Source organism: Acinetobacter sp. T63 (assembly GCF_053852345.1).
The window spans coordinates 865,073-922,743 of sequence record NZ_CM132659.1 but is presented as its reverse complement, the minus strand read 5'-3'; the positions used below and the strand labels follow the sequence as shown (position 1 = coordinate 922,743).

General features: G+C 45.8%; 51 protein-coding genes and 6 tRNA genes (2 of these 57 running past the window's edge). 29 read left to right on the top strand and 28 right to left on the bottom strand.

What is annotated here, in order from left to right; translation table 11 throughout:
- Positions 1-713, bottom strand: the 5' portion of a protein-coding gene (locus tag ACVLR6_RS04420) for a trypsin-like peptidase domain-containing protein (protein WP_455995903.1). The gene continues 466 nt to the left of window position 1, outside the view; 713 of the gene's 1,179 nt are visible here — the first part of the coding sequence; it begins with the start codon at positions 711-713; its stop codon lies beyond the left edge, outside the window.
- 170 nt (positions 714-883) lie between these two features.
- Between ACVLR6_RS04420 and ACVLR6_RS04415 the strand changes: the two genes are divergently transcribed.
- The 6 genes from ACVLR6_RS04415 to ACVLR6_RS04390 all read left to right on the top strand — a co-directional run bounded on the left by ACVLR6_RS04415 (position 884) and on the right by ACVLR6_RS04390 (position 3,562).
- Positions 884-1,642, top strand: a complete 759-nt coding sequence (locus tag ACVLR6_RS04415; RefSeq protein WP_455995901.1) for a Nif3-like dinuclear metal center hexameric protein — start codon at positions 884-886, stop codon at positions 1,640-1,642.
- Between the two features lie 151 nt (positions 1,643-1,793).
- Positions 1,794-2,420 (top strand): superoxide dismutase, encoded by a 627-nt coding sequence (locus ACVLR6_RS04410; RefSeq protein ID WP_005176500.1) that lies wholly within the window; start codon positions 1,794-1,796, stop codon positions 2,418-2,420.
- 146 nt (positions 2,421-2,566) lie between these two features.
- Positions 2,567-2,642, top strand: a tRNA-Asn gene (locus ACVLR6_RS04405).
- A gap of 5 nt (positions 2,643-2,647) precedes the next feature.
- A tRNA-Asn gene (locus ACVLR6_RS04400) sits at positions 2,648-2,723 on the top strand.
- A 263-nt stretch (positions 2,724-2,986) separates the two neighbouring features.
- Positions 2,987-3,062 (top strand) — tRNA-Asn (locus ACVLR6_RS04395).
- Positions 3,063-3,118: 56 nt separating this feature from the next.
- Positions 3,119-3,562 (top strand): DUF2726 domain-containing protein, encoded by a 444-nt coding sequence (locus ACVLR6_RS04390; protein ID WP_005176498.1) that lies wholly within the window; start codon positions 3,119-3,121, stop codon positions 3,560-3,562.
- Here the strand turns inward: ACVLR6_RS04390 and ACVLR6_RS04385 are convergent, their stop codons facing one another.
- Both ACVLR6_RS04385 and ACVLR6_RS04380 read right to left on the bottom strand, forming a co-directional pair.
- Positions 3,563-3,841 carry a hypothetical protein gene (locus tag ACVLR6_RS04385; protein WP_127800411.1) on the bottom strand — a complete coding sequence of 93 codons (279 nt, stop codon included), beginning with the start codon at positions 3,839-3,841 and terminating at the stop codon, positions 3,563-3,565. It lies immediately after the preceding gene.
- 167 nt (positions 3,842-4,008) lie between these two features.
- Complete coding sequence (locus ACVLR6_RS04380; protein WP_286422943.1) at positions 4,009-5,751, bottom strand: FAD-dependent monooxygenase; 1,743 nt, start codon at positions 5,749-5,751, stop codon at positions 4,009-4,011.
- A gap of 213 nt (positions 5,752-5,964) precedes the next feature.
- On the opposite strand from ACVLR6_RS04380, the gene ACVLR6_RS04375 reads away from it, so the two are divergent.
- A complete protein-coding gene (locus ACVLR6_RS04375; RefSeq protein WP_016659982.1) occupies positions 5,965-6,858 on the top strand; it encodes a LysR family transcriptional regulator in 894 nt (297 codons plus the stop codon).
- Positions 6,859-6,904: 46 nt separating this feature from the next.
- Here the strand turns inward: ACVLR6_RS04375 and ACVLR6_RS04370 are convergent, their stop codons facing one another.
- The 4 genes from ACVLR6_RS04370 to glnA all read right to left on the bottom strand — a co-directional run bounded on the left by ACVLR6_RS04370 (position 6,905) and on the right by glnA (position 11,258).
- On the bottom strand, positions 6,905-8,137 hold the full coding sequence (locus ACVLR6_RS04370) for an alpha/beta hydrolase family protein (protein WP_286422942.1): 1,233 nt from the start codon (positions 8,135-8,137) through the stop codon (positions 6,905-6,907).
- Positions 8,138-8,263: 126 nt separating this feature from the next.
- Entirely contained in the window at positions 8,264-9,142 is an 879-nt protein-coding gene (gene ubiA, locus ACVLR6_RS04365; protein WP_005176488.1) for a 4-hydroxybenzoate octaprenyltransferase, read from the bottom strand.
- 8 nt (positions 9,143-9,150) lie between these two features.
- On the bottom strand, positions 9,151-9,660 hold the full coding sequence (locus tag ACVLR6_RS04360) for a chorismate--pyruvate lyase family protein (RefSeq protein ID WP_016659978.1): 510 nt from the start codon (positions 9,658-9,660) through the stop codon (positions 9,151-9,153).
- 182 nt (positions 9,661-9,842) lie between these two features.
- On the bottom strand, positions 9,843-11,258 hold the full coding sequence (glnA, locus tag ACVLR6_RS04355) for a type I glutamate--ammonia ligase (RefSeq protein WP_171301053.1): 1,416 nt from the start codon (positions 11,256-11,258) through the stop codon (positions 9,843-9,845).
- Positions 11,259-12,067: 809 nt separating this feature from the next.
- On the opposite strand from glnA, the gene ACVLR6_RS04350 reads away from it, so the two are divergent.
- The 6 genes from ACVLR6_RS04350 to ACVLR6_RS04325 all read left to right on the top strand — a co-directional run bounded on the left by ACVLR6_RS04350 (position 12,068) and on the right by ACVLR6_RS04325 (position 16,527).
- Positions 12,068-12,652 (top strand): anthranilate synthase component II, encoded by a 585-nt coding sequence (locus tag ACVLR6_RS04350; RefSeq protein WP_218952640.1) that lies wholly within the window; start codon positions 12,068-12,070, stop codon positions 12,650-12,652.
- Between the two features lie 19 nt (positions 12,653-12,671).
- On the top strand, positions 12,672-13,718 hold the full coding sequence (gene trpD / locus ACVLR6_RS04345) for an anthranilate phosphoribosyltransferase (protein WP_016659977.1): 1,047 nt from the start codon (positions 12,672-12,674) through the stop codon (positions 13,716-13,718).
- 17 nt (positions 13,719-13,735) lie between these two features.
- Positions 13,736-14,542, top strand: coding sequence for an indole-3-glycerol phosphate synthase TrpC (gene trpC / locus ACVLR6_RS04340; RefSeq protein WP_005176475.1), 807 nt, complete (start codon positions 13,736-13,738; stop codon positions 14,540-14,542).
- Positions 14,543-14,748: 206 nt separating this feature from the next.
- Positions 14,749-15,432 carry a Smr/MutS family protein gene (locus ACVLR6_RS04335; RefSeq protein WP_286422941.1) on the top strand — a complete coding sequence of 228 codons (684 nt, stop codon included), beginning with the start codon at positions 14,749-14,751 and terminating at the stop codon, positions 15,430-15,432.
- A gap of 93 nt (positions 15,433-15,525) precedes the next feature.
- Positions 15,526-16,074 carry a GTP cyclohydrolase I FolE gene (folE, locus tag ACVLR6_RS04330; RefSeq protein WP_005176473.1) on the top strand — a complete coding sequence of 183 codons (549 nt, stop codon included), beginning with the start codon at positions 15,526-15,528 and terminating at the stop codon, positions 16,072-16,074.
- Positions 16,075-16,170: 96 nt separating this feature from the next.
- A complete protein-coding gene (locus ACVLR6_RS04325) occupies positions 16,171-16,527 on the top strand; it encodes a cupin domain-containing protein (protein WP_168395011.1) in 357 nt (118 codons plus the stop codon).
- A gap of 111 nt (positions 16,528-16,638) precedes the next feature.
- Here ACVLR6_RS04325 and ACVLR6_RS04320 read toward each other — a convergent pair whose 3' ends face one another.
- From ACVLR6_RS04320 to hemE, 5 genes are all read right to left on the bottom strand, one after another.
- Positions 16,639-18,000, bottom strand: coding sequence for a diguanylate cyclase (locus ACVLR6_RS04320; RefSeq protein ID WP_286422940.1), 1,362 nt, complete (start codon positions 17,998-18,000; stop codon positions 16,639-16,641).
- 133 nt (positions 18,001-18,133) lie between these two features.
- Positions 18,134-20,032: an Lnb N-terminal periplasmic domain-containing protein gene (locus tag ACVLR6_RS04315; protein ID WP_286422939.1), complete on the bottom strand. Its 1,899-nt coding sequence runs from the start codon at positions 20,030-20,032 to the stop codon at positions 18,134-18,136.
- Positions 20,033-20,108: 76 nt separating this feature from the next.
- Positions 20,109-20,579 carry a DUF3015 family protein gene (locus ACVLR6_RS04310; protein ID WP_005176467.1) on the bottom strand — a complete coding sequence of 157 codons (471 nt, stop codon included), beginning with the start codon at positions 20,577-20,579 and terminating at the stop codon, positions 20,109-20,111.
- Positions 20,580-20,702: 123 nt separating this feature from the next.
- Positions 20,703-21,527 carry a DUF817 family protein gene (locus ACVLR6_RS04305; RefSeq protein ID WP_016659970.1) on the bottom strand — a complete coding sequence of 275 codons (825 nt, stop codon included), beginning with the start codon at positions 21,525-21,527 and terminating at the stop codon, positions 20,703-20,705.
- Between the two features lie 28 nt (positions 21,528-21,555).
- On the bottom strand, positions 21,556-22,626 hold the full coding sequence (gene hemE / locus ACVLR6_RS04300) for a uroporphyrinogen decarboxylase (RefSeq protein ID WP_005176463.1): 1,071 nt from the start codon (positions 22,624-22,626) through the stop codon (positions 21,556-21,558).
- A gap of 204 nt (positions 22,627-22,830) precedes the next feature.
- On the opposite strand from hemE, the gene ACVLR6_RS04295 reads away from it, so the two are divergent.
- The 5 genes from ACVLR6_RS04295 to ACVLR6_RS04275 all read left to right on the top strand — a co-directional run bounded on the left by ACVLR6_RS04295 (position 22,831) and on the right by ACVLR6_RS04275 (position 29,109).
- Complete coding sequence (locus tag ACVLR6_RS04295; RefSeq protein ID WP_005176462.1) at positions 22,831-24,069, top strand: L,D-transpeptidase family protein; 1,239 nt, start codon at positions 22,831-22,833, stop codon at positions 24,067-24,069.
- A 169-nt stretch (positions 24,070-24,238) separates the two neighbouring features.
- Positions 24,239-24,931, top strand: a complete 693-nt coding sequence (locus tag ACVLR6_RS04290; RefSeq protein WP_005176460.1) for a pirin family protein — start codon at positions 24,239-24,241, stop codon at positions 24,929-24,931.
- A 312-nt stretch (positions 24,932-25,243) separates the two neighbouring features.
- Positions 25,244-26,362 carry an ABC transporter ATP-binding protein gene (locus ACVLR6_RS04285; RefSeq protein ID WP_455995894.1) on the top strand — a complete coding sequence of 373 codons (1,119 nt, stop codon included), beginning with the start codon at positions 25,244-25,246 and terminating at the stop codon, positions 26,360-26,362.
- 24 nt (positions 26,363-26,386) lie between these two features.
- Positions 26,387-27,400, top strand: coding sequence for an extracellular solute-binding protein (locus ACVLR6_RS04280; RefSeq protein ID WP_016659966.1), 1,014 nt, complete (start codon positions 26,387-26,389; stop codon positions 27,398-27,400).
- 80 nt (positions 27,401-27,480) lie between these two features.
- Positions 27,481-29,109 carry an ABC transporter permease gene (locus tag ACVLR6_RS04275; RefSeq protein WP_180048271.1) on the top strand — a complete coding sequence of 543 codons (1,629 nt, stop codon included), beginning with the start codon at positions 27,481-27,483 and terminating at the stop codon, positions 29,107-29,109.
- 649 nt (positions 29,110-29,758) lie between these two features.
- Here the strand turns inward: ACVLR6_RS04275 and ACVLR6_RS04270 are convergent.
- Both ACVLR6_RS04270 and greB read right to left on the bottom strand, forming a co-directional pair.
- Positions 29,759-29,848, bottom strand: a tRNA-Ser gene (locus tag ACVLR6_RS04270).
- A gap of 90 nt (positions 29,849-29,938) precedes the next feature.
- Entirely contained in the window at positions 29,939-30,433 is a 495-nt protein-coding gene (gene greB / locus ACVLR6_RS04265) for a transcription elongation factor GreB (RefSeq protein ID WP_005176376.1), read from the bottom strand.
- A 366-nt stretch (positions 30,434-30,799) separates the two neighbouring features.
- Here greB and ACVLR6_RS04260 point away from each other — a divergent pair, with 366 nt between their 5' ends.
- A complete protein-coding gene (locus tag ACVLR6_RS04260; protein WP_005176374.1) occupies positions 30,800-31,915 on the top strand; it encodes an MltF family protein in 1,116 nt (371 codons plus the stop codon).
- 71 nt (positions 31,916-31,986) lie between these two features.
- On the opposite strand, the gene ACVLR6_RS04255 is transcribed toward ACVLR6_RS04260, so the two are convergent.
- Together ACVLR6_RS04255 and ttcA are read right to left on the bottom strand one after the other, a co-directional pair.
- Positions 31,987-32,370: an SCP2 sterol-binding domain-containing protein gene (locus ACVLR6_RS04255; protein ID WP_016659963.1), complete on the bottom strand. Its 384-nt coding sequence runs from the start codon at positions 32,368-32,370 to the stop codon at positions 31,987-31,989.
- Between the two features lie 216 nt (positions 32,371-32,586).
- Positions 32,587-33,510, bottom strand: a complete 924-nt coding sequence (gene ttcA / locus ACVLR6_RS04250; RefSeq protein ID WP_005176370.1) for a tRNA 2-thiocytidine(32) synthetase TtcA — start codon at positions 33,508-33,510, stop codon at positions 32,587-32,589.
- 508 nt (positions 33,511-34,018) lie between these two features.
- Here ttcA and ACVLR6_RS04245 point away from each other — a divergent pair.
- Positions 34,019-34,861: a lytic transglycosylase domain-containing protein gene (locus tag ACVLR6_RS04245; protein ID WP_034597413.1), complete on the top strand. Its 843-nt coding sequence runs from the start codon at positions 34,019-34,021 to the stop codon at positions 34,859-34,861.
- 115 nt (positions 34,862-34,976) lie between these two features.
- Positions 34,977-35,882, top strand: a complete 906-nt coding sequence (gene htpX, locus ACVLR6_RS04240; RefSeq protein WP_005176364.1) for a protease HtpX — start codon at positions 34,977-34,979, stop codon at positions 35,880-35,882.
- Positions 35,883-36,026: 144 nt separating this feature from the next.
- Here htpX and tnpA read toward each other — a convergent pair whose 3' ends face one another.
- Positions 36,027-36,440, bottom strand: coding sequence for an IS200/IS605 family transposase (gene tnpA, locus ACVLR6_RS04235; protein WP_104490858.1), 414 nt, complete (start codon positions 36,438-36,440; stop codon positions 36,027-36,029).
- Positions 36,441-36,460: 20 nt separating this feature from the next.
- On the opposite strand from tnpA, the gene ACVLR6_RS04230 reads away from it, so the two are divergent.
- Positions 36,461-37,519, top strand: a complete 1,059-nt coding sequence (locus ACVLR6_RS04230; protein WP_034586922.1) for an RNA-guided endonuclease InsQ/TnpB family protein — start codon at positions 36,461-36,463, stop codon at positions 37,517-37,519.
- Positions 37,520-37,572: 53 nt separating this feature from the next.
- Here ACVLR6_RS04230 and ACVLR6_RS04225 read toward each other — a convergent pair whose 3' ends face one another.
- From ACVLR6_RS04225 to ACVLR6_RS04215, 3 genes are all read right to left on the bottom strand, one after another.
- Positions 37,573-38,166, bottom strand: coding sequence for a DUF4112 domain-containing protein (locus ACVLR6_RS04225; protein WP_455995890.1), 594 nt, complete (start codon positions 38,164-38,166; stop codon positions 37,573-37,575).
- Between the two features lie 88 nt (positions 38,167-38,254).
- On the bottom strand, positions 38,255-39,592 hold the full coding sequence (gene mgtE / locus ACVLR6_RS04220; protein WP_005176359.1) for a magnesium transporter: 1,338 nt from the start codon (positions 39,590-39,592) through the stop codon (positions 38,255-38,257).
- Positions 39,593-39,709: 117 nt separating this feature from the next.
- Entirely contained in the window at positions 39,710-42,802 is a 3,093-nt protein-coding gene (locus ACVLR6_RS04215) for a multidrug efflux RND transporter permease subunit (protein WP_455995889.1), read from the bottom strand.
- Between the two features lie 283 nt (positions 42,803-43,085).
- Between ACVLR6_RS04215 and ACVLR6_RS04210 the strand changes: the two genes are divergently transcribed.
- Entirely contained in the window at positions 43,086-44,264 is a 1,179-nt protein-coding gene (locus ACVLR6_RS04210; protein WP_455995888.1) for a hypothetical protein, read from the top strand.
- A gap of 38 nt (positions 44,265-44,302) precedes the next feature.
- Here the strand turns inward: ACVLR6_RS04210 and ACVLR6_RS04205 are convergent, their stop codons facing one another.
- Together ACVLR6_RS04205 and ACVLR6_RS04200 are read right to left on the bottom strand one after the other, a co-directional pair.
- On the bottom strand, positions 44,303-45,457 hold the full coding sequence (locus ACVLR6_RS04205; RefSeq protein WP_075167176.1) for a LuxR C-terminal-related transcriptional regulator: 1,155 nt from the start codon (positions 45,455-45,457) through the stop codon (positions 44,303-44,305).
- 200 nt (positions 45,458-45,657) lie between these two features.
- Complete coding sequence (locus ACVLR6_RS04200) at positions 45,658-47,322, bottom strand: YadA C-terminal domain-containing protein (RefSeq protein ID WP_455995886.1); 1,665 nt, start codon at positions 47,320-47,322, stop codon at positions 45,658-45,660.
- Positions 47,323-47,803: 481 nt separating this feature from the next.
- Here ACVLR6_RS04200 and ACVLR6_RS04195 point away from each other — a divergent pair, with 481 nt between their 5' ends.
- Positions 47,804-48,181, top strand: a complete 378-nt coding sequence (locus ACVLR6_RS04195) for a hypothetical protein (RefSeq protein WP_455995884.1) — start codon at positions 47,804-47,806, stop codon at positions 48,179-48,181.
- Positions 48,182-48,628: 447 nt separating this feature from the next.
- Here ACVLR6_RS04195 and groL read toward each other — a convergent pair whose 3' ends face one another.
- The 4 genes from groL to ACVLR6_RS04175 form a co-directional block, all read right to left on the bottom strand.
- Positions 48,629-50,263, bottom strand: coding sequence for a chaperonin GroEL (groL, locus tag ACVLR6_RS04190; RefSeq protein WP_127798938.1), 1,635 nt, complete (start codon positions 50,261-50,263; stop codon positions 48,629-48,631).
- Between the two features lie 57 nt (positions 50,264-50,320).
- On the bottom strand, positions 50,321-50,611 hold the full coding sequence (locus ACVLR6_RS04185; protein WP_004810787.1) for a co-chaperone GroES: 291 nt from the start codon (positions 50,609-50,611) through the stop codon (positions 50,321-50,323).
- A 200-nt stretch (positions 50,612-50,811) separates the two neighbouring features.
- On the bottom strand, positions 50,812-51,570 hold the full coding sequence (locus ACVLR6_RS04180; RefSeq protein WP_286413986.1) for a metallophosphoesterase family protein: 759 nt from the start codon (positions 51,568-51,570) through the stop codon (positions 50,812-50,814).
- On the bottom strand, positions 51,551-52,489 hold the full coding sequence (locus ACVLR6_RS04175) for a diacylglycerol/lipid kinase family protein (RefSeq protein WP_455995882.1): 939 nt from the start codon (positions 52,487-52,489) through the stop codon (positions 51,551-51,553). Before ACVLR6_RS04175 ends, ACVLR6_RS04180 begins: the two co-directional genes overlap by 20 nt.
- 416 nt (positions 52,490-52,905) lie before the next feature.
- Between ACVLR6_RS04175 and ACVLR6_RS04170 the strand changes: the two genes are divergently transcribed.
- Both ACVLR6_RS04170 and ACVLR6_RS04165 read left to right on the top strand, forming a co-directional pair.
- Positions 52,906-54,735 (top strand): phosphoenolpyruvate carboxykinase (GTP), encoded by a 1,830-nt coding sequence (locus ACVLR6_RS04170; RefSeq protein WP_104470892.1) that lies wholly within the window; start codon positions 52,906-52,908, stop codon positions 54,733-54,735.
- 175 nt (positions 54,736-54,910) lie between these two features.
- On the top strand, positions 54,911-55,345 hold the full coding sequence (locus tag ACVLR6_RS04165) for a hypothetical protein (protein WP_005176335.1): 435 nt from the start codon (positions 54,911-54,913) through the stop codon (positions 55,343-55,345).
- Between the two features lie 30 nt (positions 55,346-55,375).
- Here ACVLR6_RS04165 and ACVLR6_RS04160 read toward each other — a convergent pair whose 3' ends face one another.
- Entirely contained in the window at positions 55,376-56,044 is a 669-nt protein-coding gene (locus tag ACVLR6_RS04160) for a class I SAM-dependent methyltransferase (protein ID WP_455995880.1), read from the bottom strand.
- Positions 56,045-56,245: 201 nt separating this feature from the next.
- Entirely contained in the window at positions 56,246-57,094 is an 849-nt protein-coding gene (folD, locus tag ACVLR6_RS04155) for a bifunctional methylenetetrahydrofolate dehydrogenase/methenyltetrahydrofolate cyclohydrolase FolD (RefSeq protein WP_005176331.1), read from the bottom strand.
- A 153-nt stretch (positions 57,095-57,247) separates the two neighbouring features.
- On the opposite strand from folD, the gene ACVLR6_RS04150 reads away from it, so the two are divergent.
- From ACVLR6_RS04150 to ACVLR6_RS04140, 3 genes are all read left to right on the top strand, one after another.
- A tRNA-Cys gene (locus ACVLR6_RS04150) sits at positions 57,248-57,321 on the top strand.
- A gap of 14 nt (positions 57,322-57,335) precedes the next feature.
- Positions 57,336-57,421, top strand: a tRNA-Leu gene (locus tag ACVLR6_RS04145).
- 91 nt (positions 57,422-57,512) lie between these two features.
- Positions 57,513-57,671, top strand: partial view of a hypothetical protein gene (locus tag ACVLR6_RS04140; protein ID WP_168397313.1) — the 5' portion only. Its footprint extends 573 nt past the window's final position; only the first 159 of its 732 coding nucleotides appear in the window; it begins with the start codon at positions 57,513-57,515; its stop codon lies beyond the right edge, outside the window.

The window sequence follows — 57,671 nt, the reverse complement described above, 5'->3', positions numbered from 1 at the left end:
AGCGCACCGCCGGAATTCCCCGGGTTAATGGCAGCATCAGTCTGAATAAAGTCTTCATAGGTATTAATGCCTAAATCCGAACGACCGGTCGCGGAAATAATCCCCTGAGTGACGGTTTGGCCTACCCCAAACGGGTTACCAATCGCCAGCACCACATCACCGACTTCATTGCCACTGAGTTTAAATGGTAAAACCGGTAACTGATCCAGCTCAATTTTAATTACCGCCAAGTCGGTATCCGGATCGGTGCCGACCACTTTTGCCTCGGCACGACGGCCATCATGCAAGGCCACCACAATCTGATCGGCCTGGGCAATCACATGGTTATTCGTCAAAATGTAACCATCGGCACGTACAATCACCCCAGAACCGAGGCTGTTTTCATTAGGTCCCTGACGATACTGTTCCGGCAACTGATCACCAAAAAATTCACGGAATGCCGGATCATTAAATAAAGGATGATTAGGCTGCTTGATTTTCTGGGTGGTAAAAATATTGACCACGGCTGGTGCTGCCACTTTTACGGCAGCACTATAAGACACCACCCCGCCAGTACGGGTGGTATCAATCAGCGGTTCTACTTTTTCAGCAGGCATTTTCACCCCATCCGGGGCAACAGGAGCTTTCGGTTTTTGAAACTGTTGCCAGCCCAAAAAGCCAATAATCACGATAATAAGTAACACCCAAGGTAACCATGTAAAGGTCCGGCGCACAGCTCTATCCTCTAAAATTTTTTAATTCATTGATGACTAAGTAATTTATGACCTATTGTAAAGCGAAATACATAAGGAAACATAAAAATCACTAAAGAGTTTTGTGCTGCTTTAGTTACAATTCAAAATATGTTTTGATGACAACAAAATTTAAGGCTTTTGAGAGATTTATGGCTAAGCTGCATGACCTGATCCGCTGGTGTGATCAAACCTTAAAATCAGCCGAGTTTAAAGACTATGCCCCGAACGGCTTGCAAATTGAAGGCAAGCCGGAAGTCAAAAAAATTCTGTGTGCGGTAACTGCATCACAAGATGCGATTGAAGCCGCCATTGCCGAGCAAGCCGATGTGCTGCTGGTGCATCATGGCTATTTCTGGAAAGGTGAACCCTACCCGATTACCGGAATGCGCGGTAAACGCATTAAAAGCCTAATCCAGCATGATATTTCACTGGTAGGTTATCATTTACCGCTCGATTCACATCCTGAACTGGGCAATAATGCGGCCATTGCTGATATTTTGGGACTGGAGCAACTGGAAGCACTGGACCCGAGTGAACGTCATCCGATTGGCAATATTGGCTATTTAAAACAGGCCATGTCACCAGAAGCGTTTAAAGCCCTGTTAAGTGAAAAACTGGGGTTTGATACCATTCATTTACCGGCCAATCCAACCGAAATCCGCAAAGTCGGTTTCTGTACCGGCGGCGCGCAGGATTATATTCATAAAGCCGCAGCGCAAGACTGTGATGCCTATATTTCTGGCGAAGTGTCAGAACGTACCTTTTATGAAGCCAAAGAACTGGGCGTCCATTATTATGCCTGTGGCCATCACGCGACTGAACGCTACGGTGTACAGCGTTTGGGACAGGCGCTGGCACGCGAATTTAATCTCGAATATGGCTATTTCGAATTGAATAATCCGATTTAAAACTTGGGAGATGAATTGAGGCTGGCTTATACGTATAAATTAAGGATTTATTGTGTAATGTTATTTATAAGCAATGCGCAATTTTGTTGAATAATCTATTACAATAAGCCGACTTAAACTCAAAACCCAGCATAAGCAAGGAATTGAAAACATGACAACGATTACTTTACCAGCATTACCATATGGTTACGAAGATCTTGCGCCGCACATCAGCAAAGAGACTTTAGAATTTCACCATGACAAGCACCACAACACCTATGTTGTGAACCTGAACAACCTGATCGCAGGTACTGAGCTTGAAGGTAAAACTTTAGAAGAAATCATCAAGGCAAGTGCTGGCGATGCTTCTAAAGCAGGTATTTTCAACAATGCTGCACAAGTATGGAACCACACATTCTACTGGAACTGTATGGCGAAAAACGGTGGTGGTAAACCTACTGGTGCAATTGCAGCGAAAATTGATGAAGCTTTTGGTTCATACGAAAAATTTGCTGAAGAATTTGCAACTGCTGCTGCAACTCAATTCGGTTCAGGTTGGGCATGGTTAGTAGCTGACGACGTAAACGGCAAATTGTCAATCATGAAAACTTCAAATGCAGATACGCCAATGGCGCACGGCAAAATTGCAGTATTAACGATTGACGTTTGGGAACACGCTTACTACATCGACTTCCGTAACGCACGTCCTAAGTACATCTCGACTTTCCTTGAAAGCCTGGTGAACTGGGATTATGCCAACGCGAAACTTGCAGGCCAACCAGCTGGCGTAGAAAAATAATTTTATTTTTCTGTGTAAAAAATCACCCTTTAAGGGTGATTTTTTTATTTTTAGGGAATAACTGCATAAATCTAAGGCAAATGATTCATTTGTTTAAATAATCTGGTTGACGACCGGCGCATTCCTCCCTAAAATGCGCATCAGATTCTCCAATAGCTCAGTCGGTAGAGCGACGGACTGTTAATCCGCAGGTCCCTGGTTCGAGCCCAGGTTGGAGAGCCATCTAATCTCCCATAGCTCAGTCGGTAGAGCGACGGACTGTTAATCCGCAGGTCCCTGGTTCGAGCCCAGGTGGGAGAGCCAAGATTCTAAAAACCCACTCCAGTTGAGTGGGTTTTTTTATGGCGTTTAGATTGGGGGATTCAATGAGAATCATCATCCTAAAATAGCCCCTACCTGTACCACGGCACCCTGCCCGTCATAGACCAGTAAAAGCCACACACCAAGCTTTCTGCTTCCAAACGCCTTCATTCGTTTATTTTTAATTCAGTTAAACTGAAAAACTACATTTTTTCAGGCCGCGGACTTGACCACCTGCCCTTTGCCGCCTAGAATGCGTTTCAGATTCTCCCATAGCTCAGTCGGTAGAGCGACGGACTGTTAATCCGCAGGTCCCTGGTTCGAGCCCAGGTGGGAGAGCCAAGATTCTAAAAACCCACTCCAGTTGAGTGGGTTTTTTCTTTATACAAGTATGTGTTGTGTTCAATAGCGCTCAGTCGACTTTCTTCTTTATTGGCTGCCTGGCCACACTGGTGCTGATGCTGCTGGTGGCGGCCTCCTATTTGCGCCCCAAACAGAAATATTTTCCGAAAAAAGTCATTACCCCGTTTGAAGCCAAGATGTTTGCCCGTTTAAAGCAGGCTTTTCCCGAACATCATATTCTGGCTCAAGTTGCTTTTAGTGCGTTAATTACCAATAGTAACTACAAGATCCGTTCCCGCTTTAATCGCAAGGTCACCGATTTTGTTTTGCTGGATCAGCAGATGAATGTGGTGATTATTATTGAACTGGATGATCCCACTCATATTGGCAAAGAAAGTGAAGATGCCGAGCGGGATGCCATGTTGCTTGAGGCGGGCTATCAGGTGATCCGATACACGGAGATTCCGAGTATCAGACAATTGCAGCAGGATATTCTTTAATTAAGGCGCTACAGCTTCAGAAGCTGCTGGTTTCGCATTGGCCTGTTGTTGAGCTTGTTGCTGCGCCTGCTGCTGTTCAGCCGCTTCACGCGCTTTAATCCGCGCAATCATCTCTGCCTGCTGCTGTTTGTATTTTTCCTGATTTTTCGCATCGCTGTTGACAGCCAGAAACGCCATACTGACCAGAAAAACAGGAATCAGCAGACCTAAACTGGCCAACAGAATAATCTTTTTGGTATTGGGTGGCTGATTCGGTCGTTGCTGTTCAGGCGCGGTCATGAGAGAGTCCTCTGTCAGATGCATCAAAATGACGCTCAATATAACAAAATCATTTTCGAGGACAAAGCCTCTGTTGATGTTTGCTTGAACCTGAAGATACAACACAGCCGCCTGTACGGCTACAGACGGCTGCGTTACAGATCACGTCAGACTGCTCATCTACCCGATTAGAGGTTCAGCTGAATCTCGCCAAAAACCTGAGTTAAACAGGCCAGATGATCAAAGCCTTGTTCTGGTGTGTCCTGCATCCGCCAAGCCACATAGCCATCCGGACGTACCAGCACGGCACCGGCATCGGCAATTTCCGATTTTTGCTGCCAGGTGGCATAGACATCGCGATGTTCACGTGAACCAATCTGAATCACATCCAGATAGTCCAGCTTTAACCGGGCCGCTGCCGCTTTCCATGCTGCACCCGATAAACCGGTCAGTAGCGTAAAGCGCCCTTTACCGACAATATCCAGGGTGGAATGTTTATAGCCCTGCGCATCAATCAGCCAGGTATGCGGTAGTTTGGCACCCGGACGTGTGGTGGCTTGCAAATACAGCTGCGGGTCCTGTACAAAGATTTCTTCATCTGTTTCTGCCAGCACGGCATTGGACAGATAACGCTGGTTTAGCTCCACCCCTTGAGCATTAAACTCATAATGTTTAATCGCCAGCGCCTGATACAGCTTTTCCCGAATCTCGGCCGCTTCCGGTGTTTCCGCAAAAATCCGCTGCAACATCTCGGCTTGGGTCTGCACACCCTGATCAAAGCCAAATACTTCTTTTAAATGCTTATAGTCAAAACGGGACTGGTTGGCACGTGCCACAATCTGTTTGCCCACCGGCGCCCGTTCATCGCTATAAGACTCCAGCAGCGCTGGCTTGGCCCAGCCTTTAAGCACATAAGCCAGCTTCCAGCCTAAGTTAAACGCATCCTGCATACAGGTGTTGGAACCTAAACCACTCGATGGCGGGTGACGATGTACCGCATCGCCACCACAGAACACGCGCCCCACCGAATACTGGGTGGCCCAGGTCTGATTGACATACCAGTAAGATACTTTTTCAATTTCGACCTGCTGCACCTCTTCACCCACAAAGGTGTTCAGTCGCGCCCGAACCTGGGCTTCGGTGACTTGCGGCTCGCCTTTGCTGATATCAAAGCCCCAGCCCATAATCCATTCGTTCCAGGGCTGAATGGCACGTAGTAATCCCATGCCCAAGTCACCAAAACTGGCTTCCGGATTCACAATCCATTGTAAAATGGCCGGACGATGCGCCACGTATTTGGACAGGTCGGCTTTAAAAGTGACGTACACGGTTCCGGCACGCGCCATCACTCCTTCTAAGGGCAGCTTCAACTCTTCGACAATTTTCGAACGCGCCCCATCCATACCAATTAAATATTTGGCTCGCAGGCTAAATTCAGTTTGGGTCACCCGATTCAGGAAGGTCGCGGTTACGCCGTGCTCATCCTGAGTATGTGATAAATATTCAGTATTGAAGTTATAAATCGCACCGCGTTCGGCCGCATTCTTGACCAGCAGTGCTTCCATTTTCGGCTGGATCAGATCGACAAAGGGACATGGACTGCCTTTGATGTAATCGCCATGACGTTCATCGCCCGTGCCCCAGCAGCTCATTCGGGCAATTTCTTCCCCGACCAGACTGGTGGTGAGTAAACTTTCGCCCATCTGCTGCCACGGCGTGGCAATGGCTTTGACCTGCTCTTCAATGCCCAAGTCACGCAGAACTTCCATCGCACGCTGATTGGTAATATGCGCACGCGGACTGTTGGCCAGCCAGTTAAACTGGGTAAACAGCTGCACCCTGATGCCATAACTGGCCAAGGCCAGCCCCAAAGTAGAACCCGCCGGCCCCGTACCAATCACCAGCACATCAGTATCATAGTGTGTAGACATTCCGGACTCCTTTCACCGCTGTATCTGTTGCAGAATATTTGTATGCAGTGTAATCCGCCCCATCCAGGCCGCCTATTTCTATGCGTATAAACGATAGTACTATTGGTTTTAGCTCTAGCCAGCTGCTGGATAAAACACATCGACTCATGTGAAATGCAGTTCAGACTGTGTTGGGTTACACTAGGACGATGATCTGCACGGTGGATGAAAGTCATGGAATTACGGCATTTACGCTATTTTGCAGCGGTGGCAGAAGAACAGAGTTTTACCAAAGCAGCCGATAAACTCTTTACCGCCCAGCCCTCTTTAAGCCAGCAGATTAAGGATTTAGAAGAAGAAGTCGGGGTTCGTTTGCTGGATCGCTCCGCGCGGCAGATTCAACTGACCGATGAAGGCCGGGCCTTTTTACCTTATGCCTTGCAAGCGATTGAAAACGCCAAACTTGCAATTGCCGCAGCGCGTCAGGTGGCGCATCAGAAAAACAACCAGATTCATATTGGCTTATTGAACGTGGCCGAGCTGAAAGTGCTGCCGCTGATGCTAGAACGCTTAAAACAGGCCATTCCCAATCTGCAGATTCATATCCAGAGCCTGACCTGTCTGGAGCAGATTCAGCGCCTGAAAAATGCTGAGCTGGATTTAAGCCTGACCCGTTATGCCATTCAGCAGGATGATTTTGTCGATCTTCCCATTTTGTCAGAGAAAATCTATCTGGTGTCAGGGCAAAAATCTGCACCGACCAAGTCGCGGATGAGTGCTGAAGCCTTGCTGCAACAGCGGCTGATTATGTGCGAGCAAACCGCTTCTCCGGTGTTTTATGAACAGGTCACCCGGCAGGTGCCGATTGAACAGATGCCGGCCGAGCAGTTACTCTGGGTCACCAATGTATTGCAGCATATTAATCTGATTAATCTGGGGATGGGCTACAGTTTTGTGCCGGAATATCTGCTGCGCTTTCTGAATGAGCATGTGGCGATCATTGAAACCGATTTTGAAGTTCAGCCGCTCCATCTATATGCCAATTACCGTAAAAATAACCATAATCTGGCACTGCAGCTCATTACTCAGGAACTGGCCAAACTCGAAATCTCGGTCACTGAGAGCTGATCAGCCCCGATCTTCCGGACTGATCAGCGAGTTTTTCAGGAGGACATTATTGCGCAGGCATGTGGGTTTGAATAAAGCGCACCAGCTCGGCATTTCTCTGCACAATGGCCTGGGTATGCGAGGCACCCGGGACCAATTCATATTCAACCGTCGTCCCCATTTCTCTTAAGTTATCTACCAGTGCCGTGGTGACAGCTGCCGGCACAGCAGTATCTGCTTCACCCTGAATCACCATAATCGGTTTATCCAGCTTTTTGGTGGCCGGCTGGTTAATGGCCAGGAAGCGCTTAATGGTTGCATTGTCCTGGAAATTTGCCGTCAGCCCCGGATAATCAGCCACAGCAAGACCACTATTTTCAGTAAAGGCATCTATATCTTCTCTAAAGGACTGCATCAGCTCGTCCAGACATTGGCCATTTTCACCATTGTTGCCTTCGGCTTCTGGCACAATATCCTGCGATTCCGGCTGGAAGATGCTGAGGTAATTAAAGTCCGGTTCATAGGCTTTAATGCCGACCGCGACATAGGCAGCATAGGCCATCAGTTCTGCATAGACATTACGGGCCGTTCCAACCGGATACAGACCAACACTCTCTGCCAGCTCCAGATCATGAATGGCCGCCGGCGCGACTTCCGCAATGATATAACCCAGACTCGAAGCCGGTGCTGCTGCCACTGCACCTTTATAATTGGCATCCTGATTGGCAAATTCCGCAGTACCTAAAGAGGCATGACCACCCTGTGACTGCCCCACCGACATCCAGGCACCATGCATGTGTGCACCCAGATCTTCTTTTAAGGCGCGTACTGAATAAATAGCAGACTGGGCCGCACTTTCTAAATGTAAATACGGATGAATGCCCGGCGTGCCCAGCCCTTCATAATCTGGCGCGACAATCACATAGCCTGCGGCCAGTAAACTTTCCGCCATGGCCTTAAAACGCGGATTTAAACTGTTGCGACTCGGTGCACAATGATCAGCAATGCCCACTGTTCCATGTTCCCAGACCACCACACGCCAGCCATCTACCGGACGAGGTGCGGACGGATAAAATACCATGGCGGTAGCTTCTGTTTTCTGGTCACGTACATTTGGCATTTTATAGGTCATGACCCGGATGATCGCACCTTCAATACCATCTTGGGTATAGGCAGCATCAGATACAAAAGTTTTGTCACGGATAAAGTTAAAGTCATTATCATCGCCACCACATGCTGTAAATAACAGCGCCGAGGAGCAGGTTACCGCCAATAACAGTTTTTTAAATGTCGTTGTCATCTTGAATTCCTCTTTATCTTCTTGTTGTTAAGTACTCAGCCTGAGTTCTTTGAATTAAGCATAAAAAAAAGCATCCTGCTCGGATGCTTTGTTGGCTTTTTGCAAGATCAGACCAAATGCATAAACCTAGAGAAGTGCAAGAAAAATTCCGGCAAAAATCATCAGCCCAACCCAACGGTTATGCCGAAAAGCCCAGAAACATTGCTGCGGATTGCGGTCTTTGGTTTTGTGCCATTGATAGATAAAATCCAGTGCCACCACAGCCAGTGCCACCAGACCAAATGGCATGAACAGATTTTCGATCCACAACGCCGCGCCAATCAGGAGCAGACTGATCAGCTGCAAGGCAGAAATAATCTCAATATCATAACGGCCAAATAAAATGGCGGTCGATTTCACCCCAATTTTGAGATCATATTCGCGGTCAGTAATCGCATATTGAGTGTCATAGGCCACAGTCCAGGCCAGGTTGCCAAAGTACAATAACCAGCAGGTTAAATCCGGGGTTGCACCCACCGCGGTATAGGCCATAGGAATAGACCATGAAAATGCGGCGCCCAGAAATACCTGCGGTAAATGAGTATAGCGTTTCATAAACGGGTAGATAAAAGCCAGAAATAACGCCCCAAACGACCAGTAAAAGGTTTCAAGCGGCAAGAACAACAACAGGCAGGCACTGGCAGCAACCAGCACCAGAAACACCATCACCGCTTCTTTAGCGCTAATGATGCCGGTGGCCAAAGGACGGGTTTTGGTGCGCTCAACATGGGCATCGACTTTACGGTCGGCAAAGTCATTAATGGCACAGCCTGCCGCACGCATAAAGATCACACCCAGAATCATTGGAATCAGCACACCTATGGTCGGTGTTCCCTGAGCAGCAATCCATAAGGCCCACATGGTTGGCCAGAACACCAGTTCGGTGCCAATCGGCTTATCAAAACGGCATAAATAGTAATAGGCTTCCAAGCGCTCACGCCAGGTAATTGAATGTGCAGTTGCCATGACTGTCCTTAACCACGTTGCTGTTGAAAAGAAGAATGTAGAAATTGCTCAAAGCTGGGCAAGAAACTTTCTTGCACAATAAATTTACAGCCATGCCAAGTATAGCAGCTCTGTCTGGTCCAGCCTTCGGGCAATAAAATCACCCGGCGCTCACAGGCCGGATTGGTACGTTGAAACAAAAACCGGCCAATCGGCTTTTTACCAATATGCTTGAACAGGCGTGCTTTTTTTTGCAGGCTTAAAATCGGAAAAATACTTTTGGCTTGAACCCAGGGCTGCTCTTCACAGCCATATAAATAGCTTTCCCGCACCCAGGAGGTATGCTGATGCGGCATGCCCAGCCATTTGGCATCTTCAAAGCTCAGGCGCTGGAAACTTTCGCGCAGTGGCTGTACCTGAAACTGGCCACCGGCCAGATCGGTTAATTGTTGTGTCAGAGAGCCCGGTGCATACAGCCATGTCTTCAATCCTGCAGGAATGGTCTGATCCTGAAATTGACAGGTCTGCTGGCCGCGCATCACTTATTCCTCTTTTATCGCTTGGCCTAGTGTAACTGAAATCTGTTACTAAACCATGGGCTTTTCAGCCAAAAAGCGCAAATGTCATATTCACTATCAATCTACCTCACCTAAATGAATATGAAGGCCATAAAAAAATCCGCGACAAGCGCGGATTTTCTGAGCATGAATCTGAGGTCAAATTACAGGCTGTAGTACATGTCTAATTCAACTGGGTGAGTAGTCGTGTTCAGACGACGAACTTCTTCAGTTTTCAGCTCGATATAAGCATCGAGCATTTCTTTTGTAAACACGCTACCTTTTAACAGGTAGTCATGGTCAGCGGCCAGTGCTTCCAGCGCCATTTCAAGGCTGTGAGCAACGGTTGGAATTTTTGCTTCTTCTTCCGGTGGAAGATCGTACAGGTTCTTGTCCGCAGCTTCACCTGGGTGAATCTTGTTCTGGATACCGTCAATACCCGCCATTAACAGTGCCGCGAAACCTAAGTACGGGTTCATCATTGGATCTGGGAAACGTGCTTCAATACGTTTGCCTTTCGGGCTAGACACGTAAGGAATACGGATAGAAGCAGAACGGTTACGCGCTGAGTAAGCCAGCATAATCGGTGCTTCGAAGTGCGGAACCAGACGCTTGTACGAGTTAGTCGAAGGGTTAGTAATCGCATTCAATGAACGGGCATGCTTGATGATACCGCCAATGAAGTACAGTGCCATTTCAGACAGACCAGCGTATTCATCACCCGCGAACAGGTTTTTGCCGTCTTTAGAAATCGACATATGCACGTGCATACCTGAACCGTTATCGCCTACCATTGGTTTAGGCATAAACGTCGCAGTTTTCGCGTATTGGTGCGCTACGTTCCACACCGCATATTTGAACTGTTGCACTTCGTCAGCTTTACGCACCATGGTGTTGAAGCTCACACCAATCTCTAACTGGCAAGATGCAACTTCGTGGTGATGTACTTCTACACGACCTGGGCCCATGATCTCTTCGATTTTTGCACACATATCTGCACGCATATCGTGGTGAGAATCAACTGGAGGAACCGGGAAGTAACCGCCTTTAACGCGTGGACGGTGGCCAGAGTTACCAGACTCGTAGTCTTTACCTGTAGACCAAGCCGCTTCTTCAGCAATTAAAGTGTGGCGTGCGCCAGACATATCGATGTCCCATTTCACTTCGTCAAATACGAAGAATTCTGGTTCTGGGCCAAAGAATGCAGTATCACCAATACCGGTAGACTTTAAGTAATCTTCTGCACGGCGAGCAATCGAGCGTGGGTCACGTTCATAACCCTGACCTGTAGATGGTTCGATGACATCACAAGTCACGACAACTGTTGGTTCCGCAAAGAATGGGTCGATGAAACCAGTTTCAGCGTCTGGACGTAAAATCATGTCAGATGCTTCAATGCCTTTCCAACCAGCAATTGAAGAACCATCAAACATTTTACCGTCTTCGAAGGTATCTTCATCGATACTGTCTGCAGGGTAAGTTACGTGCTGCTCTTTACCCTTAGTATCAGTAAAGCGGAAATCGACCCATTTTGCACCACTTTCTTGTATGAGTTGAAGGACCTTGTTCGCCATGCTCATTTTGCTCCAATGATATTTTGTTGCACACCCAAGTGCGTGTTAGTAGTTGGCAGTTATTAAGCAATTACCGTACCAACTTTTAAAAGCAAAGTTAAAATATTGAATTTCTTATGAGAAATTAAGATTTAGGGATTTTGCTTTGTGCCTATTATACTAGGGCTATACTGAAATGCACCATATTCAAGCACTCTTTGCGATTTTTCCTGCAAAAGATTTCTCGTGTGTATCAAAATAGTGCAAATAATCAGGTTTTATTTTAACACAGCTTAATAATACTGCTGTTTATTTCGCCAATTTCGCGCTTCATGCAATTTTTCTAATGAATTTCAGACTGGATTAATTGAGTGATTTATAGATAAAAACTCTTTTTTCCAGTAAAAATCAGATTTTCATTTATTTCTGCTTTTTTTTTCTTCAAGTGCTTTTCTGTGCGCTTTTCGCAAGTCGTGCTCAGCTAAATTTTTATGCCCATTTTAAAATGCGCCATTTTGGTGAATCTGCGTCATTATGCATCATTTTAGGGGTTTGGCAGCAAGAGGGGTCAACATCACAGCGGACACGTAAAAGCCACAAGCTGAATGCAGCTCAGCCATAAACTTAAAAGATTTCATCTGTATAAAAGCTATTCTGCTTGAAAATGTTCAGCCGCACATGTTTATTTTTTGCTATGATGATTTGCACTGCGTTTTCCCCGCATTTTTTCGCTCGAAAAATAGCCGTGTTGTGACCTCCCTCCACTTTGGAAAACCAGGCATTTCAGGGAATTCTTCAAGCACAGTCAGGTGCATAAATTTTGACAGGTTAAGCTCATGCTTTTGATGATCGATAATTACGACAGCTTTACTTACAACATCGTCCAGTATTTTGGCGAGTTAAATCAAGAAGTTAAAGTCGTTCGCAATGACAGCGTCACATTAGAAGATATTGAGCGATGGCAACCGAAATATTTGGTGATTGGTCCTGGTCCGTGCTCACCATCTGAAGCCGGCATTTCCATTCCAGCGATTCAGCATTTTGCCGGCAAAATCCCGTTATTGGGCGTATGTCTGGGCCATCAGAGTATTGGTCAGGCCTTTGGCGGCAACATTGTACGGGCCAAAAAAGTGATGCACGGCCGTTTATCGGATATGTATCACAGCGATCAGGGTATTTTCAGCAATTTGCCCTCCCCGTTTTCTGCGACCCGTTACCACTCGCTGGTGATTGATCAGGCGACCTTACCAGAATGTCTGGAAGTCACCTGCTGGACCAATGAAGCCGATGGTTCCATGGAAGAAATTATGGGCGTGAAACATAAGACATTGCCGGTCGAAGGCGTACAGTTCCACCCGGAATCCATTTTGAGCCAGCATGGCCACAAAATCTTCCAGAACTTTTTAGAAATTTATGCCTAATTTGCACAAAGTGAACACCATGAATATTCAACAAGCTTTAAATCATATTACAAAACAGATTCACCTGACTCAGCCACAAATGGAAGATGTGATGCGTGCCATCATGTCGGGCGAAGCCACCGATGCGCAAATTGGCGCCCTGATGATGGGTCTGCGCCTGAAAGGTGAAAGCATTGATGAAATTACCGCAGCCGCGCGCGTGATGCGCGAGTTCGCGATTAAAATTGACGTTAGCGATATTCCGTATCTGGTCGATATTGTCGGTACCGGCGGTGATGGCCAGAACCTGTTTAACGTATCGACGGCATCCAGCTTTGTGATTGCAGCCGCTGGCGCAACCATTGCCAAACATGGTAACCGCGGCGTATCGACCAAATCTGGTTCCTCTGACCTGCTGGAACAGGCTGGAATTAACCTAGACTTAAACATGCAGCAAACTGAACGCTGTATCCGCGATATGGGCGTAGGTTTCCTGTTTGCGCCGAACCATCATAAAGCCATGAAATATGCAGTTGGCCCACGTAAGGAACTGGGTATTCGTAGTATTTTCAACCTGCTCGGCCCGCTTACGAATCCGGCCGGAGTTAAACGTTTTGTGATTGGCGTATTCTCCAGCGAACTCTGCCGCCCGATTGCTGAAGTGATGAACCAGCTGGGTGCTGAACACGTGCTGGTGGTGCATTCACGTGATGGTCTGGATGAAATCAGTCTGGCATCTGCCACGACCGTAGCAGAACTGAAAGATGGGGAAATCACCGAATGGACCATTACTCCAGAAGAAGTGGGCATTGAATCGCAAACCCTCACCGGTCTGGTGGTGGAAAACTCGGCAGAAAGTCTGGCCCTGATTAAAGATGCACTTGGCAAAAATAAATCTGAACGCGGTGAAAAAGCGGCCAACATGATTGCCCTGAATGCCGGCGCCGGGATTTATGTGTCTGGTCTGACCAAAACCTATCAACAGGGTGTGGCACTGGCGCATGACATTATTTATGGCGGTCAGGCACTGGAAAAAATGGGCGTACTGGCCGAATTTACCAAAACCTTAAAACAGTACGAAGCTTAAGACGGCAGGATAAAATCATGGTGGATATCGCAAATACCATTTTAGGTAAAATTGTTGATCGCAAACAGGAAGAGTTTGCTGCACGTCTGAAACAGCGCAGTTTGAATGATCTGGAACAACTAGCCCAGGCCGCCACACCGGTGCGCGGTTTTGCCCAAAGCTTGAAAAGCAAACGTCCGGGCGTGATTGCAGAAATAAAAAAGGCCTCGCCATCTAAAGGGATTATTCGTGAAAACTTTAATCCGGCTGAAATTGCCCAGCAATATGAAGCTGCCGGTGCTGCCTGTCTGTCTGTACTGACCGATGTCGATTTTTTCCAGGGCGCTGATGAAAATATCGCGCTGGCCCGTAACCATTGCAGCCTGCCTGCACTGCGGAAAGACTTCCTGATTGATCCTTATGGTGTGGTTGAAGCTCGTGCGCTACATGCCGACTGTATCTTGCTGATTGTGGCCTGCCTGTCAGACCAGCAACTAGAAGAAATGTCGAAAACCGCGTTTGAACACAATCTGGATGTACTGGTTGAGGTGCATGACGAAGAAGAGCTGGAACGCGCTTTGCGTTTAAGTGATCGCTGTCTGCTTGGCGTGAACAACCGTAATTTAAAAACCTTTGATGTGGATTTAAACACCTCATTGCGTCTGAAAAAATTACTCGATCCAGCACGTTTACTGGTAACCGAAAGCGGTATTGCCACCCCGGCAGATGTCAAGATGATGCAGGAGCATGACATTCATGCCTTCCTGGTCGGTGAAAGCTTTATGAAACAACCGTGTCCGGATCAGGCCTTTAGCGAGCTGTTTGGTACGCCGCAAAAGGTCTAAGTCTTGGTGCAGTTCAGGAGGCAGGTTTATCCTGAACTGTGCGATTGCACTGCCCTACTTTCATAGGGCGGTCATCTTCCTATATCGCCCCATCTTAACATCTCTCATTTCAAGCCAGATGCAGCGCCAAGCTGAATCCGTTTCAGTTCAAATCAGGCGTAATTCAGACTATACTGGATTGAAATTTTATCCTCCTATTTTCGATTATGAGCAAACACGATTCTTCGCTATCGAAAGAACAGTTTAAATTACTCAAAGACTTTAAAAAGCAGATCAGTAATCCGCATCCGCGCGTAGAGCCAGCAGCGCCGGCCATCAAAACTGCCGAACAGGAACAGGCCGAAGATTTTGAGCTGTTTCAAAAAGAAATGCGTGGGGTCCAGAAAATGGATCATGGCAATATCGCGCAGGTGAACCAACCGGCCAAGAAAAAGCTGGATGCCCAGACCCTGGCTAAACGCGTAGCCGCCGAAGGCCCCATGCAAACTGATGAGACCATTTTGTCGGACACGCAAGCCATGCTCAATCCGGTGGGCAGTCAGGCCAGTTTAAGCTACCGCATTGCCACCTTGCAGCATAAGGTGTTTGAAGATTTAAAAGCTGGCAATTTGCGCTGGTTTGAAGCGGTCGACCTGCATGGCTGTACCGTGGAAGAAGCCCGGGTGGCCGTGCTGCAAATTATTCAGATGGCCAAAGATGAAAATCAGAACGTGATTAAAATTGTGCATGGGAAAGGCCCGGAAGCCATTTTAAAAACCTATGTCAATGGCTGGTTACGTCAGCATCGCGATGTTCTGGCCTTTGTCAGTGCGCCGGAAAAACAGGGCGGCACCGGTGCGGTGCTGGTTCTGCTAAAACGTGCAGAAAAGAATCCAAAGTTTAAACAATAAGCGGATTTTTCCTCAAAAGCAGGCATTGTTGCGGTTTTCTGCTACAATGCCGTCCTTGTTCAATATCAGTGTAAGTGAACACGTCTTATGTCTATGCAGCAATCCTACGCAAACATTCTTACTGCCGTTGGTGAAGATTTAAATCGCCCTGGTCTCAAAGATACGCCTATGCGTGCTGCTAAAGCATTTTCGTATTTAACCTCGGGTTATAGCCAGACGTTGGCTGAAGTGACCAACAACGCCGTGTTCCCGTCTGATAACCGTGAAATGGTGCTGGTCAAAAATATCGAATTCTATTCGCTATGCGAGCATCACCTGCTGCCATTTTATGGCCGTGTGCATATTGCCTATTTACCGGAAGGCAATGTTTTGGGACTGTCTAAATTTGCCCGTATTACTGAAATGTTTGCGCGCCGTTTACAGATTCAGGAAAACCTGACCCAGCAGATTGCAGAAGCCGTGGCTGAAGTGACCAAAGCCCGCGGTGTTGCGGTGGTGATTGACTCTGCACACATGTGCATGATGATGCGTGGTGTTGGCAAGCAGGAATCGACCACACGTACCGTGTCATTTATTGGTGACTTTAAAACCGATAAAGATGCACGCCGTGAATTTTTAAGTGCTGTGCCTGAAAGTTACTAAGCTAAAATCATGCTGAAGCCTCGACATCTGTTGGGGCTTTTTTATGCCTTATTTTTTATACTACTGTTGGTTTCCCTGTTATTTTAAGGAATGCAAATGTCTTCAATTTATTTAGCCGGTCAGGGCCTGACCCAAAGTGAATGCAGTGTCGACTTCCCGCGTCCAGATCGTTTGGTCAAAGGCAATCCCAAACGTGATACATATAGTGCCTATGAACATCCCAATATGAGCTGTGGCATCTGGCAGTGCGAAGTCGGCGCCTGGAATATTATCTTTGCTGACAATAAACAGGAATTCTTTAATGTGATTGAAGGCGTGGTGCGTATTCATGACCAGCACGGACAATATATTGAAGTTACCGCCGGTCAGGCCGGAATTATTCCACCGGGTTTTGTCGGTACCTTTGAAGTGGTTGCAGCAGTGAAAAAATATTATGTGGTGGTTGAGGCCTAAAATACCGCTTGAGCTTTTTGATGTTTTGGCTGGTTTTATCTTGCTGCTTTGATATAAAAAACGCCCGACAGTTTTGGGCGTTTTTTCATGCCGGGATGAGACTTAAAAGGCTTATTTGGCCAGATAGACCTGATTACGTCCGGCATTTTTGGCGCTATATAAGGCTGCATCTGCGGCATCCAGAAAACGCTGATAATCCGGATGGCCATCATACTGCACTGCGCCAATACTCACGGTAAATTTAAAACTCTCACCTTCAGCAGAACGGATTGGGGTATCTTCAACCCGGCGACGGATGGTTTCGGCAATCATCTGGGCCCGGTTCCAGTCACTATCGACCAGCAGCAATAAAAACTCTTCCCCACCAACCCGGAAAGCATAATCACTGCCCTTGCTCGATTCCAGCAGCACTTCGGCCATAAACTGCAAGGCCAGATCACCGGCGGCATGGCCATAGCGGTCATTAATCTCTTTAAAGAAATCGGCATCAATCGCCAGTAGACTTAAAGGTGAGCGGTTTTTGCGCGAGAACTGGATTTCACGAATCAGGATGGTATTTAAATAACGCCGGTTTAACAGCTGGGTCAGCGAATCATTGCCCGTGCCGATATATTCCGCCACCTGAAACAGCTGATCGACCAGATGCTGGATTTCGCGGTTTTTACAGCGAATCTGCTGAATCAGTAACAGCTTCTGCTGCTGATTGGAAGTGTCCAGCAGCTGCTGGTTCAACTGATCCACCTGATAAATCCGCTGGATAATAAACTCGACCTGCTCGGCGCTGGCAAAAGCATAGGCTGCTTTATGAATGAACCACAGGCCAAATTCAGATTTGGAGAGTGGCGGATGAAACAGCTGTGACTGGTCAGAAAAGGCTTTAAACATCAGCTCATTTTCCCAGTCCAGCAGACAACCGCGCTGGCGGTCTTTTTGCACGGCCACATCCTGCATGGCAGAAAACAGGCGGTAGGTGTGTTTCATATCATTATGAATTTCCACCTTGGCCTCATAAGTGCGGCACATAATTTCCGCGGCCAGGCTCAGCACCTGGGTCATATAATCGGCAGCAGCCAGTACATCGGCCTGCGGGGTTTGCAGAAAAAAGGCAAAACTTTTGCGCTGGATTTCGCGGATGCCGCGAATAATCAGCCAGGAGGGAACGCCAATACGCGCATGCACTTCCCCAACTTTCAGCTGCTTGGCGACAATGGCTTTAAAATCCTGCTTGAACGGAACTGCAAAACTGTCCAGCAGCCATTGCTGCAAGGCATTTTTCAGGCGGCTACGCACCAGTTCATCAGACAGGAAATAAGAGGCTTCCTGCTCCTTCATCATCTGTCGATAAAATTCGGCCACCAGCACCGTGACATGCTGTTGAATGAACTCGAAGCTATAGCTTAAATCGGTTTCAGAAAATTGCCCGCAAATCGCCTGCCACTGCGCTGCAAGTTCCTCTATACGCTCTTGGTTCATACAACCGCCTCACACAGATGAATTACAGCGCAGATTTTAACGCAGCTGTCACATAAGACAATTCTTTTGTGAATTAAATGAATATTCACTTAATAACAATCTGGATTTTCAAGCCTGACTTCACGACTTCAGCTTAAAAGAACCAGGCATAACCAAGACTGGTCTGATGCCAGTCCTGTTGATCCTGCTGCTGATATTCCCAGCCCAGACGAATCGCATGCTGCGGATTCAGCACATATTGCAGCTGGCTGTGCAGTCTCAAATTCCATTGCTGGGCATCTTCCCAGTATGGCAATTCCACTTGCAGCACACTATTCAGCTGCCGACTCCAGATATTCTGGCAGCCCAAGGTGGGTCCGACACCCACGCGCCAGCCACGACCCAGTGCTTTACCGGCCTGTAGATGGTTTTGTAGCTGGGCATAGCAAATATGCTCACGGTCGGCACTGGCCCAGCTATAGCCCATCTGGACCTGTAAATTGGCTACACCATGCTGTTCCTGAGTGCTGAACTGACCATGCTGATCGAGCGCTTCCTGGGTCCAGCCCAGATTAAAACCCCAGGACAATGGTGTTTTAAACGGCGTAATCGGGTTATAGGAGTTCACCGCCAGCACATCGAGCTGACTCAGTTTTAGGGTTTCATCCCGATATTGCAGCGCACCCTGTAAAAATAGCAATTGAGTCCCAGTGCGAAAACCACCCTGTGGATCGAGCAGATCATGATAGGCTTGCCGATGCCCCAGTTCGATAAAGGACTGTCCCTGTACTTCACCGGTACTTAGCGTCAGGTTACGCGCATGATGGCCCTGGCTTGGATCAACGTTTGGGACGTCCGGCGCGCGGCGCTGCTTGTCGACCTGAAGCTGGCTTCGCAGGCTGAGTAATTGGCGTAAACGTGGCTGGGCAAAACCGGTTTCGACCTTGCGGGCTAAAAACTGCAGGTACAGATCATCGTAGGCCATTTCCAGTATTTTGGCCTGCTCTAATGCGGTATAAGACTGTAATAACGTATTTAAATCGGCAGATTCGGCAAAAGCCAGCTGATGTGCAGCTTGCGCCAGGTCTGTACCATGCTGGCGGGCTTGAGCCAGTAACTGGGTTTCTAGCGCCGGGCGATACACGGTGTCTTTGACCAGATCTGAATCTGCCAGTGCCTTGATGGTTTCAACTGGAATCGACGCCACTTTAAACTGTTGCTGTAAATTCAGCTCTGGACGGACCAGATCAATCAGGCCCAATAAACGATAGGCACAGTTATCACTGACAAAATAATAGGGAAAGCTGACGTGCTTCATTTCCCAGATATGTTCCACCAGAAAACGGGTTTCATCCGGGCTTAAATCCAGCTCATATTCCCATAAATCGCGGCTTTCCAGATCACCATATTCCTTGACCTTGCGGTAATACGGCATGAGTGAATATTCACCCGGATACTGTCCGGTCAGACCTTTCCAGGCATAGGACCAGCTTTGCTCTCCCGGCACTGTGGCCGCATAATTTACCGCATAGGAAATCAGGTTCAGTTCCTGCTGATCTTTCGGGTCCAGTCGCAGCAAGGTATGCCCGAACATGGAACTGGGATTGCCCATAAAATCGGTGGCATAAATTAAAGTGGTTTTGTATGGACGAATCTGACCAATCCATTCATCCAGTTCCGGACAGGCCACGGCAGCCAGTTCCGTCTGTGGAATATTCAGTTGTTGCACCAGCCAGCGGCTACGTGCCGGAAAACGGCATTGTACCGATTGATTTGGCTCGGCCTGCTGAAACAGCGCTGCAATATGCGCCTGTAATTCCTGATTTAAATCGGGTGTTTTGGCCTCTGTTAAAAAATAGCCGGCATAGCTGACAGTACTCTGCCCGGAAGTATTGGCATACATTAGGCGTTGCCAGGTATTTTGCTGTGCCAGTTGCTGCTGTTCAGCACGCTGGATATACAACTGTGCCGGCGTTGAAGATTCAGGAGAAGACGTCGCGGCATACGCCACAGGAGATAACAAAGCAGCACATACAAAAGCAAGAGGTTTCATTCAGCAGATCAATTCTTATTCGGTTCTTATATAGAGAAAAACCCTGCCAGAAGACAGGGTTTTATGGGATGCTTAATTAGACGTAGGCTTTTAAGATGTCGTCTTGTGCCATCACTGACTGTAAAGAAGCCAGCACTTCAACAGAAGTCTGGTTGTCAGCTGAATAAATTTCAGAGAAGTTTTGTTTGGTCACTGCAAAGAAACGTGCTTTGTCTTCTGCTTTAATGCTCAGTAATTCAGCCAGTACGTTCAGGCTTTCACCCTCGCCTACAGCCATATCACGCGCCAGCGTTTCGGCATTTTCATTGGTAAATGTCACCACTTGCGCAGTTACAGTACCAGTACCGCTACAGCCTAAAGTACCGAAGGTAATACCGAACAACTGGTTTGCAAAAATACCATTGGTTGTAGCAGCTAAAATTTTAGGCACTTTACCAGACTGACCTGCCCAAACTTGAGAACCAATACCACAGCCGGCATCAGCGTCTGCAAATGCTGCTGTTGAACCTGCTGCCAATACTGCTGCCAAAGCTAATTTTTTTAACATAAAAGTCTCCAGAATTTATTATCTGAGTTTGTTATTGTTTCACAATGTGTAATTTTTATTACACTGTTTAAAGATAACGCATCCGCCAGCGAACACAAAACACTTTATACCAAAGTGGAAAAATTATTTTTCTGTATCCTTTAAGTGCGCAGGTTTCAGTTGCCAGATGCCATTTGGCTGACGATCACCCAGAATTTTCAAGACCAGCACCAGACTCAGCAATAACAGCAGATACCAGGACCCCAACTTGCCCCAGCCAACCATATGCCAGCTGTCGACCTGACTTGGATACAGCCAGATCTGGTAAAAGGTGCTGATATTTTCTGCAATCCAGATAATAAAGGCCAGTAACAACAAGACCGGTAACATCGGCAGCTGCATCCGGTGATGCTGCAATTCAAACTGGATACGGGTTTTCCAGAATATCAGTACGCTCCAGGCAAACAGCACATAGCGGATATCCGGCACAAAAAACTTGCTCATAAAATTAATATAAGACAGCACCGCCAGACTCAGCATATTGGCAAAACCCGGCAAGCGAGTAAAAGATACCCGATACAAACGCAAGGACCGGGCAAAGAAACTGCCGACAGCCGAATACATAAACCCGGCAAACAGCGGCACGGTCATAATTTTAAATACGGCCGGCTGCGGATACTGCCAGGACGCAATCGCCGGATGGGTCAGAAAAATTTCCATAATCATCGCCAGCAGATGAAACAGCGCAATGACTTTGGCCTCGGCCCAGGATTCTAGCTTGAGATACAGCAGTAAAATCTGGATAAGGACCGCATAAAACAGCAAATAGTCATAACGGAAAAAACCGTAATAGTCCTGGCTACCCAGACTGGCGGTAAAAGCAAAAGCAATCAGCAATAAAATTCCAAATAAGGCAGCCGAAGCTGCCTTATAAGTGAATTCAAAACCTGATTTTAAAATTGTGATCAAGGCTGAATCCTAATATTGTTGCATCTTCTTAAAGGTACTTGGCACTGTATTCATGCACCGTATCAATAAAGACTTTCGGATTGGCCGGATCCACCCATTGGGTAATGCCATGTCCAAGGTTGGCAATATAGCCAGTTTTTTCACCATGGGCATAGGCATCATCCAGCATGGCTTTGGTCGCCTTGGCAATTGAGTCCGGGCTTCCATATAACGTGGCTGGATCCAGGTTGCCCTGTAAGGCAGCACGGCCATTCACGGTTTGGCGCGCCACATTTAATGGCGTGGTCCAGTCCAGACCAAAGGCATCGGCACCGGTGGCCACCATTGGCTCCAGCCATTGACCGCCGCCTTTGGTAAATAGAATGACCGGAATTTTACGGCCATCTTTTTCACGTTGCAGACCCGCTACAATCTTTTGCATATAGTTCAGCGAGAACTCGATATATTCACGATGCGCCAGTGCCCCGCCCCAGCTGTCAAAAATCTGTACCGCTTGTGCGCCAGCATCAATTTGCGCATTCAAATAGTCAATCACGGCGACTGCCAGACGGTCGAGCAAGGCATGCAGCACTTCCGGCTGGGCATACATCATCTGCTTGGTAAAGCGGAAATCCTTGCTTGAACCACCTTCAACCATATAAGTCGCCAGCGTCCACGGACTGCCGGAAAAACCAATTAACGGCACCTGTCCGCCCAGAGCTGAACGAATGGTCGATACCGCATTCATGACATAGTCCAGATCTGACTTGGCATTAAAATTCGGCAGATTGGCGACATCCTGCTCGGTACGCACGGTTTTATGAAACTTCGGACCTTCACCAGCTTCAAAGTACAAACCTAAGCCCAAAGCATCCGGTACGGTTAAAATATCGGAGAATAGAATGGCTGCATCCAGCTCATAACGGCGCAAAGGCTGTAAGGTCACTTCACAGGCAAATTCGGTATTTTTGCACAAGGAAAGAAAATCTCCGGCCTTGGCACGGGTTTCACGATACTCAGGCAGATAACGTCCTGCTTGACGCATCATCCATACCGGCGTGGTATCTACGGGTTCACGCAACAAGGCACGTAGAAAACGATCATTTTTTAAGGCCGTCATTTACTTTCCTAACTTCGACTGAATCTTGCATCCATCATATCAAAAAGGCAGAAATTTTAATAACTTCTTTAGTCTTTTAAAAATGCCGGACTGTAAAAGATAAAAGTGATATTTACACAAAACAGATACTGCATCTCCTCATTTTTTCTGTAATACTTGTGTAGTTTTTAAAATGTAAATGAATAATTCTTAAGGTTGACTTACATGTTCGTTCGCACAGTACTCGCAATGAGTTTAAGTTGCATGTTTGCTGGTACAGCCCTGGCTGCAACCACTGCTGAACAGCCGTTGAATCCTCAATTGATTAGCGATACAGCGGTTGAAGATCCGATTGATCCGCTTGCAACAGACGCATCAGCGGCAGTCGTACCTTCAGAAGTTGAAACGCAGATTACGCAACAAGAAGAACAAGATTTAAACAAGGCTTCAGCGACCCTTGAAGACCTGCAAAATGCCGAAGATACCCAGGCTGATATCGGCAGCGCACCGACAACTGCTGCGCCTGCAACAACTTCAGCCAACACAGCGCCAGCCAAAGCCTCCTGGACTTTAGATGGCCTGAACAATGCCAGCTGGTATGAAAATATTGGCAAAGGCCAGTTCCCGGTCTATGCGCGCGCGCATGTGATGCTCAATAATGCTCATGCTTCTCCGGGTGCGATTGATGGAACCAGCGGTAAAAATACCCTGAAAGCGATTGCCTCTTTCCAGCAGATGAACGGGATTAAACCGACTGGTGTGCTGACGCAGGAAACCTGGGATGCTTTAATTGCCCGTCAGGGTTCAAAACCGGCTTTCGTGGAATACACCATTACTGAAGATGACCTGAAAGGTCCGTATGTGAAATCAATTCCGGGCGATTATGCACTGCAAGCCAAAATGAAAGGCCTGCACTACACCAGCGTCACTGAAATGCTGGGTGAAAAGTTCCATATGGATGAGAACTTCCTGAAAAAGCTCAATCCAAATGCCAACTTTAACAAAGCCGGTCAAAAACTGATTGTGGCCAATGTGCGTAATGACCTGCCGGAAGATATCCACCTGATTGTGGCGCACAAAGGCGCTAAGCAGCTGTATCTATTTAACAGCCGCAACCAGATGATCGCATCATTCCCGGCCAGTATTGGGAATACCAACACCCCTTCACCAACCGGTACCTATAAAGTGACTGGCGTGGCACCAAACCCGTGGTACAGCTACTCGCCAAGTAACTTTATCCAGGGCAAAAACATGAAGCCACTGTCCTTACCACCAGGTCCAAACGGTCCAGTGGGGAATATCTGGATTGGTCTGAGCAAAAAATCCTTTGGTATTCACGGTACGCCAAACCCGTCGATGATTTCTAAATCCTATTCGCATGGCTGTATCCGTCTGACCAACTGGGATGCCAACGACCTGGGCCGTAAAGTCCGTTCAGGGGTTACGGTTAAATTCCTCGAATAATCTGCTTATACCCCATAAAAAGCCTGCCGATGCAGGCTTTTTTGATTACGGAGGTTTGAATCTATGACGTTGCGAATCTGGAACGATATGTTGCATTCCATGCCTAGAACAGGCACCAGGTAAAACACTAAGATAGCCTCAAGCTCAAAAAGAATTAGAGGATTATCTGATGAACGCCTACTTACATCGTAGTGAAGAACGTGGTCATGTTAAAGCCGGCTGGTTAGACACCAAACACAGCTTTTCATTTGGCAGCTGGTACAACCCGAAATACATGGGTGTGAGTGTGCTTCGTGTGATTAATGATGACCGGATTGCTGCCCACAATGGTTTTGGTACCCATCCGCATGACAACATGGAAATTTTAACCTGTGTACTGGATGGCACCATTTCACATAAAGACAGCATGGGCAATGAACGGCATATCAGTGCGGGTGAATGGCAGCTGATGAGCGCCGGAACCGGGGTTCAGCACAGTGAAATCAACCAGGGCGATGTACCAGTGCATATGCTGCAAATCTGGATTCATCCAAATGTGCGTGATGCAGAGCCAAATTATCAGCAAATTAAACTCGACCCACGTGAACAGCCGAACCAATGGCACCTGATTGTTGGCCCGAACGAACAGGCTCCAATGCATATTCGCCAGCAGGCTGAAGTGAAAACCGCGGTACTTGAAGCCGGCCAAAGCCTAAACGTACAGGCGACCCAGCAGCTCAACTATGTGCATGTGATTCGTGGTGAAGTGCAGATTGGTGAACATACGGTTAAAGCTGGTGATGCACTGTTATTCGCGGAACATGCGGATATTCAGGCAACCGAAGAAAGCCAGATGATCTGGTTTGACTTACCGGGCAAATAAGCCAATTTTTCTCTCCCATGGGTCATAATGATTTTGGCCCAATAGCCGTTCCATCGAGCGGCTATTTTTATATCTTAAAACTGGCCTTGATTGACTTTTACCTGAGTGTGAACAGCCTGTTTAAGCTGAACGCGTTACAACAAATAAAAAAACCTCTCTCTGAAAATAAACTGAAGAAAATCGGCCGATTGCCTTCAATCCGATAAAACCAGAAAAAACTGAAACTATTTACATTCTCATTGGTAAAAATACTCTACATGAGAAAAATTCTCAGTTATAATAACTGCATAAAAATCATCCTGTGAATTGACCATGAATGCTTACACTGCAGCTCAGGCCAATGTCTTGACCATTCGGCAACTGAGCAAACAATTCGGCTCTCGTTTTGCGGTGCATCAGGCCAGCTGGTCTGCACAGCGCGGACAAATTATCTGCCTGCTGGGCCATTCTGGCTGTGGCAAAACCACCATGTTACGTCTGATTGCCGGACTGGAAACCCCGAGCAGTGGCTCAATCCAGCTTGAACAGCAAATCCTGTGGAGCGAACAGCAACAGATTCCAGCCGAAGCGCGCAATATTGGCCTGGTGTTTCAGGACTATGCCCTGTTTCCGCATTTAAGCGTACTGGACAATGTCATGTTTGGCCTGAAAAAACTGCCCAAAGCACAGCGTCAGGCGGTGGCCGAGCAGGCGCTACAGCATGTTTCAATGCAGCATCATCTGCACAGTTATCCTTATACCCTGTCTGGTGGCGAGCAGCAGCGCGTGGCCCTGGCCCGTGCCCTGGCACCTAAACCGCAGGTGCTCTTGATGGATGAACCTTTTTCCAATCTCGATCATCGCCTGCGTGACCAGATCCGGCAAAATACCATCGAAATTCTGAAGCAGACCGGCACCACCACAGTTATTGTTACCCATGATCCGGAAGAGGCGCTGCAAATTGCCGATCAGATTATCCTGATGCATCAGGGTGAAATTATTCAGATCGGTACGCCTAAAGCCCTGTACCGGCAGCCAGCCACCTTATTTGCCGCCCGTTATTTTTCTGCCCTGAATGAAATTCCGGCGCAGCGTGTCGCGCAGCAATTACAGACCTGTTTTGGCGCACATCCCATCAGTGAAGTGCTGGCGCATCACCAAGAGCCAATCCGCTGCTGTTTCCGTCCACATCAGGTGCAGGTGTTTAGCCAGCCGACTACCGGTGCAATCCCGGCGACCGTGCTGTCCTCCAGCTTTATGGGGCATGCCGAACAGCTACGCCTGCAACTGGACCCCGAGACTATTATTCTGGCGCAGGTCAGCCCGGCACACACCGCTTATCAGGAACAGGTTTATGTGCGCCTCGATCTGCAGCAGTGTTTTTTCTTCGCTCAAGATTCACAGCCGAAAGCCCATACAACCACCACGGCTGAAGTGGCCAACGCTTTTTAAATTGACAATAAGGAATGAAAAACGATGAAAGTAACAATCAAAATTCCACTGCTGGCCAGCGGCCTGCTGGCGCTGAGCGGTCTGGCGCAAGCCGCGCAGGTAAACCTGTATACCACGCGTGAACCGGTGCTGATTCAGCCCTTATTAAAAGAATTTACCGAAAGCAGCGGCATTAAGGTCAATACCGTGTTTATTAAAGATGGCCTGCTGGAGCGAGTGAAAGCTGAAGGACGCCGTTCACCGGCCGATGTGATGCTGACCGTCGATTTTGGCAATCTGGTGGATCTGGTCGAAGCGGACCTCACCCAGCGCGTGAATTCCAAAGTATTAAATAATGCCATTCCGGCCAATTTACGTGCAGCCAATGGCCACTGGTATGCCCTGTCAATGCGTGCCCGTGCAGTCTATGCCTCCAAAGAACGTACCCCACTGAACGCCATTCATTATGAAGATCTGGCCAATCCGCAATGGAAAGGCAAAATCTGTATCCGTTCGGGCAGCCATCCCTACAATACCGCGTTAATTGCCGCCTATATTGCCCATCATGGTGAAAAAGCGGCAGAAACCTGGTTACGTGGGGTTAAAGCCAATCTGGCACGTCCGGCCAGTGGCGGTGACCGCGATGTGGCGCGCGATATTCTGGGTAAAATCTGTGATATTGGTGTGGCCAATACCTATTATGTGGGCACCATGCGCAATGGCAATGCTGAACAGCAGCGCTGGGGCAATGCCATTAATGTGGTGTTACCGCGCTTTAAAAATGGCGGCACCCATGTCAATGTTTCAGGTGCAGTTGTAGCCAAACATGCGCCAAATCGCAAAGAAGCGGTACAGTTACTGGAGTTCCTGGCCTCAGATCAGGCTCAGGCCATGTATGCACAAAGTGGTTATGAATATCCGGTCAAACCGGGCGTGAAGATTGATCCGATTATCGCCAGTTTCGGCAAGTTAGATATTGATTCACTGCGTTTAAGTGAGATTGCTCGCCATCGTAAGGCAGCCAATCTGCTGGTTGATAAAGTCCAGTTTAATCACTAAACCTGAATCATCAGATAGCGCGGGCAGACTGCTGCTCGTGCTATCAGTCTTGTGTCCATGTCCAGCCTGTTGATCCCCCGATGACCCAGAAAAAATCTCCTGTAACTGCACTTTTTTCACTCAGTGGCCTGTTTACCCTGCTGGCCTGTCTGCCTGTGCTGGCTTTGCTCTGGACGGCCTTACAGGGCAATAGCGAGATTTGGGACCATCTGCTGCAATATGTGATTCCTCCCACCCTGATTGAAACCGGCCTGTTGCTGCTTGGTGTCGGGATTCTGACGATTCTGATTGGTACCGGCAGTGCCTGGCTGGTCACGGCCTATCAATTCCGTGGCCGTGGTTTTCTGGACTGGGCATTGTTACTGCCCTTGGCCGTACCGACCTATATTATTGCCTATAGCTATATTGATATTTTGCATCCGATTGGTCCTGTGCAGACCCTGCTGCGGGACTGGCTTCAGCTAGAAATGCAGCAGCTCTGGTTTCCGAATATCCGCTCGCTCTGGGGCGCGATTTTTCTGCTTAGTTTTGTGCTGTATCCCTATGTCTATTTAAGCACCCGTGCCATGTTCCTGATGCAGTCAGCCAGCCTGATTGAAGTAGCGCGCAGTCTGGGATTAAAACCGGAACAGGTATTTTTCCGGGTTGCGATTCCGCTGGCTCGCCCGGCCATTGCGGTTGGTGCCAGTCTGGCCCTGATGGAAACCATCAATGATATTGGTGCCACCGAATTTCTGGGCATTAAAACCCTGACCCTGTCAATTTATTCGACCTGGACCAACCAGTCCGATCTGGCCAGTGCCGCCCAGATTGCAATTTTTATGTTGTTGATCATTAGCCTGCTGGTACTGGTAGAACGGCTGGGGCGACGCAAACAGCGCTATATGAACTCGGCCCAGCGTAGCCGGCTGATGCCCGCCCAGCCAGTGACCGGCGCCAAAGCCTGGCTGCTATTCGGCCTAGGGCTGATTCCGGTGATTATTGGTTTTCTAATTCCGATCAGTCATTTACTGGTCGAATCTTATCAGCGTTTACAATATGCCGGTTTCTCTGAATATCTGCTGCAAGCCTCAATCAATACGCTTACCTTAGCCAGTATTGCCACTTTTGTGACCATGCTGATTGGCTTTATGATTGTGAGTACCGCACGGTTTAGCCGAAGCAGCTGGCTAAGCCGGGTTGCCAGTTTGGGCTATGCCATTCCGGGCACCGTACTGGCCATTGGCCTGATGCTGTCTTTGGGCGCGATTGATCACGCCGTAGCGGATTTTCTGGAATTCCAGCTTGGTCTGGATACCGGCCTGCTGTTTTTAGGCACCAGTTTCACCTTAATTTACGCCTATGCGGTACGCTTTCTAGCCATTTCAATTGGCGGGATTGAATCGGGGTATAACCGGATTCATGGCGTTTTTGATGATGCCGCACGTAATCTGGGCCAGAGCAAAGGCGGGATTCTGACCCGTATCCATTTGCCTTTATTACGTCCTGCACTGATTTCAGCAGCCTTACTGATTTTTGTGGATTGTATGAAAGAGCTGCCGGCCACATTGTTGCTACGTCCGCTGAATATGGAAACCCTGGCCACGCAGTTATATGCCGAAGCCTCACGTGGTACCTATGAAGAAGGCGCAATTGCAGCCTTATTGATTGTTCTGGTCGGACTGATTCCAGTGATTTTACTGGCACGGTTGGGGAAAACTGTACGTTAATCTGAACTTGATGAACTGGCTAAACTCTGCTTCAACATTGAGTGCAAGTTTAGCCTTCTCTCTTTTTATAGTGAAAATCGTTTAAAGAGAATAGCCTTATAAAATAGAGATACACTTTTGATTTTTAATAAGCTTGGGATAAAGAATTTTATTCAGAAATAGTTTAGGCAGATAGTGCTTAGAATATTATCCTTAAATCCAATTATTTTTTTATTATTCAATAATAACGGCTTTTTTGCATAAATATGTAAGCATCTGATTTAAATAAATTTAATTTTGGATCAAAAAATAATCAAAACCTTTAAAATCATATAGTTATGAAATCTTTGTGCAACAAAGCCCTGTCAACCTATAAAATTTAAATAATTGATTTTAATCTTCATCTGTCGCATATACATTGCGACAGGTGAAAGATTATCGATGATTATTTTATAGAAAAGTAATCTATATAAATATTCGTTTTTCATATTTTATGGATTTTTATTTTTAGATATTCGAAGCAAAATAATATATCTTAAAGGTATTTATATAATACCTATAAAATATGTTTAGCTCTCCTCTTTAAAATAAATCAGCTCCATATAAAGAATATAAAAATAAAACGGAGCGCAATAAAAAAAGCCCTGACAATGTCAGGGCTTTTTGAATTTGGCGGAAGCGGTGAGATTCGAACTCACGGAGGACTCACACCCTCGTCGGTTTTCAAGACCGGTGCATTAAACCACTCTGCCACGCTTCCAATGGCGGCTATCATATAAAGAAAATTTTAACTTGGCAAATATTTTTCCAGGTTTTCGCAACCGACTGTACAAAATAAAATCAAAATCGTTTAATTTGCTGAATTTTCAAACTTTTCATAGCGAATGTCGACAATATACCAGTGTTTTGCACCTGATGGCGTCTGCACTACTGCTTCATCATCCACACTTTTGCCCAGCAAGGCGCGCGCCATTGGCGAGTCAATTGAAATATGTTGTGGATGATGATCATAAATTTCATCAACCCCGACAATTCTTAGGGTTTTCTGCTCGCCATCATCATTTTCAATATCGACCCAAGCGCCAAAATAGACCTTGCCCTCCTGTTCAGGTGAAAAATCAATAATTCGCAGCTCTTCCAACCGCTTGCCGAGGTAACGTACCCGACGGTCAATCTTGCGCAGCAGCTGCTTGTTATATTGGTAATCGGCGTTCTCCGAACGATCGCCGAGACTGGCCGCCCAGTTCACTTTTTTGGTAATTTCAGGGCGTTCTTCATGCCACAAATGCTGAAGTTCCGCGACCAGTTTGTCATGTCCACCACGGGTAATTAAGCTCGATTTCATGGCCTTTAACAGCAGAAAAATATGCCTGTAGCTTACCAAAAACTGCTGCCTTCTCCCCAATTACTCCACTTTTAAAGTTTATAAAATATTTTTCCTAAATAGAATCATTTACTTATGAAACAGTTTTTTATTTTTTTATGGACAAAATTTGACAACTCAAATTTTGGTCTTTATTATGCGCACATCTTTTGATTATGATCATTTTTTAACCTGTGTGGCGTAGCCACATTTTTTATCTTTCATCCCATGTCATTTTGAATGACGTCATGAGTGCCCACCCTCTTATTGAATTTATCAAACTTGAAAAAGTCTGAGGCCTTTTGCCTCCTGCTTTGTAGGGCATAAATTACTTGTAGCGGAGACAACATGCACAGTAGTTCAACTTCTGGGTCGAGGCTTGGCCTTCACTCTTTTTTCAACTCTCTCCCTTTAAAAGTCTTAGTATTAAGCAGTGCGTTAATTCCGTTTCATAGTATTAATGCAAGTAAAGCAGCGTATCAGTTTGATCGCGTGGTCAATCACAATAAATTGACCGTGGTTTCTGTTTCGAATCCGACCACCGTGTTTCAGAACAGTCAGCATCTGCATGGCTTTGGTTATGACCTGGTGCGCAACTATGCGCATAGCCTGAATGTCAAACTCGAGTTTAAAACCGTACCGGACAATGCGACAGCGTTGCAATGGGTGGCGTCAGGTAAAGCCAACTTTGCCATGACCACTGCCAGTATTCAGAGCATTGAAAACAAGCATCTGACCGGTTTTTCGGCCACCTGTGGCGATTTAAACACCTTGCAGAAAAATGGCCTAAACAGCAATTTAAACTGGGTATTTAAACATGCCGATGATCCGCTGAGCCAGACCGCCAGTGCCTTTGTCTGCCGTGGCAAACAAAGCGGTGCCATCAACCAGCTGGCCTCGTTCTATAACCAGAATGTGGTTAAGCAGGAATCCTGGAATACTATCCAGCGTGACTTAAGCAATCGCATGCCTTTATATAAGGCCAGCTTCCAGCGCACTGCGCAGCAGTATGATCTGGACTGGCATTTACTGGCGGCCATTGGTTATCAGGAATCGTACTTAAAGCCGAACTCTGTTTCACCAACCGGTGTTCGTGGTTTGATGATGCTGACCAACAGCACAGCCAAAGCCATGGGCGTCAGTAACCGTACCGATCCAACCCAGAGCATTCAGGGCGGTGCCAAGTATTACAACCTGATGCTGAACCGTTATAAGCATATTCCGTTTCCAGACCGTAACTGGTATGCACTGGTGGCCTATAACATGGGTCCGGGTGCCGTGAGCCAGATTCAGAAGCGTATTCAGGCCACCGGTAAAAACCCGAACAACTGGGTCAACCTGTATGCTTACTTAGACGGCAATAAAGCCAAGAACGGACGTTATCGTCAGGCCTTACAATACGTGACCCGTATCCGTGCCTATCTGGAACACATCAAGACCACGCCGCAGCTGGTGAATATTTAAATGCTTCACCGTTGATCTTCAAGGCAAAAAAAAGCTTACCTTCGGGTAAGCTTTTTTGTGTCGGGTCACAATCAGGTGGTTTGCGCCAAAACGTTTTTGAACAGGTCTTTTTGCTCTTGGCTTGGTTTTGCAGTTTGCAATGCCATTAATTGAGACATATCGCCTTGTACTTTGATTTTACCGGTCATGAAGGCTTGCATGGCTGCAGCCATATCAAACTCCAGGAACACTTTACGTAAGGTCTCAGCATCCATATTCAGGGTTGTTTTTGCATTTGCAGACAATCCTTTCTGGATTTTGCCACCGTCTAAAGCTAATTCTGTATTGCCTGAAGCATCCGTAACAACCAAATTAATTGCAAGATTCGCAAGCGCAGGTGGTAAATTTAAGTCACCAGCTTGAGCCGTCAGGTTCTCTACGGTTGCAAACCAATCATCAGATAAAAAAGCAGGCATGATTATTCCTCAATTTATTTGTTCATTTGTGTCGCCTGTCCAGACAACATTTTTGTGAAGCAATGATGCTTGTGACCTGTTATAGCATGTAATCATAAAAGATGGCTAAGATTTTTTGTACGATGCGTTCAAATTTTATATTTTTAATACAATATTGAAATAATTCAAATATATAAAAAAAGCACTGAACTGAAGTTCAATGCTTTTTTTGACTATTTAGTCAGCTGCATAGCCTAAATTGACCATGTTGATGCGGTTGGACTGACCATCTTCATTCTCGTGCGAATAACTGCCTTTAAAGTCAAACTCGCGCTCGCTATCGAGTGCTTCAAAGTCAAACAGCTCGCGGTCTGCCAGTTGCGATGGTGATACATTTTGCAATGCACCAAAAATACTGTGCAGACGTTTTGGATGGGCATTGTCCCATTCACGCAGCATGTCATTGATAATCGCACGTTGCAGATTTTCCTGCGAACCACACAGGTTACATGGAATAATCGGGAACTGGCGCATTTGCGCGTATTTGATGATGTCTTTTTCTTCCACATAAGCCAGTGGACGAATCAGCATATTCTTCTTGTCGGAAGATAACAGCTTCGGTGGCATCGCCTTTAAGCTGCCGCCATGGAACAGGTTCAGGAAGAAAGTCGCCAGAATATCATCACGATGATGCCCCAGTGCCACCTTGGTTGCCCCAATTTCCTGGGCAAAGCCGTACAGTGAACCACGACGCAGACGCGAACACACTGCACAGTAGGTTTTGCCTTCCGGGGTCAGACGCTTGGTAATACTGTAGGTATCTTTTTCCAGAATATAATACGGGATATTATTTTCTTCCAGATAACGCGGCAGCACATCTTCAGGGAAGCCCGGCTGTTTCTGGTCCAGATTCACCGCCACCACATCAAAATGAATCGGGGCAATACGTTTAAACTGCAACAGAATATCCAGTAAGGTATAACTGTCTTTACCACCCGAAATACACACCATGACCTTGTCACCGTCTTCGATCATCTTGTAATCACGAATGGCATGACCCACCTGGCGACGCAGCTTTTTCAGCAAACGGTAATACGCAGAGCTGGTTGGCAGTTCTGGTTTAAAATTAAATCCTTGATCGGACTCAACTGGCGAGAACATAGACGAGATTTACCCATAAAAAAAATACCGCGCAATTTTAGCCGATTCAGTCCCGGCACGCATCAAAAGAATGTAATTTCCTGCTTGTCATTTTTTGTCATCTCGCTGTCTTTATTTTTATGCTAGTTTGAACGTTTGCGTTCATCTTTTAAGCAAGATGCTTATCTTTTGGACTTTTCCACAGTTTTCCACAAAAGCTGTGGATAACTTTGTGGATTTAAAACAACTTGACAAGGTCACTTGCCTGCAATTGAAGGCTTCTATTTAAATTGACCATTTTTTAATCAATTTTATTTATAATTAAAATCAATGGTTTAAGTGTGTCAAGCAGACCAGAATAAAAAAAATAAATATTTTTTTTGATTGTTCTGTCAGCAAACAGGGCTTGATTTTTACAAAGTAAACGGGGAAATAAATGTAAAGACTCTTTTCATCAATGTTTTTTTTGTTAAACTCAAACCACCTGTTTGGGGACAGTATGAACTTCGTTACCATAATGAATACGATAATGTATAAAAGATTACATTTTAAACAACTGGCTTTTTGGGGATGTGTGACGCTGCTTGCGGTTGCATCGCACAGTCATGCCGGACAGATTTATGTCTATAAAGACAATAATGGCTCTACCCTGCTGACCAATCGTAAAAGTTCAGACCAGTCCCTGAAAAAAGTCAAAGTGACGTATTATCCCGACAGCAATATTCATCGTTATAGCAACTGGGGCAGCTCTGAAGCATCGGTCTTACCAAGCTATAGTCGCAATAAAAATGCCTTTGACCATATTATCCAGCAGGCCGCGCAGCGCCACGGTATTTCGTCTGGGCTGATTAAAGCCGTCATGCACACCGAGTCCGGCTTTAATGTCAATGCTCGCTCTCCGGTCGGGGCCCAAGGCTTAATGCAGCTGATGCCGGCCACTGCCAAACGTTTTCAGGTTTCTAATGCCTACGATCCTTATGAAAATATTATGGCCGGGGCCAAATATCTGGCCTGGTTACTAAAACGTTTTAACGGTAATACATCCTTAGCATTGGCCGGTTATAATGCCGGTGAAGGCAATGTCGCCAAATACGGTGGCATTCCGCCCTTCCGTGAAACTCAGGACTATGTGCGCCGCGTGACCAGCCGTTATCACAATCTGTATGCCGGTGGTGTCAGCAGTAGCGATCAGGGACCGTTACTGGCCCAATCCAATACGCTTTCTTCTGGTTCGCATTTAACTGCAGCCCAGCCTGCACGCCCATCGCGTGAAATTATTGTTGCCGCAGATGGCAGCTTTACCGATGCACCGGTCCGCTCCTATGCCACGGCACATGCCTCTGCTGCAGCCCGAATCACCATTTCGGACTAAGACGATTTTTTGTTGATTTTCACGATTTTTTCTTGAATTTTTAATACATTCACCGCATATTTACTTGCATGATTTATGAATCAGATTACATTTTCATTTTAAGAGGATTTACTCAATGATGCGGATTGGTTTGTTCTTGCTAACCAACCTCGCGGTACTGGTTGTAGCTGGCATTATTTTGTCACTCTTCGGTGTCGGTAGTTACCATGGTGCGGGTGGCTTAAATCTAGGCAACCTGTTGGTCATCTGTTTTGTCTTCGGTATGGTCGGTTCTTTAATTTCCCTGTTCATGTCTAAATGGATGGCGAAAAAAACCACCGGTACAGAGCTGATTGACCCGAATGCCCCACGTAACCAGGCTGAAGCGTGGTTATTAAATGAAGTTGCACAATTGTCGCAACGTGCTGGCATTAAAATGCCAGAAGTGGGTATCTTCCCTTCTTATCAGTCGAATGCCTTTGCAACCGGCTGGAACAAGAATGATGCTTTGGTGGCGGTTTCAACCGGTCTGCTGGAGCGTATGAACAAAGATGAATTACGTGCCGTACTGGCGCACGAAATTGGTCACGTGGCCAATGGTGACATGGTTACGCTGGCGTTAATCCAGGGTGTGGTCAACGCCTTCGTGATGTTCTTTGCCCGTGTTGCCGGTGATTTCATTGATCGTAACGTATTTGGCCGTGAAGATGGCGAAGCGCCAGGCATTGCCTACTTCGTGATTACCATTGTGCTGGATATCGTGTTTGGTATTCTGGCTTCGGCCATTGTGATGTGGTTCTCGCGTCAACGTGAATACCGCGCCGATGAAGCGGGTGCCCGTCTGGCTGGCAAACAGGCCATGATTTCTGCCCTGTTACGCTTACAGGCCGAATCTGAAATGCCAGATGCAATGCCAAAAGAAATGAAAGCCTTCGCGATTTCTGCCGGTCAGGAACAAGGGTTTAGTCTGGCAGCGTTATTCCAGACCCACCCGACCATTGAACAGCGTGTGGCGGCATTACAGCAGTTAAACCTGCCTTAATAATAATGCCCAACCGTTAAATAGACAAAAGCCTCCATATGGAGGCTTTTGTTTTTATCCCTTTAGCCGTAAAACCTCGCCCTTCAGGGCGGGGATATAAGGTTGCAATCCGCTAGTCCCCCTTGTGGGGATTAGCTAGGATTGCTAATGCGGTGTTTGCTGTTGTTGGATATATTGTTTAATAATCCCAATGGGAGCACCTCCACACGATGCAGCGAAATAACTAGGCGACCACAAAGCATTCCCCCATAATTTGTTTTTAATTTCAGGGTGTTTAGTTCTTAAAATACGACTAGATGCACCTTTTAGGCTGTTAACCAAGCTAGAAATAGCTACTTTTGGTGGATAGTTCACAAGTAAATGAACATGATCATGCTCACCCTCAAATTCTACCAACTTAGCTTCAAAGTCTAAGCAAATGCGCTTGAATACTTCATTCATAGTTTCGAGCATAGCTTTGGTAAAAACATCTCTACGATATTTAGCCACAAAGACTAAATGAACGTGCATATTAAAAACACAGTGACGACCTGTTCTAATCTCTTGACTATTATCCATAGACCAAATATATTTTAGTGATGAAGACACTTAAATTACGCATAAAAGACAAACATTGCAAGGTGCTAGACCAATTGGCATCTGAAGTTAATTTTGTCTGGAACTATGTCAATGATTTGTGTTTTAAACACTTGCAAAGAAAACAACAATTCTTTTCAGCTTACGATATTGCTAAATACACGAAAGGTACATCAAAAGAGTGCAATTTGCACAGCCAAACCATACAGGCAGTTGCGGAAGAATTAGTTACTCGAAGAAAGCAATTTAAAAAAGCCAAGCTAAAATGGCGTGTCAGTAACAAAAAAAACGCTAGACGTTCTCTCGGTTGGATTCCATTTAAAAAAGTGGCGGTGAAATATGCCGATGGGTATGTCCAATACGGCAAGCATCAATTCAAGCTATGGGACAGTTACGGACTAAGTAAATACAATGTTAAAACAGGCTCGTTTGTCGAGGATAGCCGAGGGCGTTGGTATGTATGTCTTGTGGTTGATTCAATTAAAACAGAGAAAACCACCGCTAAAACCTCAATTGGCATTGATCTAGGACTCAAAGACCTTGCGACTTGCTCAGATGGTGTAAAGTTCAAAGCCCCTAAAATCTATCGTCAATATGAACAAAAACTTGGTATTGCTCAAAGAGCAAGAAATAAAAAACGTGTCAAAGCGATTCATGCCAAGATCAAAAATCTACGTCAAAATATGCTGCATCAATTCAGTCATAAACTGGTGAATGAACATGCAGCCATCTTCGTTGGTAATGTGAATGCCAAAGCATTGGCACAGACAAAATTAGCTAAGTCTGTACTCGATGCAGGTTGGACGACCTTAAGAACCATGCTCAAGTATAAATGCGAGAACGCAGGGGTATGGTATGAAGAAGTCAATGAAGCCTATACCACCCAAACTTGCTCGTGCTGCGGCTCACGCTCCAGTAGTCTGAAAGGTAGAGCAGGACTTGGAATAAGAGAATGGCAGTGTGTGGAGTGCGGTACATTCCACGATAGAGATATAAACTCAGCACTGAATATTCTTGCGCTCGGACATGGGCGTCTCGCAGGAGGAATCTCCGTCCTTTAGGTCGGAGAGGATGTCAAGTGTGATAGATACTGGTTGGAATGATGACAGCTTACTTAAAGATTTAAACCCTGCATCCACTGCCAGCCCCATTGCAGCCCGGCCAAGGTCGCCACCACCAGAATGATCAGGAACAACAGGCCTAATAAATCAGGAAGATGAATCCACAGCCAGGCCACCACAGGATTACGCCAGAATGCCGAATATTGCTGCTTCTGCTCCAGTTTTTCATGCAAGAAAGGATGCACCACATGATGGTCACTCTGGATATCATATTCCTGCCGGATATGATCATGCACAATATCCAGCGCCTTACGGCTAGGGCGAATAAAAATATCAAAAATCGTCCCAGCAATCGGAATAAAGCCCACCACCGCATCCATAACCGCCAGCTTCATGACCGGATTCAGTTTGGCTTGTGGCACGCCGACCTGTTTGGCTTTATAAATTGCATAACAGGTCAGCACAAAACCGGCCAGATCGCCGGCCACCGGAATGGTACTTAAAGCCGCATCAGCACCCACGCCCTGTTTGGTAAACGGAATCCGCACCACCGAATCCATCATATTGGCAAACTTGGCCAGATCACGCTCCAGGCGAATCACCTCTTGCCGGGAAAGTTTGGGTTTGGTGCTGTGCAGCTCTGTCATGAATCAACCTGATTTTTATCTATTTATGTCATGTTTTTACTATACTCGAGCGCGCTGCTCAAACGTTTTACTGCTTTGTAAATACAGGCTAAAACAACAGCTGTGAGGCAATAAACAGATAAACCACCACCCCGCTGGCATCGCAAATTGAGGTCACCAGAGGTGCCGACGCACTGGCCGGGTCCAGTTTCAGCTTATTGAGAATAAACGGCAGGCTCATGCCAACCAGACAGCCCATCAGCACAATGCCCAGCATACTTAAGGCCAACACCACCGCCACCATCAAATCGCCACGCACATAACCCAGTACCGACACGGCCAGTGCCATGGTGCCACCTAAACAAAGCGCCACCAGACTTTCCCGCCCGAGCAGATAGAACCAGTCACGAAAATGCACATCGCCGGTGGCTAAAGCACGGACCATTAAGGTCGCCGATTGCGCCCCGGCATTCCCGCCACTACCGACCAGCAAGGGCAAGAAGAACACCAGCACAATATGCGCGGCAATAATCTCTTCAAAATGGGCAATCCCAAAACCGGACAGCAAACTGCCAAACACCAGAAATACCAGCCAGAACACGCGCTGGCGATATAAAGATAAAATTGGTGCATTTTTCAGGCTCAGGTTGGGCAAGGATTCAATCGCACCGGATTTTAAAATATCTTCAGTAGTTTCGGCCTCGACAATGTCCATGGCATCATCATAGGTGACAATCCCGACCAGACGCTGCGCCTGATCAACAATCGGCAAGGCCAGAAAATCATAATGCGCCAGCTTCCAGGCAATCTGTTCCTGATCTTCATCGACCTGGCCCATCACCAGATCCGTGGTCATGAGATGCTGCAGCTGTACCTCTGGCGCGGCCTGAATAATCTGCCGCAAGGACACCACACCGAGCAGATGCTGTAGCGCATCGACAATATAAATCAGGTACAGGGTTTCCCGGTCTGCCGCCACCTGACGCAACTGTTCAATCGCCTGCTGGATCGTCAGCTCTGGGGATAAAGTCACAAAATCCGAACTCATGATCGCCCCGGCAGATTCTTCCGGGTAAGCCGCCAGCTGCTGAATTTGCTGACGTTTTTCCGGGGCCAGCTCGGCCAGAATCCACGGCTGTAGCGTCGGACTCAAACCTTTAAACAGGTCGGTCCGGTCATCTGAATGCATGGCACTCATCAGCTGCAACAAATCGGCTGGGTCCAGCTGTTCGGCAATTTGCGCCTGCACAGTTTTTGGCAAAAACTCAAAGATCAGCGCGGCCTGCTCCAGGGTGGGAATCAATCGAACCTGCGCTTGCAGCGACAGCTGTTCAATCCAGACCGCCAAATCGGCCGGATTCATATGCGCAATCAGGGTCTGTACCCGCTCTGGATGCTGCTGCAAAATGGCCTGTTCCAGTGCCTGAAGTTCAAAAGGATTCAGCATAAACTCTCATCATTATTCTTGGTTATTTTTTAAAATGTAAAGTGATTTGCACTGCATCTGCGTGCTGCCGCAGTGTCCCTGAAGCAGCAGCATTTTTCTCTGTATAAACCCGGCGGATCAGGCCTGTTTCAGTTTAAAGATCGAACGCACCAGTACATACATAAAGGGAATAAAGATCAGCACCAGAACCGTACCGAAAATCACCCCACCCAGCACACTCACGCCAATTTCCTGACGGCTGACCGCACCGGCACCAAAGGCAAATACCAGCGGAATGACCCCGGCCCCAAAGGCCAGCGAGGTCATCAGAATAGGACGTAAACGCAGACTCGCTCCTTCCAGTGCGGCTTCTACGGCACTGCGCCCCTGCTGCTGTGCCATTGAAGCAAACTCGACAATCAGAATCGCATTTTTACAGGACAGGCCGATGGTGGTCAGCAGCGCAATCTGGAAATAGATATCATTCGGGAACCCGGCCAGGTAGCTGAACAGGATATTACCACCAATACCCAGTGGAATCGCGCTCATCACCGCAGTTGGAATGGTCCAGCTTTCATACAGCGCTGCCAGACACAGGAAGATAAAACCAATTGATACCAGATACAGCAATAAAGCCTGATTGCTGGACTGCTTTTCTTCAAAGGACAAGCCGCTCCAGGCCAGATCAACACCGTCCTGCTGGTCAACCAGCTGCTGAATATCCTGCATGGCCTGACCAGAGCTGGCACCGGCTGCGGTATCGGCTTCCATTTCCAGTGCGGTATAGCCCATAAACCGGTTCACCACTTCTGGTCCGCCGCCCCAGCTCAGGGTAGAGAAATTACCAAACGGCACCATCTGCCCGTTGGCATTACGGACCGACCAGGCCTGCAAATCTTCCGGGGTGGCACGGAACTCGGCATCACCCTGCATAATCACCCGTTTAATCCGGCCACGATCAATAAAGTCATTGATATAACTGCCGCCCCATGCCGCCGACAAGGTGCTGTTAATCGCGCCTTGGCTCAGGCCATTGGCCATGGCCTGTTTCTGATGAATATTGACATTCAGCTCGGCTTTTTCCGGATTGGATTTTTTATCCAGATTGGCAAAGCTGGAATAACGGTCGGCCTGACTGCGCAGGCTCTGGAATTGCTGCTCCAGATAATCACGGCCCTGCCCATTTAAATCTCGCAGCCAGAACCGCAGGCCATCGGTCTGGCCTAAACCGCGTACCGAGGCCGGCATCCCAATCATAATCTGCGCATCTGGATGACGCTGGAAATGCTGCATGGCCCGCTCACGAATTGCCTGCGCAGCATTGTCACTGCCCGGACGATCATCCCAGTGTTTCAGCGCAATAAAGCCCTGCCCCAAGTTCTGGCCAGTGCCGGAGAAGTTACGGCCATAGCGAATCATCACTAGATCAACATTGGCCTGTTCCTGTTCAATAAAATAGGCACGAATCGTTTCACCAACTTCACGGCTTTTTGACAGTGGTGCGCCTTCTTGCAACTTAAATTGCACCGTGAGCATGCCCTGATCTTCACTTGGAATAAAGCTGGTCGGCAAGGCTCGATAGAACAAGGCAAATACCCCGATTAAAGCCACAAAAATCACCAGACAGATGGTGCGATGTTGCAGGGTCCAGCTTGAAGAACGCAGATAATGCTGTTTCAGATTTTCCAGTTTCTGATTAAACCAGGCGGCCCATCGGGCGGTTTTCTGCTTTGGCTTTAAAATTAAGGCACATAAGGCCGGGGTTAAAATCAGTGCCACCAGCAAAGATAAGGACATCGCGGCCACCAGGGTGATGGAAAACTGACGGTAGATGACCCCGGTCGAGCCACCAAAAAATGCCATCGGAATAAACACCGCGGTCAGCACCAAGGTAATCCCGACCAGTGCCCCGCTAATTTCCTGCATCGACTGGATTGCCGCCTGTTTGGCTGAAAGCTGCTGCTCATGCATCAAACGCTCAACATTTTCTACGACCACAATCGCATCATCGACCAGCAGGCCAATCGCCAGTACCAGCGCAAACAGGGTTAAGGTATTGATGGTCATGCCCAGCACATACAGCACTGTCAGGGTACCTAAAATCACCACCGGTACGGTGATGGTCGGAATTAAGGTAGCGCGCCAGTTCTGTAAAAACAGGAACATCACGATCACCACCAGAATAATCGCTTCAATGAGGGTTTTTACCACCTCTTTCATCGACTCCTTCACAAACGGCGTATTATCGCGTGGATAGACTATCTTGTAGCCTTCAGGCAACTGTTTGGAGAGATGATCAATTTCCTGCTGGATTAAAGCCGAGGTCGCCAGTGCATTGGCGCCAGAGGCCAGGGAGATGCCCAGCGCAGCTGAAGGATAGCCGTTAATCGTATTAAAGGACTGATAATTTTCTGCCCCCAGCTCGACCCGCGCCACATCTTTTAAATAAACAAAACTGCCGTCCTGGGCCGACTTTAAAATTACATTTTCAAATTCTTCGACAGTTTTTAAACGTGAACCGGAGGTGACTTTGGCATTTAAATACTGATCGGTTGCGGTGGGTAAATCGCCAATACTGCCGGCTGCCACCTGGGTATTCTGGGCTTCAACAGCGGCCCGAATATCGCTTGGCATCAAGGCATACTGTTTCAGTTTTAAAGGATTCAACCAGATTCGCATGGCATATTGCGAACCGAAAACATCCACCTCACCCACGCCTTCAATACGCGCCAGATCCTGTTCCAGATGGGTCATCATATAATCGGACAGTTCAATATTGGAACTGTGACCAGCGCTGTCATACAACCCGATGACCATATGGGTATCACCCAGAGATTTGAACACATTCACGCCTTGGCGCTGTACATCTTCAGGCAAACGGTTAATGGCGCTGTTAATCGCATTTTGCACCTGCACCTGTGCGGTATCTGGGTCTGTGCCATTTTCAAAACTGATACTGATACGGCTGCGCCCCGAAGAATCACTGCTCGAGCTAAAATACAGCAGATGATCCAGCCCTCGAATCTGCTGCTCCAGCACCTGGGTCACGCTCTCCTCCACTGTTTCTGCCGAAGCTCCAGTATAAGTAGCACTCACGGTAATGCGGGGTGGTGCAATATCTGGATAACGCTCGACCGGCAAACCTAAAATGGAAAAAATACCAAACGCCATGACAATAATGGCCAGGACTCCAGCAAAAATAGGACGTTCAATAAAAAATTTTGACAGCATAAAACAGGATCACTTTTCGGTGGCAGCGTTGTTATTTAAGTCTTGCTAGAGCATCAAATTTATCAGCAAAATCAGAAAGCTTAAAAGGGTTTCTCAAATTACCACAGCTAAATAGATCTTCTATGACGACCTATCAAAAAATGCAGTTTTGTCACAAAAATATGCTTGTTTCTCCATCATTCCTCACATATTTGGCTTATACCCTCCCAATTTTGGGATAGCACCTAAACTCATCTAATTTCTATACTGCAGACATGACAATTTGAATAACAAGGAATTCGTGATGAAAAAAACTTTATTATGCTTAACTTTAGCAGGCTTACTCAGTGCATGTGGCGGTTCAGACAATGATTCTGGTAGCAATCAGAATCCACCACCATCAAATCAAACCACTGAGAATTACGGTACTTTTTTAAATAGTTCTGTCGATAATGTAAGCTATGAAACCAGTTCTGGTATAAGTGGCACACTTACAGAAGAGAATAAAACTTTTAAATACCAATCTGGAGATAAAGTTCAATTCAGTATTAGTGGTGTACAAATTGGTGGACTAGTTACAGCTCAGGATAATATTTCTCCTGCAGATTTATTCACAGATGAAACTGCCCAAAAGAATCTACTCAGCTTTATTGATGCTTTAGATTCAGACCCTGATACTGATGGAGTGCAAATTAGTGATGAAATACTTGAGAAGTTAAAAAACATTCCTAGCATTACTTTCGATCAACCCTTTGAGAATTTCTCTACTCAAATTTCAGAAACTAACCTCTTAAATGATCAAGTCTTAGTAAGCCCTGATGAAATCGTTATTAAACAACAACAAGTTTTTTATAAAGATATCGCAGGCACATGGCAATTGCATGAAAATAATAGTGTAGCAGTGATACACATATTAACGAATGGTAATTATATACTCGGACAAGCTTCTCCAAAAGATGCTGAAAGTCAAGCAGGGATTGAATTAGGCTCGCTTCTATGGAACCCTTTAAACAACAGCTTTGAGCCAACTATTACTCACGATACAAATGGTACAGCAGGTCTGTCTCATGCTAGTGATGGTAAACCCTACACTCTAAGCTCGGATGGCACTTATTTAATTCTGCATGAACCTGGTGCAAATAGTACATATAAACTGACACGTGTAAAACAATCATCAGGTTTAGTCGGCACTTGGAAGTTCTCAGAAACTCAAATCTTTGCTTTCTTTGACAATAACTACTACTTCTTCCTAGATGGAGAAGGTGGTGACGATTGCGGTTGGGCTGGAATTGAATATGGTAAGTTATCCATTACAGCAAATACGCTTACACCAACAGAAGTCTTATATGACACCAATGAATGTAGTGGATTACAAGACTCTTGGGATGGCAGTAAAGTTAATGCAACTTATAGCATCTCAGGAACAAGCATGACCTTGCATCCGCAAGGCGAAGACCCTGTTACACTACAACGTAGTAACTAAAAACTCTTAGAAGCTGTCTAAGCTAGACTTAGGCAGCTTTAACCAATATGCTCAAAATGAATGGTACAGCCCATTAATAAATGCATCAATTCAATCTGCGATGTACACCCGGTTTTTTCATAAATATTCTTAAAATAGGTACGCACCGAGCTTAACGTCAGCTTGCAATGCTCTGCAATCTCTTCAAGTTTATAACCATTAATCAGCACCTCACATAACTCAACTTCCCGATTCGACAAGTGATACTGCTGCTTTAAATAATCTTTGGCTAAATAATATTTCTGCCCGGTTTCAGTCACAAAAACCGCGACATAGGCCTGTTCTGGTAGTCCTTCAGTATTTTTTAGCTGGCTTAAATTAAAAGGAATCACCGTTAGCATTAAGGTACTCTGATCAGCTGCTGTCAGCTCAATCACCCCGCCTGGTTCTTTATTCCATTGACTTAAGTCCGAACCAGCCCCCTCAATGAGCTGATCGAGTTTGGCCTGAAAACCGCGTCCTACCTTTAAACGATTATAACGGTCCAGCTCAATCAGACTGGAGCGATTGAGTGTTTCCTGAGCTTTACTGTTGGCATAAATTAAACAGGACTGCTGATCGAGTAGCAGCACGCCTGTTTTTAAGTGATCTAGAATATGACCTAAAGCCAGTTTCTGCTGCTTCGCCTGACAAAGCTGCCGATGAATTTGTAGTGCCCGGCGTAAATGCTTACCGATCCGCTTAAGAAATTCATGCTCTTCCGGACTATAAGGCTGAGCATCGGGCGCCCGGTGAATACCCAAGACCGCCCAACGATGTTGCCCCTGATCAAGTAAAACAGCTGCGATATGACAAATCCCGGTTGGTTCCAGACAGCGCTCATAAAAGATATATTCATCTGTGCCTGGCATCTGGCCATAGGACTGCAAGTTTTGTTCAATAGTATCCCCCACCCCGATTTGCTGCCATAACGGCGCATGCAGTTTCATATCAATGACTTTAATCCGTTCGTCCTGATAGGCATCAATACAGGCTTGCGGAATATTATAAGTATGCACAAAGTCATAACTTGGACTTAACTGGTCCAAAGCGGTAAAAATCGCGGTTTTACTGTTGGTGTAGTGCACAATGGCTTCAATTACTTGCGGCCATAAACGCGTATCCATCGCGGCATCATAAATTAACCCAATGATCTGGTGTTCTTGTTCTTTCATCTCTCCCCCAGCTTAATCATTAAGCCCTACCAATTTAATACAAAAGCTCATCATACATTTAATTATTTTTGAACCATTTATCTATTTCTTACTTTTTTATGCATTAAGTTTAGTTTTACTGTATTGTGTTTTTTATTGACCTGCATATAAAAAAATCCCCGCAATTGCGGGGATTTTATTTCAACTATGTTGAAGGTAAATTATTTACCGCCAAACACATATGAAACACCTACACGGCCACCAACTTCGTTACCGCCAGCGAAACCAAGAGCAGCACTTAGAGAAGTACGGCCATCAGCAAATACGCTTGCAACACCTAGGGCACCAGCAGACTCACCTTCATAGTGACCTACACCGCCAAATACAGCGAATTGGCCAGCGCCGATGTTAGGAATTTGTTGTTGCGCAGCTAATGCGATTGCAACACCACGGTAAGCAGTTTTTTCTACGTCATCAATACGAGAGTTCAACTGATTTACACGGCTATTGAATTGAGTTAAATGTTGATCAACTTCTACTAAAGCAGCATCAACTTTAGCATCAACAGCTTTAGAAGTTTCTTCTAAGTAGCCTTTCACAGAAGTTTTTGAACCAGTAGCAGCGTCAACAAAAGCGATGTCACCAGTGGTTTCAATACCAGCTGCAGTTACTGTAGTTTGCGCTGTAACTTTACCATCTGTAGTATTTGTAGCTTGTAAACCGTAAGTTTTATTACCGGCTTGATCTACTGCAATAATACCAGTTTTAACATCTTTAGATGATGAAGTAGTTTGTCCAGCTGCTGTAACTTGGTATACATCACCACTTTCAGGGTTAGCTACATTTGGATTTGTACTTGCTACATTAATTGAAGTACCATTTACAACTGAAGTCTTAGACTCACCATAAGTTACATTTTGGCTAGAAACAAAACCTGTATTAACTAAAGTATCAACTGAACCACCTGTAGTTGTATCTGCAACACCAGCACCAACTAGAGTTAATTCGTCAACATCACCTTTAAAGTCAACTAATTTATTGCCTTCAACTTGGTAATATTTATTTTGAATTTCAAATACACGAGCACCGTCTTCTGTTGCAAATGCTTGTAATTCTGCACGAGTAGTTACCGCATCATCAGATAATTTAACTGTAGTTACAGTACCTTTTTCTAAGTCGACAATAGAACCCACTGGAGCATCAACAACAGTTAAACCATTACCTGTTAAACCTGTAACAGAGGTGCTAGTTACCGTAGTTGTTGTTGATGCTGCAGCTGTTGCTACAGTACCGTAAACATTATCACCAGCAATAGTAAAATCACGGTTACTCGTGCTGTCTAAACTTTCTTTAGTTAAGTTACCAATTTCAATATCTTTCTTAACTAATGAGCCTGTAGGTTCTAATTGTTCAAGAGGATATGCTGCTGCAATTTCCTCTTCTGGATCAATACCATCACGACCTGTTAATTCAGTATTAACCAATTGACCAGTCATTTCAAAACCAACAGTACTACCAGGAATAGTAACGCTATTGTTATAAGCATAGTAGTAGTTACGAGCTTCGTCGCTTAGATCACCACCAGCAACAATTGGATCCTGATCATCATAAGAAATTATAGTTTCTAACTGACCACCAGAAATTAGAGTTGAAAACCCAGCAACATCACCTTCAAATTTTGATAATTCACCGTTATCTGCTTGTTTATACCAACCATCAGCAAACACAGTTCCTTCGTCATTGGTAACTTTGATCTTATAAAGAACATCTTCACCATTTGAATATTTGTGAACGTTTGCCTCACCAGATTCAGTAACTGTTGCAGCTTGTGCACCAAAACCTACAACTGCTAATGCTGCTGCTATAAGCGACTTTTGAAATTTCATATAAATTTCCTTCAATTTTTATAAAAAGACTGGCCTACCCTAGGATGATGTAAACCAGCAAAACTGGGTTGAATGTCTGGTTGTTCTGGAGACTGCCATCCACCCCCTACCGCTGCTATAGCGGTCTTGAGGCAATAATATACAAAATGAAACAAACATATCAATCAAAATTTGATTTATTTTTTAATAAAAAGTAGATATTTATAGTGTAAAAATAAGAGAAATTAGATTAAGTAGCTGATAAAAAAGAAATAAAAAATTATCAATTTTTAGTTTAAAATTATTATTGATCTAGTCACCTATCGAAAGTCTCTTTAGTTACAATAATCTTTTAGGTTACAAATAATTACGCAGAATAGAATACAAATAAATGTATTATTATTGAAATCTTAGGCAAGTTTTCCTAGAATCACCTTTTTAAATCACTAGTTTATGTGTAGTTTCTAAAATTTGATGAATAGAGTCTAATTAGCAAGAGTTTATGAGCAGTCAACAAGAAAAAAAATTGTTTTCAAAGCGCTTGAAAGAAGCTCTTCAGAATGCGAAACATCCTATCAGTCCTACCTATTTATCAAAAGAGTTTAATCATCGCTATGATGGGCAACCTATATCTGTGCAATCTGCAAATAATTGGCTACTAGGTAAAGCAATTCCCAATCAAGATAAATTAGCAATTTTAGCGATTTGGCTAAATGTATCTAATCAATGGCTAAGATTTGGCGACGAAACTGCTCAATTAGATTCCTCTCTATCTGATCAGGATTCGATTGATTTAGACTTTTTTCTGAAGTTTCGGGCATTAAAAAGCCAACAAAAAGTGCTAATTAAAAATTTGATTGATGAATTCAGTCAAGACTAATTTTTTTAGTAATAAGCGCTAAGGCTTTACGTTGTTGTAGTTCATATTTTTTTATACGTTCCTCATATTCTCTGATTTTTTTATATAATAATTTCAATTCTTCTTTGCTAATTAATATGAACTCAGTGTGGTTCTTATCCACTGAGACCCTTTCACTCTTTATAATAACTGACTTATCCATTTCACAAAATATCAATTACATATTGATAACAATATAAACCAAAACTTTATATAAACCAATAAAAAAAATCTTAAAAACTAAAACTATTTTTTAGTTTACCCTCAAAAACACAATACAGTTAACACTTGCTTTCAGAAGTTTAACTTAAGTCTCAGATTCTACTTTATTTTAAACAAAAAATATAACTTTTTGTTAATAATTAAACAAAAAAATCCCTACATAAAGCAGGGATTTTTTAAGATCAGATGATCGGATGATGCTTTACATCACATCATACCGCCCATACCACCCATGCCGCCCATGTCAGGCATTGCTGGTTTTTCTTCCGGGATTTCAGTGATCATGCACTCAGTTGTGAGCATTAAGCCCGCAACAGATGCAGCATGCTCAAGTGCAGAACGGGTTACTTTCGCTGGGTCAAGAATACCCATTTCAAGCATGTCGCCGTATTCACCAGTTGCAGCGTTATAACCGAAGTTACCTTCACCATTTTTCACAGCGTTGATCACAACAGATGGTTCATCACCTGCGTTTGCCACGATTTGACGAAGCGGCGCTTCGATTGCACGGCGCAGGATGTTGATCCCTACGTTTTGGTCATCGTTGGCACCTGTTACACCGTCAAGTGCTTTGGCAGCACGTACCAGCGCAACACCACCACCAGCAACCACACCTTCTTCAACTGCAGCACGAGTTGCATGAAGCGCGTCGTCTACGCGGTCTTTTTTCTCTTTCATTTCAACTTCAGTTGCAGCACCGATTTTAATCACTGCTACACCGCCTGCTAGTTTAGCAACGCGTTCTTGAAGTTTTTCTTTGTCGTACTCAGAAGTCGATTCTTCGATTTGCGCACGGATTTGTTGAACACGCTCAGCGATTTGGCCTGCGTTACCCGCACCATCCACAATCACGGTATTTTCTTTAGATACAGTTACTTTGTGTGCAGTACCTAAGTGTTCAAGCGTTGTTTGGTCTAACTGCATACCGATTTCTTCAGAAATCACAGTACCACCAGTCAAGATCGCGATGTCTTGCAGCATTGCTTTACGACGGTCACCGAAGCCAGGTGCTTTCACCGCACATACTTTGATGATGCCGCGCATATTGTTCACAACAAGCGTCGCAAGCGCTTCACCTTCAACATCTTCAGCGATAATTAATAGTGGCTTACCTGTTTTTGCAACCGCTTCAAGAACCGTAATCAGTTCACGGATGTTGCTGACTTTCTTGTCTACCAGCAGGATGAACGGGTTTTCAAGCTCAGCAGTCAATGTATCTTGTTTGTTGGCGAAGTATGGAGAGATATAACCACGGTCAAACTGCATACCCTCTACAACGTCAAGCGCATCTTCAAAGCCTGAACCTTCTTCAACAGTGATTACGCCTTCTTTGCCCACTTTTTCCATTGCTTGTGCAATTAAAGCACCTACAGTGGTGTCAGAGTTTGCAGAGATCGAACCGACTTGTTCAATTGCTTTCGAATCAGATGCAGGTTGTGCAGTTGATTTGATTTCAGCCACTAAAGTTTTCACCGCGATGTCGATACCGCGTTTCAAGTCCATTGGGTTCATACCCGCAGTCACTGACTTGATGCCTTCGTTCAGGATGGCTTGCGCCAATACAGTTGCAGTTGTGGTACCGTCACCTGCAATGTCATTGGTTTTAGAAGACACTTCACGAACCAGTTGCGCACCCATGTTCTCGAACTTGTCTTTTAACGTGATTTCTTTCGCAACAGAAACACCATCTTTAGTGATGTGCGGTGCGCCGAAAGAACGGTCGATCACCACGTTACGGCCTTTAGGACCTAACGTTACTTTCACTGCATCTGCAAGAATGTTGACACCCGCAATCATTTTGCTACGAGCTGAATCACCAAATTTTACGTCTTTAGCTGACATGATTTACTCCAATTTTAAATCTTAACTAAATCTGATAACCATTGAGTTAGTGAGAAATTAGCCTTCTAAAACAGCTAAAATGTCAGACTCTTTCATAATAAGCAGTTCTTCACCGTCTACTTTTACAGTGGTGCCGGCATAGGTACCAAACAATACTTTATCGCCAACTTTCACATCTAATGCACGTACGCCATTGTCTGTGATTTGACCATTACCAACTGCAATGATTTCACCCTGAGCAGGTTTTTCAGCAGCAGAACCTGGCAATAAAATGCCGCCAGCAGTTTTTGTTTCTTCTTCGACACGACGAATTACTACACGGTCATGTAATGGACGAATGTTGCTCATAAATAACTCCATCAGACTAAGTCTTCGTTAGATAACTGATGACGACTTATTTATTCCTTTGGTCATCATCAAAATGAATTTTAGATGTCACTTTTGTGGGGATGGAAAAAAACGCTTCAAGGGGAAAAATGAAAAAAAATCTGTTTTTTGTCTTTTTTTTCGCCAGCCATCAGACCACTGTCGCTTTATTCCCCATATTTCTAATACGGTTCAAATTTTTGTGTGCGTTCATTAAAAAAATAGGCCTGAATTTCACCGCTGTCATGAATCACATTAAAGCTGTTATTAAAACGATGATGCAGACGATAAGACAGCGCCGTGCCGGCATGAATATCCAGCACCGGATGACTGGCCCGCAAATGATAAATCTGGTTTAAATCATAGACTGCGGACTGATGCAGATGACCATGCAACAGCCCGAACAGGCCATGCTGACTCCAGCTTTCCAGCGCCATTTTGCCAAGCATTGGACAGTCTTTTACCCCATGCGGATCATCCGGCGGGGTATAAAACGGTTGATGCGCAGCAATCAACTTGATTTTATGCGCCGGCGCCGCGGCTAGAATCTGATCGACCAGCTGGATTTGCGCCAGCGAAATATGCCCGCGGGTATGGTAACGCCGCCGGATACTGTTTAAACCAATCAGAAAAAAATGCTCGGTTTCCAGCACAGTTTCCATCTTGCCAAAAAACAGCTGATAACGCGCAAATGGATTGACAAAACGGGTCCATAAATCGAATAGCGGAATATCATGATTGCCCGGCACCACCAGATACGGCCGCTCCAGGCTGTCGAGAAACTGCTTACAGTCATAAAACTGTTTAAAACGCGCACGCTGGGTTAAATCACCACTGACCACTATCGCTTCAGCCTGATGCTCCAGGCAAAATTGCCGGATGGCTGCCATGCAGACCGGCTTTTCGGTGCCAAAATGCAAATCAGACAGATGCAGAATCATAAGACACCATCATATTTAAGGCATTTTTTTCCACTGTGACTTTTAGCGGTGGTCGCATCCGGACAATTTCACCATCAATGGCCACCTGCATGGTTTTTAGTTGTGCGTGAATCACCACCTGATCTGCAGCAAAAGTATATACATCGGGTGCTTGTTCAATTTCCCCTTTCACCAGCTGCCATAAAATTTTAAACAGGGTCAGCTTATCACTTTTCGCCACCACAATGCCGGCCACCTTGCCCTGTGCTACCGCTGTGGCAATACGCAAATTCATCTCCGACAATTGCAGCTGGTTATTGCCAAAAAATACCAGCGGGGTTTTCACTGGAAACAGCCGGCCATCCACTTCAACTTTTAATTTCAGCTCCTTGCGATGGCGAATCATTACATCCAGACCGGAGGTATAGGCATGTAAAGGAAAGCGACCCAGATAGCGGTTATACAGCTCCCGTTTCTGGATAAATAAAGGATATAGCCCCAGGCTGGCATTGTTTAAATAGATGTGTTCATTGATCCGCGCGATATGCGCCTTGCGTGGCCGGCCGGTTGCAATCACATGCGCTGCCTGAATAATATCCACCGGAATATCAAATACGCGGGCCACATAGTTAAAGGTACCTAAAGGTAAAATGCCCATGGGAATATCAGTATGAATTAGTTTGGCCGCCACAGCATTCAAGGTGCCATCGCCCCCTGCGGCCACCACCACGCCATAATTGTCCGGGTCCTGATGACGTAAAAATACCTGCGCCATTAATTCATCAAAACTGGCATACTGTTCGATATCAAAGGACTGGATTTCAAAACCGTATTGGGAAAAAATCTGGATCAGCTCTTCATACACCTCGGTTTTATGGGTCGCATGAAAGCCTGATTTTTTGTTATACACAATAGACAATGGCTTGAATTGTTCAGACATTTTGTCCACATCTTTAAAGCATTTGTTCTAATTTCAGCCAATTAAGTGGAAATTTAAAGCACCTTTATGTAAAAATCGAATTACCACCATTTATTTAATCAATAATGATTCTCAGAAAAAATTTAGATATAAATTATTGTTTTAAAAAGAAATAAATAAATTAAATAATATACATAAATATAAAAAATAAATAAGATACCCCCTTATTTAAACGTTATCTTTTTGTTTTTTATAAACTTATCATTTAGATTGCATTAACTACCAAAATAATTCCTTTAGTCCTTTAGTCTTATTTTTTTCGTCATTTTGTGCTTTAATACAGCCACTTTTTTTTCATATTTCATCTGAGCGGTTCATTTCATCTCTCAGATTGTACTTTGTACAACAGTTTGTACACATTTTAGATAGGCCTCACCATGACCCAAGTGAACGCACCAGAATTCGTTCGTCACCCTAAGCTTATTGCTTGGGTGGAAGAGATTGCTAAATTAACAAAACCAGCAAAAATTGAATGGTGTGACGGTAGCGCAGAAGAATATCAACGTTATATCGACTTGATGATCGCTAACGGCACAATGCAAGCGCTTAACCAAGAAACTCACCCTGGTTCTTATCTTGCAAACTCTGATCCTTCTGACGTAGCTCGTGTTGAAGACCGTACTTACATCTGCTCTGAAAACCAGGAAGATGCCGGTGCGACCAACAACTGGGAAGCGCCTGCAGTAATGCGCGAAAAATTGAACGGTTTATTTGACGGTTCAATGGCAGGTCGTACGCTGTATGTGGTTCCATTCTCAATGGGTCCACTCGGTTCACACATTGCACACATCGGGATCGAGTTAACTGACTCTCCTTATGTTGCAGTCAGCATGTCTAAAATGGCTCGTATGGGTAAAGCTGTTTATGACGTATTAGGTACAGATGGCGAATTCGTTCCATGTGTACACACTGTAGGCGCTCCGCTTGCCGAAGGTGAAAAAGATGTTGCATGGCCTTGCAACAAAGAAAAATACATCGTGCACTATCCAGAAACACGTGAAATCTGGTCTTACGGTTCAGGTTACGGCGGTAACGCATTGTTAGGTAAAAAATGCCTGGCGTTACGTATTGCATCGTTCATGGGTCGTCAACAAGGCTGGTTAGCTGAACACATGCTGATTCTTGGCGTGACCAATCCTCAAGGCGAAAAACACTACATCGCAGCGGCATTCCCATCTGCATGTGGTAAAACCAACTTCGCGATGCTGATTCCACCAGCAGGTTATGAAGGCTGGAAGATTGAAACTGTAGGTGACGATATTGCCTGGATCAAACCAGGTGAAGATGGTCGTCTATACGCAATCAACCCTGAAGCTGGTTTCTTCGGTGTAGCACCTGGTACAAACACCAAAACTAACCCGAACTGTATGGCGACGCTGCACAAAGACGTGATCTATACCAACGTTGCTGTGACTGACAATGGCGAAGTATGGTGGGAAGGTCTTTCTAAAGAAGCACCTGCAAACCTGACCAACTGGAAAGGTCAACCACATACTGGCGAAGAAAAAGCAGCGCATCCAAACGCGCGTTTCACCGTATCTGCAGGTCAATGTCCTTCAATTGATGCTGACTGGGAAAATCCAGCAGGTGTTCCAATCTCTGCATTCATCTTCGGTGGTCGTCGTGCAGACACAGTGCCTCTAATTTCAGAAGCATTTGACTGGGTTGATGGCGTGTATAAAGCGGCAACCATGGGTTCTGAAACCACTGCTGCTGCGGTTGGTCAACAAGGTATCGTTCGTCGTGACCCATTCGCAATGCTGCCATTCGCGGGTTACAACATGGCGGACTACTTCTCTCACTGGTTAGAAATGGGTGAGAAAGTGGGTGCGAAAGCTGAAGCTGCAGGTAACAAACTGCCTGGTATCTACAACGTGAACTGGTTCCGTCGTGATGCTGAAGGCAACTTCGTATGGCCTGGTTTCGGTCAAAACATGCGTGTACTTGAGTGGATCATTGACCGTTGTGAAGGTCGTGCAGATGCTGTAGACACTCCAATTGGCCGCGTTCCAACTTACGAACAGCTGAACTGGACTGGTTTAGATTTCTCTAAAGAGCAATTTGAAACTGTGACTGCACAAGACAAAGATCAATGGATCAAAGAACTGGAAAGCCACACTGAGTTATTCAATAAACTGGGTGATCGTTTACCAGAAGCATTGAAAAAACGTCAAGCTGAGCTTTTAGAAGCGGTTAAATCTGCTTAATTGCTGATTAACATGAAAGAGGTCGCGAAAGCGGCCTTTTTTATTGCCTGCCTATACACGCTACATTTTATCGGCAATAAATTTCAACACATCATTGAGGAAAGCAGTCGTCCCCAGGTCAGGCTTTTATGGCATACTTGAAAGTATAAATTAGAGATCATGAGCCATAATAGCGATGAACAATACTTATAAACTTTTAGGACTTGCCTGTACGGTTACCCTGCTCACTGCCTGCCAGAGTGGGCCACGCGAATTTAATGGCAATGTCGGTTATCAGATCGAAAGCCGCACTGACAGCACAGCCACCTTGGCTTACACCCTTGCAACACGCAACAATCAGCAATTAGATGAACAGCGCCTACAACGTGCCTGCCAGAAAGTGCTGGCCAGCAATAAAGTCTTTAAATTAAATATTCTCAGCGTCAATGAAATTGCCAACCCGGCGGCCGGTAATAATCTTACTGCTCCAGGACGTCAAATTGGCGATACCCGTGCCACCTTCAGCCTGTCGAATACCCCTGGCCTGCACAGCAGTGAAAATCCGGCCACACGTGATGCCCTCACTGCCCGCCCAAGCACTTTAACTGTGGTGCGCTATACCTGCTCTTAAGCTTCTGCAAGCCAATAAAAAAGACGCTGTTTACAGCGTCTTATAAAAACTGACATTACGAAATTCGGGCGACTCATCTAAATCGGGCCAAGTGGTGGCACTACGCTCATCCAGCTTTTCATATTTGGGATGGCTAAAGTTTTTCACCCGGCTGTCCGCCACCCACACTTCTGGGGCAAATTTTAAAAACTCATCCAGGAAAAAACGGTTGCATTGATCGTATAGCACATCCGCTGCGAGTAGTACATCAACCTGCTCGGCTTTGTAGAGATCATCCAGATATTCCAGTTCGACATCATTGAGTTCGGCATTGGCCCGACAGGCATCCAGACTGACCTGATCAATATCACAGCAGATCACCCGTTTAGCACCCGCCATTTTGGCAGCAATCGCCACCACACCTGAACCTGCGCCAAAATCTAGCACTACTTTATTTTTCACATGATGCGGCTCAGCTAGCAACCACTGTGCCATCGCCAATCCTGAGGCCCAGCAGAAAATCCAGTACGGCGTATCATTCCAGATCCGGCGGATCACTTCATCATCGAGTTTATCGGTGGGAAAAACCGGCGGAATCAACCAAAGTGAAATCGGTGTTTCAGGCAATTGCTGTGCCTGCAGTTCACAATGTGGAATCACATCATGCAAAGCACTTAATAGATGTTCAGGGGCTTTAGGAAATTGAAAGGTGCAGCTCATTGGGTTTTTATTCTTTATGTATTTCAGCAAAAATCTGATGTTAGAGGTTTTACCCTCATCCCAACCTTCTCCCTGAGCCGTATACGGCGCAAGAGAAGGAGTATCCATTATTTTTACAATGAATTTTCCCTCTCCTGAGCAAGATTTAAAGCACTGCTTTTAAATCGAAGCGCAAGAGAGGGTCAGGGAGAGGTCAATTTATTAACCCAAAGCCTTCTCAGCCGCTTCTACGGTTTGACGAATCAAGGTTGTAATCGTCATCGGACCAACACCACCTGGCACTGGTGTGTAAGCAGAAGCGATGTCTTCGATACCAACGAGTTGGATATCACCAACACCACCGCCTTCACGTGGGTGGAAGCCCGCATCAACGACCACTGCACCTGGCTTAATCCAGTCTTTCTGAATCAGTTCAGCTTTACCAACTGCGCCCACAATAATGTCTGCCTGCTTCACGAATTCAGCCAGGTTTTGTGTGCGTGAGTGACAGGTGGTTACAGTTGCATTGGCTTCTAGCAGCATCGCCGACATTGGTTTACCCAGAATAGCCGAACGACCAACCACCACTGCATGTTTACCCGCGATTTCGATGTTGTTTTCTTTCAGAATAGTCATGATGCCCGCTGGTGTTGCCGAACCATAGGCCGCTTCACCCATCGCCATACGACCATAACCCAAACAAGTCACACCATCGACATCTTTTTCAAGTGAAATGGCATCGAAGCAGGCACGCTCATCAATTTGTGCCGGTACCGGATGCTGTAACAGGATACCGTGTACATCAGGATTGGCATTGAGTTTTTCAATTTCAGCCAGTAACTGCTCAGTGGTGGTTTCCTGTGGAAGCTCGATTTTTAAAGAGTCCATACCGACACGGCGGCAGGCATTCCCTTTCATACGTACATAAGTTGCAGATGCACCGTCGTCACCTACCAAAATAGTCGCCAGAATTGGGGTACGACCTGTTTTCGCCTTTAATGCTTCTACGCGTGTTAACAAGTCAGCTTCAATTTGCTTTGCTAATGCACGACCATCCAAAACTAATGCCACGGCACATCTCCAAATGTTGATAGGAATCAATTTTGCAAATAATACATGATAATTTAGGCAATTTTCTTTCATATGCCGAATTTATGTGCATATGCGCGATTTATAGTATTGTTTTTTTTCCAGAGCTTGCTAATATGTGCATCACCAAGACGTGGCGGGGTGGCAGAGTGGTCATGCAGCGGACTGCAACTCCGTGGACGCCGGTTCGATTCCGACCTCCGCCTCCAATCTTGGTAAAAATGCCCGAGTGGTGAAATCGGTAGACACAGGGGATTTAAAATCCCCCGCCCTCAAAGCGTGCCAGTTCGAGTCTGGCCTCGGGCACCATTTTAACAGATCTTAAAATGGTGCAGTAAAGAATCCAGCGTCAAGCTGGTTTTTTTATGTCTGCAATTTAGCTTCTGCGTTGACCCTGCCCATGCCCCCACAACAGCCCCTGCTTTTTCTACAACAGCTACAGCAACACCATCCGGCTGCATTTAAACGAAATTTTCTGCTGTATGGCGCAATAAAAACCAAAGGCATGCTGGATGAGTGGAAAGAAATCCTCCCCTGGGTGCTGGCCCTGCTGATTTTT

Coding starts and splice junctions, on each gene's coding strand:
- ACVLR6_RS04285 (WP_455995894.1), top strand. CDS start 25,244: ATGAATGCTTACACTGCAGCTCAGGCCAATGTCTTGACCATTCGGCAA.
- ACVLR6_RS04245 (WP_034597413.1), top strand. CDS start 34,019: ATGTATAAAAGATTACATTTTAAACAACTGGCTTTTTGGGGATGTGTG.
- ACVLR6_RS04215 (WP_455995889.1), bottom strand. CDS start 42,802: ATGCTGTCAAAATTTTTTATTGAACGTCCTATTTTTGCTGGAGTCCTG.
- glnA (WP_171301053.1), bottom strand. CDS start 11,258: ATGAGCATGGCGAACAAGGTCCTTCAACTCATACAAGAAAGTGGTGCA.
- ACVLR6_RS04335 (WP_286422941.1), top strand. CDS start 14,749: ATGAGCAAACACGATTCTTCGCTATCGAAAGAACAGTTTAAATTACTC.
- ACVLR6_RS04260 (WP_005176374.1), top strand. CDS start 30,800: ATGCACAGTAGTTCAACTTCTGGGTCGAGGCTTGGCCTTCACTCTTTT.
- trpD (WP_016659977.1), top strand. CDS start 12,672: ATGAATATTCAACAAGCTTTAAATCATATTACAAAACAGATTCACCTG.
- ACVLR6_RS04410 (WP_005176500.1), top strand. CDS start 1,794: ATGACAACGATTACTTTACCAGCATTACCATATGGTTACGAAGATCTT.
- ACVLR6_RS04280 (WP_016659966.1), top strand. CDS start 26,387: ATGAAAGTAACAATCAAAATTCCACTGCTGGCCAGCGGCCTGCTGGCG.
- ACVLR6_RS04385 (WP_127800411.1), bottom strand. CDS start 3,841: ATGACCGCGCCTGAACAGCAACGACCGAATCAGCCACCCAATACCAAA.
- ACVLR6_RS04295 (WP_005176462.1), top strand. CDS start 22,831: ATGTTCGTTCGCACAGTACTCGCAATGAGTTTAAGTTGCATGTTTGCT.
- ACVLR6_RS04170 (WP_104470892.1), top strand. CDS start 52,906: ATGACCCAAGTGAACGCACCAGAATTCGTTCGTCACCCTAAGCTTATT.
- ACVLR6_RS04360 (WP_016659978.1), bottom strand. CDS start 9,660: ATGCGCGGCCAGCAGACCTGTCAATTTCAGGATCAGACCATTCCTGCA.
- ACVLR6_RS04375 (WP_016659982.1), top strand. CDS start 5,965: ATGGAATTACGGCATTTACGCTATTTTGCAGCGGTGGCAGAAGAACAG.
- ACVLR6_RS04225 (WP_455995890.1), bottom strand. CDS start 38,166: ATGACAGAGCTGCACAGCACCAAACCCAAACTTTCCCGGCAAGAGGTG.
- ACVLR6_RS04350 (WP_218952640.1), top strand. CDS start 12,068: ATGCTTTTGATGATCGATAATTACGACAGCTTTACTTACAACATCGTC.
- ACVLR6_RS04195 (WP_455995884.1), top strand. CDS start 47,804: ATGAGCAGTCAACAAGAAAAAAAATTGTTTTCAAAGCGCTTGAAAGAA.
- ACVLR6_RS04205 (WP_075167176.1), bottom strand. CDS start 45,457: ATGAAAGAACAAGAACACCAGATCATTGGGTTAATTTATGATGCCGCG.
- ACVLR6_RS04255 (WP_016659963.1), bottom strand. CDS start 32,370: ATGCCTGCTTTTTTATCTGATGATTGGTTTGCAACCGTAGAGAACCTG.
- tnpA (WP_104490858.1), bottom strand. CDS start 36,440: ATGGATAATAGTCAAGAGATTAGAACAGGTCGTCACTGTGTTTTTAAT.
- ACVLR6_RS04325 (WP_168395011.1), top strand. CDS start 16,171: ATGTCTTCAATTTATTTAGCCGGTCAGGGCCTGACCCAAAGTGAATGC.
- ACVLR6_RS04320 (WP_286422940.1), bottom strand. CDS start 18,000: ATGAACCAAGAGCGTATAGAGGAACTTGCAGCGCAGTGGCAGGCGATT.
- ACVLR6_RS04415 (WP_455995901.1), top strand. CDS start 884: ATGGCTAAGCTGCATGACCTGATCCGCTGGTGTGATCAAACCTTAAAA.
- hemE (WP_005176463.1), bottom strand. CDS start 22,626: ATGACGGCCTTAAAAAATGATCGTTTTCTACGTGCCTTGTTGCGTGAA.
- ACVLR6_RS04165 (WP_005176335.1), top strand. CDS start 54,911: ATGAACAATACTTATAAACTTTTAGGACTTGCCTGTACGGTTACCCTG.
- ACVLR6_RS04180 (WP_286413986.1), bottom strand. CDS start 51,570: ATGATTCTGCATCTGTCTGATTTGCATTTTGGCACCGAAAAGCCGGTC.
- ACVLR6_RS04310 (WP_005176467.1), bottom strand. CDS start 20,579: ATGTTAAAAAAATTAGCTTTGGCAGCAGTATTGGCAGCAGGTTCAACA.
- ACVLR6_RS04370 (WP_286422942.1), bottom strand. CDS start 8,137: ATGACAACGACATTTAAAAAACTGTTATTGGCGGTAACCTGCTCCTCG.
- ACVLR6_RS04230 (WP_034586922.1), top strand. CDS start 36,461: ATGAAGACACTTAAATTACGCATAAAAGACAAACATTGCAAGGTGCTA.
- ACVLR6_RS04185 (WP_004810787.1), bottom strand. CDS start 50,611: ATGAGCAACATTCGTCCATTACATGACCGTGTAGTAATTCGTCGTGTC.
- ACVLR6_RS04210 (WP_455995888.1), top strand. CDS start 43,086: ATGAAAAAAACTTTATTATGCTTAACTTTAGCAGGCTTACTCAGTGCA.
- ACVLR6_RS04315 (WP_286422939.1), bottom strand. CDS start 20,032: ATGAAACCTCTTGCTTTTGTATGTGCTGCTTTGTTATCTCCTGTGGCG.
- ACVLR6_RS04380 (WP_286422943.1), bottom strand. CDS start 5,751: ATGTCTACACACTATGATACTGATGTGCTGGTGATTGGTACGGGGCCG.
- ACVLR6_RS04175 (WP_455995882.1), bottom strand. CDS start 52,489: ATGTCTGAACAATTCAAGCCATTGTCTATTGTGTATAACAAAAAATCA.
- trpC (WP_005176475.1), top strand. CDS start 13,736: ATGGTGGATATCGCAAATACCATTTTAGGTAAAATTGTTGATCGCAAA.
- ttcA (WP_005176370.1), bottom strand. CDS start 33,510: ATGTTCTCGCCAGTTGAGTCCGATCAAGGATTTAATTTTAAACCAGAA.
- ACVLR6_RS04290 (WP_005176460.1), top strand. CDS start 24,239: ATGAACGCCTACTTACATCGTAGTGAAGAACGTGGTCATGTTAAAGCC.
- ACVLR6_RS04200 (WP_455995886.1), bottom strand. CDS start 47,322: ATGAAATTTCAAAAGTCGCTTATAGCAGCAGCATTAGCAGTTGTAGGT.
- htpX (WP_005176364.1), top strand. CDS start 34,977: ATGATGCGGATTGGTTTGTTCTTGCTAACCAACCTCGCGGTACTGGTT.
- greB (WP_005176376.1), bottom strand. CDS start 30,433: ATGAAATCGAGCTTAATTACCCGTGGTGGACATGACAAACTGGTCGCG.
- folE (WP_005176473.1), top strand. CDS start 15,526: ATGCAGCAATCCTACGCAAACATTCTTACTGCCGTTGGTGAAGATTTA.
- ACVLR6_RS04275 (WP_180048271.1), top strand. CDS start 27,481: ATGACCCAGAAAAAATCTCCTGTAACTGCACTTTTTTCACTCAGTGGC.
- ACVLR6_RS04160 (WP_455995880.1), bottom strand. CDS start 56,044: ATGAGCTGCACCTTTCAATTTCCTAAAGCCCCTGAACATCTATTAAGT.
- groL (WP_127798938.1), bottom strand. CDS start 50,263: ATGTCAGCTAAAGACGTAAAATTTGGTGATTCAGCTCGTAGCAAAATG.
- mgtE (WP_005176359.1), bottom strand. CDS start 39,592: ATGCTGAATCCTTTTGAACTTCAGGCACTGGAACAGGCCATTTTGCAG.
- ubiA (WP_005176488.1), bottom strand. CDS start 9,142: ATGGCAACTGCACATTCAATTACCTGGCGTGAGCGCTTGGAAGCCTAT.